At 37.0% G+C, this 57,671-nt stretch carries 59 protein-coding genes (2 of these 59 cut by a window edge); 20 read left to right on the top strand and 39 right to left on the bottom strand.

The genetic code is table 11. The features are described from left to right. On the bottom strand, positions 1-982 hold the 5' portion of the coding sequence (gene xseA / locus ACPDHL_RS05415; protein ID WP_430531775.1) for an exodeoxyribonuclease VII large subunit. Its footprint begins 506 nt before the window's first position; the window shows 982 of its 1,488 coding nt (coding positions 1-982); its start codon is at positions 980-982; its stop codon lies off the left edge, out of view. A 177-nt stretch (positions 983-1,159) separates the two neighbouring features. On the opposite strand from xseA, the gene dut reads away from it, so the two are divergent. From dut to amaB, 6 genes are all read left to right on the top strand, one after another. Then, positions 1,160-1,597 carry a dUTP diphosphatase gene (gene dut / locus ACPDHL_RS05410; protein ID WP_430531774.1) on the top strand — a complete coding sequence of 146 codons (438 nt, stop codon included), beginning with the start codon at positions 1,160-1,162 and terminating at the stop codon, positions 1,595-1,597. A gap of 27 nt (positions 1,598-1,624) precedes the next feature. After that, positions 1,625-2,635, top strand: a complete 1,011-nt coding sequence (locus ACPDHL_RS05405) for a sugar phosphate nucleotidyltransferase (RefSeq protein ID WP_430531773.1) — start codon at positions 1,625-1,627, stop codon at positions 2,633-2,635. A gap of 86 nt (positions 2,636-2,721) precedes the next feature. Then, positions 2,722-3,498, top strand: coding sequence for a DUF4292 domain-containing protein (locus ACPDHL_RS05400; RefSeq protein WP_430531772.1), 777 nt, complete (start codon positions 2,722-2,724; stop codon positions 3,496-3,498). A 40-nt stretch (positions 3,499-3,538) separates the two neighbouring features. Further along, positions 3,539-4,798, top strand: a complete 1,260-nt coding sequence (locus ACPDHL_RS05395; protein WP_430531771.1) for a murein hydrolase activator EnvC family protein — start codon at positions 3,539-3,541, stop codon at positions 4,796-4,798. A 15-nt stretch (positions 4,799-4,813) separates the two neighbouring features. Then, positions 4,814-5,335: a 3-hydroxyanthranilate 3,4-dioxygenase gene (locus tag ACPDHL_RS05390; protein WP_430531770.1), complete on the top strand. Its 522-nt coding sequence runs from the start codon at positions 4,814-4,816 to the stop codon at positions 5,333-5,335. Between the two features lie 238 nt (positions 5,336-5,573). Continuing rightward, a complete protein-coding gene (gene amaB / locus ACPDHL_RS05385; protein WP_430531769.1) occupies positions 5,574-7,121 on the top strand; it encodes an L-piperidine-6-carboxylate dehydrogenase in 1,548 nt (515 codons plus the stop codon). A gap of 65 nt (positions 7,122-7,186) precedes the next feature. Here the strand turns inward: amaB and ACPDHL_RS05380 are convergent, their stop codons facing one another. Genes ACPDHL_RS05380 through ACPDHL_RS05370 form a run of 3 tightly spaced genes read right to left on the bottom strand, consistent with a single transcriptional unit; the run spans position 7,187 to position 9,660 of the window. Beyond that, positions 7,187-7,744, bottom strand: coding sequence for an autotransporter domain-containing protein (locus ACPDHL_RS05380; RefSeq protein WP_430531768.1), 558 nt, complete (start codon positions 7,742-7,744; stop codon positions 7,187-7,189). A 40-nt stretch (positions 7,745-7,784) separates the two neighbouring features. Next, the gene (locus ACPDHL_RS05375; protein ID WP_430531767.1) at positions 7,785-8,519 is read right to left on the bottom strand and encodes a metallophosphoesterase family protein; all 735 of its coding nucleotides are present in this window, start codon (positions 8,517-8,519) and stop codon (positions 7,785-7,787) included. Continuing rightward, positions 8,512-9,660 carry a DUF5929 domain-containing protein gene (locus tag ACPDHL_RS05370; protein WP_430531766.1) on the bottom strand — a complete coding sequence of 383 codons (1,149 nt, stop codon included), beginning with the start codon at positions 9,658-9,660 and terminating at the stop codon, positions 8,512-8,514. Before ACPDHL_RS05370 ends, ACPDHL_RS05375 begins: the two co-directional genes overlap by 8 nt. Before the next feature lie 167 nt (positions 9,661-9,827). Between ACPDHL_RS05370 and ACPDHL_RS05365 the strand changes: the two genes are divergently transcribed. The 8 genes from ACPDHL_RS05365 to ACPDHL_RS05330 all read left to right on the top strand — a co-directional run bounded on the left by ACPDHL_RS05365 (position 9,828) and on the right by ACPDHL_RS05330 (position 18,842). Then, positions 9,828-10,832, top strand: a complete 1,005-nt coding sequence (locus ACPDHL_RS05365) for an AAA family ATPase (protein WP_430531765.1) — start codon at positions 9,828-9,830, stop codon at positions 10,830-10,832. 82 nt (positions 10,833-10,914) lie between these two features. After that, positions 10,915-11,778 (top strand): DUF58 domain-containing protein, encoded by an 864-nt coding sequence (locus tag ACPDHL_RS05360; RefSeq protein WP_430531764.1) that lies wholly within the window; start codon positions 10,915-10,917, stop codon positions 11,776-11,778. 1 nt (position 11,779) lies between these two features. Continuing rightward, the gene (locus tag ACPDHL_RS05355; protein WP_430531763.1) at positions 11,780-13,411 is read left to right on the top strand and encodes a BatD family protein; all 1,632 of its coding nucleotides are present in this window, start codon (positions 11,780-11,782) and stop codon (positions 13,409-13,411) included. A gap of 2 nt (positions 13,412-13,413) precedes the next feature. Then, positions 13,414-14,415: a vWA domain-containing protein gene (locus ACPDHL_RS05350; protein ID WP_430531762.1), complete on the top strand. Its 1,002-nt coding sequence runs from the start codon at positions 13,414-13,416 to the stop codon at positions 14,413-14,415. Positions 14,416-14,422: 7 nt separating this feature from the next. Further along, a complete protein-coding gene (locus tag ACPDHL_RS05345) occupies positions 14,423-15,454 on the top strand; it encodes a VWA domain-containing protein (protein WP_430531761.1) in 1,032 nt (343 codons plus the stop codon). Between the two features lie 19 nt (positions 15,455-15,473). Beyond that, the gene (locus ACPDHL_RS05340; RefSeq protein ID WP_430531760.1) at positions 15,474-16,307 is read left to right on the top strand and encodes a tetratricopeptide repeat protein; all 834 of its coding nucleotides are present in this window, start codon (positions 15,474-15,476) and stop codon (positions 16,305-16,307) included. A gap of 10 nt (positions 16,308-16,317) precedes the next feature. After that, positions 16,318-18,081, top strand: a complete 1,764-nt coding sequence (locus ACPDHL_RS05335) for a BatD family protein (protein WP_430531759.1) — start codon at positions 16,318-16,320, stop codon at positions 18,079-18,081. Next, entirely contained in the window at positions 18,081-18,842 is a 762-nt protein-coding gene (locus ACPDHL_RS05330; RefSeq protein WP_430531758.1) for a tetratricopeptide repeat protein, read from the top strand. The genes ACPDHL_RS05335 and ACPDHL_RS05330 overlap by 1 nt, the downstream gene beginning before the upstream one ends. A 9-nt stretch (positions 18,843-18,851) precedes the next feature. On the opposite strand, the gene ACPDHL_RS05325 is transcribed toward ACPDHL_RS05330, so the two are convergent. Next, entirely contained in the window at positions 18,852-19,391 is a 540-nt protein-coding gene (locus tag ACPDHL_RS05325; protein ID WP_430531757.1) for a CvpA family protein, read from the bottom strand. Between the two features lie 96 nt (positions 19,392-19,487). Between ACPDHL_RS05325 and ACPDHL_RS05320 the strand changes: the two genes are divergently transcribed. Then, positions 19,488-19,844: a hypothetical protein gene (locus ACPDHL_RS05320; protein WP_430531756.1), complete on the top strand. Its 357-nt coding sequence runs from the start codon at positions 19,488-19,490 to the stop codon at positions 19,842-19,844. 83 nt (positions 19,845-19,927) lie between these two features. Beyond that, the gene (pheS, locus tag ACPDHL_RS05315; RefSeq protein WP_430531755.1) at positions 19,928-20,944 is read left to right on the top strand and encodes a phenylalanine--tRNA ligase subunit alpha; all 1,017 of its coding nucleotides are present in this window, start codon (positions 19,928-19,930) and stop codon (positions 20,942-20,944) included. Positions 20,945-21,049: 105 nt separating this feature from the next. Here the strand turns inward: pheS and ACPDHL_RS05310 are convergent, their stop codons facing one another. The 8 genes from ACPDHL_RS05310 to ACPDHL_RS05275 form a co-directional block, all read right to left on the bottom strand. Beyond that, positions 21,050-23,536 carry a DUF5686 and carboxypeptidase regulatory-like domain-containing protein gene (locus tag ACPDHL_RS05310; protein WP_430531754.1) on the bottom strand — a complete coding sequence of 829 codons (2,487 nt, stop codon included), beginning with the start codon at positions 23,534-23,536 and terminating at the stop codon, positions 21,050-21,052. Between the two features lie 125 nt (positions 23,537-23,661). Next, the gene (locus tag ACPDHL_RS05305) at positions 23,662-24,369 is read right to left on the bottom strand and encodes a hypothetical protein (protein WP_430531753.1); all 708 of its coding nucleotides are present in this window, start codon (positions 24,367-24,369) and stop codon (positions 23,662-23,664) included. Between the two features lie 5 nt (positions 24,370-24,374). Beyond that, the gene (locus tag ACPDHL_RS05300; protein WP_430531752.1) at positions 24,375-25,082 is read right to left on the bottom strand and encodes a hypothetical protein; all 708 of its coding nucleotides are present in this window, start codon (positions 25,080-25,082) and stop codon (positions 24,375-24,377) included. A gap of 12 nt (positions 25,083-25,094) precedes the next feature. Beyond that, complete coding sequence (locus ACPDHL_RS05295) at positions 25,095-25,769, bottom strand: hypothetical protein (RefSeq protein WP_430531751.1); 675 nt, start codon at positions 25,767-25,769, stop codon at positions 25,095-25,097. A gap of 1 nt (position 25,770) precedes the next feature. Next, positions 25,771-26,406: a hypothetical protein gene (locus ACPDHL_RS05290; protein ID WP_430531750.1), complete on the bottom strand. Its 636-nt coding sequence runs from the start codon at positions 26,404-26,406 to the stop codon at positions 25,771-25,773. A gap of 15 nt (positions 26,407-26,421) precedes the next feature. Next, on the bottom strand, positions 26,422-27,063 hold the full coding sequence (locus ACPDHL_RS05285; RefSeq protein ID WP_430531749.1) for a hypothetical protein: 642 nt from the start codon (positions 27,061-27,063) through the stop codon (positions 26,422-26,424). A gap of 68 nt (positions 27,064-27,131) precedes the next feature. After that, positions 27,132-27,785: a hypothetical protein gene (locus ACPDHL_RS05280; RefSeq protein ID WP_430531748.1), complete on the bottom strand. Its 654-nt coding sequence runs from the start codon at positions 27,783-27,785 to the stop codon at positions 27,132-27,134. 19 nt (positions 27,786-27,804) lie between these two features. Continuing rightward, on the bottom strand, positions 27,805-28,140 hold the full coding sequence (locus ACPDHL_RS05275; RefSeq protein ID WP_430531747.1) for a PadR family transcriptional regulator: 336 nt from the start codon (positions 28,138-28,140) through the stop codon (positions 27,805-27,807). A gap of 143 nt (positions 28,141-28,283) precedes the next feature. Between ACPDHL_RS05275 and ACPDHL_RS05270 the strand changes: the two genes are divergently transcribed. Further along, positions 28,284-29,336 (top strand): 2Fe-2S iron-sulfur cluster-binding protein, encoded by a 1,053-nt coding sequence (locus ACPDHL_RS05270; RefSeq protein ID WP_430531746.1) that lies wholly within the window; start codon positions 28,284-28,286, stop codon positions 29,334-29,336. Between the two features lie 35 nt (positions 29,337-29,371). Here the strand turns inward: ACPDHL_RS05270 and ACPDHL_RS05265 are convergent, their stop codons facing one another. The 14 genes from ACPDHL_RS05265 to ACPDHL_RS05200 all read right to left on the bottom strand — a co-directional run bounded on the left by ACPDHL_RS05265 (position 29,372) and on the right by ACPDHL_RS05200 (position 42,922). Further along, positions 29,372-29,905 carry a hypothetical protein gene (locus ACPDHL_RS05265; RefSeq protein WP_430531745.1) on the bottom strand — a complete coding sequence of 178 codons (534 nt, stop codon included), beginning with the start codon at positions 29,903-29,905 and terminating at the stop codon, positions 29,372-29,374. 61 nt (positions 29,906-29,966) lie between these two features. After that, entirely contained in the window at positions 29,967-30,542 is a 576-nt protein-coding gene (locus ACPDHL_RS05260) for a hypothetical protein (protein WP_430531744.1), read from the bottom strand. A gap of 71 nt (positions 30,543-30,613) precedes the next feature. Next, on the bottom strand, positions 30,614-31,945 hold the full coding sequence (gene argH, locus ACPDHL_RS05255) for an argininosuccinate lyase (protein ID WP_430531743.1): 1,332 nt from the start codon (positions 31,943-31,945) through the stop codon (positions 30,614-30,616). A 1-nt stretch (position 31,946) separates the two neighbouring features. Then, on the bottom strand, positions 31,947-33,008 hold the full coding sequence (locus tag ACPDHL_RS05250; protein WP_430531742.1) for a M20 family metallo-hydrolase: 1,062 nt from the start codon (positions 33,006-33,008) through the stop codon (positions 31,947-31,949). An 11-nt stretch (positions 33,009-33,019) separates the two neighbouring features. Continuing rightward, complete coding sequence (gene argB, locus ACPDHL_RS05245) at positions 33,020-33,802, bottom strand: acetylglutamate kinase (RefSeq protein WP_430531741.1); 783 nt, start codon at positions 33,800-33,802, stop codon at positions 33,020-33,022. A 2-nt stretch (positions 33,803-33,804) separates the two neighbouring features. Continuing rightward, on the bottom strand, positions 33,805-34,803 hold the full coding sequence (locus ACPDHL_RS05240; RefSeq protein ID WP_430531740.1) for an acetylornithine carbamoyltransferase: 999 nt from the start codon (positions 34,801-34,803) through the stop codon (positions 33,805-33,807). Positions 34,804-34,814: 11 nt separating this feature from the next. Further along, positions 34,815-35,954, bottom strand: a complete 1,140-nt coding sequence (locus tag ACPDHL_RS05235; RefSeq protein ID WP_430531739.1) for an aspartate aminotransferase family protein — start codon at positions 35,952-35,954, stop codon at positions 34,815-34,817. Between the two features lie 12 nt (positions 35,955-35,966). Further along, positions 35,967-36,944: an N-acetyl-gamma-glutamyl-phosphate reductase gene (gene argC, locus ACPDHL_RS05230; RefSeq protein WP_430531738.1), complete on the bottom strand. Its 978-nt coding sequence runs from the start codon at positions 36,942-36,944 to the stop codon at positions 35,967-35,969. Next, the gene (gene argG, locus ACPDHL_RS05225; protein WP_430531737.1) at positions 36,931-38,133 is read right to left on the bottom strand and encodes an argininosuccinate synthase; all 1,203 of its coding nucleotides are present in this window, start codon (positions 38,131-38,133) and stop codon (positions 36,931-36,933) included. The genes argC and argG overlap by 14 nt, the downstream gene beginning before the upstream one ends. 17 nt (positions 38,134-38,150) lie before the next feature. Further along, positions 38,151-38,831 (bottom strand): GNAT family N-acetyltransferase, encoded by a 681-nt coding sequence (locus tag ACPDHL_RS05220; RefSeq protein WP_430531736.1) that lies wholly within the window; start codon positions 38,829-38,831, stop codon positions 38,151-38,153. A 503-nt stretch (positions 38,832-39,334) separates the two neighbouring features. Further along, positions 39,335-40,249: a hypothetical protein gene (locus tag ACPDHL_RS05215; protein ID WP_430531735.1), complete on the bottom strand. Its 915-nt coding sequence runs from the start codon at positions 40,247-40,249 to the stop codon at positions 39,335-39,337. A 293-nt stretch (positions 40,250-40,542) separates the two neighbouring features. After that, the gene (locus tag ACPDHL_RS05210) at positions 40,543-41,055 is read right to left on the bottom strand and encodes an adenine phosphoribosyltransferase (protein WP_430531734.1); all 513 of its coding nucleotides are present in this window, start codon (positions 41,053-41,055) and stop codon (positions 40,543-40,545) included. Positions 41,056-41,091: 36 nt separating this feature from the next. After that, positions 41,092-42,135 carry a glycosyltransferase family 9 protein gene (locus tag ACPDHL_RS05205; protein WP_430531733.1) on the bottom strand — a complete coding sequence of 348 codons (1,044 nt, stop codon included), beginning with the start codon at positions 42,133-42,135 and terminating at the stop codon, positions 41,092-41,094. A gap of 181 nt (positions 42,136-42,316) precedes the next feature. Beyond that, positions 42,317-42,922, bottom strand: a complete 606-nt coding sequence (locus ACPDHL_RS05200; protein WP_430531732.1) for a DUF4254 domain-containing protein — start codon at positions 42,920-42,922, stop codon at positions 42,317-42,319. A 59-nt stretch (positions 42,923-42,981) separates the two neighbouring features. Between ACPDHL_RS05200 and upp the strand changes: the two genes are divergently transcribed. Beyond that, a complete protein-coding gene (gene upp, locus ACPDHL_RS05195) occupies positions 42,982-43,635 on the top strand; it encodes a uracil phosphoribosyltransferase (protein ID WP_430531731.1) in 654 nt (217 codons plus the stop codon). On the opposite strand, the gene ACPDHL_RS05190 is transcribed toward upp, so the two are convergent. Further along, positions 43,630-44,568, bottom strand: a complete 939-nt coding sequence (locus tag ACPDHL_RS05190) for a DUF6427 family protein (protein ID WP_430531730.1) — start codon at positions 44,566-44,568, stop codon at positions 43,630-43,632. The two genes, upp and ACPDHL_RS05190, sit on opposite strands and share 6 nt — an antisense overlap. Positions 44,569-44,676: 108 nt before the next feature. Between ACPDHL_RS05190 and ACPDHL_RS05185 the strand changes: the two genes are divergently transcribed. Continuing rightward, a complete protein-coding gene (locus tag ACPDHL_RS05185) occupies positions 44,677-44,907 on the top strand; it encodes a DUF6341 family protein (RefSeq protein WP_430531729.1) in 231 nt (76 codons plus the stop codon). Positions 44,908-44,915: 8 nt separating this feature from the next. Here ACPDHL_RS05185 and purD read toward each other — a convergent pair whose 3' ends face one another. The 3 genes from purD to ACPDHL_RS05170 all read right to left on the bottom strand — a co-directional run bounded on the left by purD (position 44,916) and on the right by ACPDHL_RS05170 (position 48,617). Further along, entirely contained in the window at positions 44,916-46,187 is a 1,272-nt protein-coding gene (purD, locus tag ACPDHL_RS05180) for a phosphoribosylamine--glycine ligase (protein WP_430531728.1), read from the bottom strand. A gap of 97 nt (positions 46,188-46,284) precedes the next feature. Next, complete coding sequence (locus tag ACPDHL_RS05175; RefSeq protein ID WP_430531727.1) at positions 46,285-47,634, bottom strand: exopolysaccharide biosynthesis polyprenyl glycosylphosphotransferase; 1,350 nt, start codon at positions 47,632-47,634, stop codon at positions 46,285-46,287. Further along, complete coding sequence (locus ACPDHL_RS05170; RefSeq protein ID WP_430531726.1) at positions 47,634-48,617, bottom strand: UDP-glucuronic acid decarboxylase family protein; 984 nt, start codon at positions 48,615-48,617, stop codon at positions 47,634-47,636. Before ACPDHL_RS05170 ends, ACPDHL_RS05175 begins: the two co-directional genes overlap by 1 nt. A gap of 120 nt (positions 48,618-48,737) precedes the next feature. Between ACPDHL_RS05170 and ACPDHL_RS05165 the strand changes: the two genes are divergently transcribed. Next, complete coding sequence (locus tag ACPDHL_RS05165) at positions 48,738-49,814, top strand: glycosyltransferase (protein ID WP_430531725.1); 1,077 nt, start codon at positions 48,738-48,740, stop codon at positions 49,812-49,814. Here the strand turns inward: ACPDHL_RS05165 and ACPDHL_RS05160 are convergent. The 8 genes from ACPDHL_RS05160 to rfbC all read right to left on the bottom strand — a co-directional run. Then, complete coding sequence (locus ACPDHL_RS05160) at positions 49,795-51,054, bottom strand: O-antigen ligase family protein (protein WP_430531724.1); 1,260 nt, start codon at positions 51,052-51,054, stop codon at positions 49,795-49,797. The two genes, ACPDHL_RS05165 and ACPDHL_RS05160, sit on opposite strands and share 20 nt — an antisense overlap. A 7-nt stretch (positions 51,055-51,061) precedes the next feature. Then, a complete protein-coding gene (locus ACPDHL_RS05155; RefSeq protein WP_430531723.1) occupies positions 51,062-51,862 on the bottom strand; it encodes a glycosyltransferase in 801 nt (266 codons plus the stop codon). Then, positions 51,859-53,217 carry an O-antigen ligase family protein gene (locus ACPDHL_RS05150; protein ID WP_430531722.1) on the bottom strand — a complete coding sequence of 453 codons (1,359 nt, stop codon included), beginning with the start codon at positions 53,215-53,217 and terminating at the stop codon, positions 51,859-51,861. Before ACPDHL_RS05150 ends, ACPDHL_RS05155 begins: the two co-directional genes overlap by 4 nt. 43 nt (positions 53,218-53,260) lie before the next feature. After that, positions 53,261-53,992: a glycosyltransferase family 32 protein gene (locus tag ACPDHL_RS05145; protein ID WP_430531721.1), complete on the bottom strand. Its 732-nt coding sequence runs from the start codon at positions 53,990-53,992 to the stop codon at positions 53,261-53,263. Then, a complete protein-coding gene (locus ACPDHL_RS05140; protein ID WP_430531720.1) occupies positions 53,989-55,311 on the bottom strand; it encodes an O-antigen translocase in 1,323 nt (440 codons plus the stop codon). The genes ACPDHL_RS05145 and ACPDHL_RS05140 overlap by 4 nt, the downstream gene beginning before the upstream one ends. Positions 55,312-55,413: 102 nt before the next feature. After that, the gene (gene wecB, locus ACPDHL_RS05135) at positions 55,414-56,544 is read right to left on the bottom strand and encodes a non-hydrolyzing UDP-N-acetylglucosamine 2-epimerase (protein ID WP_430531719.1); all 1,131 of its coding nucleotides are present in this window, start codon (positions 56,542-56,544) and stop codon (positions 55,414-55,416) included. Between the two features lie 10 nt (positions 56,545-56,554). Next, on the bottom strand, positions 56,555-57,322 hold the full coding sequence (gene rfbD / locus ACPDHL_RS05130; protein WP_430531718.1) for a dTDP-4-dehydrorhamnose reductase: 768 nt from the start codon (positions 57,320-57,322) through the stop codon (positions 56,555-56,557). Continuing rightward, positions 57,319-57,671 carry the 3' portion of a dTDP-4-dehydrorhamnose 3,5-epimerase gene (gene rfbC / locus ACPDHL_RS05125; RefSeq protein WP_430531717.1) on the bottom strand. It continues 196 nt past the right edge of the window, so only the last 353 of its 549 coding nucleotides appear in the window; the start codon falls outside the window, past its right edge — the gene reads right to left on this strand; the stop codon is at positions 57,319-57,321. The genes rfbD and rfbC overlap by 4 nt, the downstream gene beginning before the upstream one ends.

Below are 57,671 nucleotides of genomic sequence, written 5' to 3'. Positions count from 1 at the left end.
CTCCAGCAATTCTAAATTTGCTGATACGACCTACGTTTTCTTCGACTTCGGCTAATTTAGTTTTATGTTGCTCCACGATGCGTGCTGTATTCTCCCTCAATGCTTCTGCTCCTTGAGTAATTCGCGTATCAAATGCAACAGCCAAAGCCAAAATAAAAGAGGCCACTGCGCTTGGTGTCTTAAAATAAGTATGTGCAACATAATCGGCGACGGTACGATCAGTTTCATGTCCAATTCCCGTAAAAACAGCCAAGGGCATTTGCGCTATCTTCTCTGCTACCTGAATGGCGTTGAAAATGTCCAAATCAAATTTAGATCCTCCCCCACGGATGATGACGACAGCATCAAAATCGGCATTGGAAATAGCCTCTAACTGGCGGACTACACTCCTCACAGCTCCTTCCCCTTGTACTTGAGTGTCATAACACGTCAACGCAAATGAAAAATGATGTGTGTTTTGTTCCAAATGCCGTACAAAATCTTCGTACCCCGAAGTACCCACAGAAGCAACGACGGCGATTTTTTGGATCACTAGCGGATGGGATTGACGCTTATTAAGATCCAGTAAGCCACGTTGTTCTAGTTGCAGTAAGGTTTGTTGCTTTTTTCGTTCAATTTCACCTAAACTAAAGGCATAATCCACGTGGATCACATGAAGAGAAAATCCGTAAACAGGATGAAAAATCGCTTCGCCATAGCACAGTATTTCCGCGCCTTCTTTGACTACTTTTTCTAAATCTTCTCCCCCATCAATAGCACAACGCTCAACATTCCGACTCCATATAGTTGCGCGGCATTTTGCCATGACCTGATCTTCTACTTGCTCAACTAGTTCTAAGTAATAATGCCCTCTTCGATCCTTATTTACTTTGAGTACTTCAACCTTTACCCAAAAATATTTCCCCAGCATTAGTTCATCAAAAACTTGCTGCACTCGATTTAAAATCGCATGTAAGGAAAATATTTTTCGATTGTCTTGCATAAGGAAAATAAAAACGAAAGTACAAAATTTTACAGGACTATACTTCTTTTTGACTATTTCATTCGACTATAGCGCGAGGCTATTAGTCCAAAAATCTAGGGTGGAAAACTAATTTACTTCGAGCTAATTGTCAGAACAAACCTTTATATTTGTTGCCATATTTTAATAGTATTCGTTATGATATCAGTAAAAATTATAAATAAATCAGCCCATGCTTTGCCCCATTATGAAACTTCACAATCAGCTGGTATGGATCTAAGAGCTAATTTGTCAGAACCCATTACCTTGAATAGTTTAGAAAGAGCCATTGTTCCTACTGGGCTATTTATTGAGTTGCCTGATGGATACGAAGCACAAATTAGACCGCGAAGTGGTTTAGCAGCGAAGAAGGGAATCACCTTATTAAATTCACCTGGAACAATTGATGCAGATTACCGAGGTGAAATTGGTATTATTCTTGTAAATTTATCACATGAGCCTTTTGTTATTGAAAATGGAGAGCGCATTGCGCAAATGGTCATAGCCAAATACGAGCAGATCCAGTGGGAAAGTGCGGCAGTTCTTTCAGAGACAGAACGCGGTGCTGGTGGATTTGGCAGTACTGGAACAAAGTAAAAGTAAAATTAAGCTATATAAAACAAAATGAGAATCATTGTACCCATGGCTGGACGTGGATCACGTTTACGCCCACATACCCTTACAACACCCAAACCATTAATCCCAATTGCAGGTAAACCCATCGTACACCGTTTGGTGGAAGATATTGCCAAAGTACTACAGGATAAAATTGAAGAAATTGCCTTTATTATTCACGAAAGCTTTGGTAAACAAACCGAAAAGGACCTGATTGCCATTGCTGAAAATTTAGGAGCTAAAGGTACCATCTACTATCAAAATGAGGCCTTGGGAACAGCTCACGCTATTTTATGTGCGAAGAAAAGTATGACAGGACCTATCGTTGTAGCTTATGCAGATACTTTATTCCGCGCTGATTTTAATTTAGACAAAACTGCCGATAGCGTTATTTGGGTAAAACAAGTGGAAGATCCAAGTGCTTTCGGTGTTGTACAACTAAACGAAAAAAACGAAATCGTCGATTTTGTTGAAAAACCAGCTACGTTTGTTTCGGATCTAGCCATTATCGGTATTTATTACTTCAAAAGTGGTGAAACCTTGCGCAAAGAATTAGAATACTTGTTGGAGAATAACATCATCAAGGGCGGAGAATATCAATTGACAGATGCCTTGGAAAACATGAAACAGAAAGGCATGCGTTTTGTACCAGGTACTGTAGCAGAATGGATGGATTGTGGAAACAAAGACGTAACAGTTGACACCAATAACAGAATGTTGAACTTCTTAGAAGCAGAAAACAGCAACTACGTATCTGCATCGGTTCAATTGGAAAACAGCACGATTATTCCACCCTGCTACATTGGCGATCACGTTGTATTGAGAAATGCAACAATTGGTCCTAACGTTTCTTTAGGCGACCACTCTGTAGTTGAAAATGCAACAATAAAAAACAGCTTAATCCAAACCAATGCCTATGTTGCACACGCAAACTTAGACAATGCCATGATTGGAAATCACGCTAAATACAACGGAAACCATACGAATATAAGTATTGGAGATTACTCTGTTTTAGACTAAAAAATATTAAATCCGTTTTAAAATGCTTTAAAACGGATTTTTTTTTAGTTATATTCGACTAACAAATTACATGACCTGAAGAAATTATGAGAAAAATTGCGTTGATAGTCCTAACGAGTATACTGTTTATTGGTTGTAAAAAAGGAGGTGAAGGATTTCTCTTGCGCGAAGCAAATGCAAAAAAAGAAAAAACGGCCTTGGTGGTTTTAAATGATCACGCAAAAAATGCACAACAATTTGAAACTGCCTTTCTACAAGGAACCGCGCAATATAAAGATCGATACGAGAATCGAAAAGTAGGCATTGAAATTTTAATCGAAAAGGACAAACAGATCCAAATCAATATTCGCTATGCGGATATTCTGATCTTCAAATCGCTCATTACACCTGAAAATCTTCAGTATTACAATAAACTAGATGAAACTGCCTTTATAGGAGGGTTTGATGTCTTAACTCGATTTGTAGGGACAGATATCAATTTCAATCGCCTTCAGAATTTACTACTCGGACAGGTACTAGACAGCCAAGAAAACAAAGCATTCACAGCGACGATTGAAGAGGGGCTACACAAACTAAGTACAGTTGAACAAGAAGAACTACAATCGACCTATTTTTTTGAAGATGAAAATAGTTTATTAAAAAAAGAAGCGATTGAAGAACGCGATTCCAATCGAAAAGTAACCATATCTTATCCTAGCTACCAAAAAATTAAGCATTTTATTGTTCCTACCGAAGTAAATATTCTAGCTGAAGAAGAAGAAAAAACCATAAATTTGGATATTCGTTACAGAAAAGTTTCTTTTAACGAAGATTTACATCTAAATTATAGTGTCCCAAAGGGGTACAAAATGATTAATTTGTAAAAAAATCCGTAATATTGTATGGCTTAAGAAGTACACCGCTATGAAGAAAACCTACTGCTCTATATTGTTCATTTTAATGGCATTGCCTTTGTGTGCTCAACAAAAAGAGACACAAGAACAATTGGAGCGCAGAAAACAACAGATCATCATTGAGATTAAATCTGTACAACAACTCCTTCATAGAGAACAAACCAAAGAGCGCAATATATTGGCTGAGATTGAAGAGATCAATCGCAAAGTTACCCTAAACAAGCAATTGATTAACAATGTGCGCAAGCAGATTAATATCACTAACAACACCATTGCAACCAATCAAAAAGAAGCGAATGCCTTGGCGAAAGAGCTAGAGCAACTGAAAAAGGATTATGCACAAACCATTGTAAAAGCGTATAAAAGTCGCTCGAATCAAAGTAAAATGATGTTTATCTTATCGTCTGAAAATTTCTTTCAGGCGTATAAACGCGTGCAATACTTAAAGCAATATGCTGATTTTAGAAAGGAACAAGGAGAAGAGCTCAAAGAAAAAACGGTGCTATTAAATGAAGCCCTAGCAAAATTGGAAGTTGAAAAAGAAAAACAGCGTAAGCTGTTAGCTGAACAACAGGCCAATGAGAAAGTCCTTCAACAAGATTTAACCGAGCAACAAGACTTGGTATCTCTAGTTAAAAAAGATCAGAAGAAATTCAACGAACAGATCAAGAAAAAACAGGACGAAACTAAGGCGATTGATCGCAAAATACAAAAGTTGATTCGCGAAGCAATTGAAGAGGCCAACCGCAAAGCGAGAGAAGCTGCTGCTAAAGCAGGTAAATCAACAACTAAATCCACAGCAACTACAGCTGCGGCCGCTACATTTGAACTTACCCCAGAAGGTAAACTAGTGGCTGATAACTTCAAAGCCAATCGCGGTAAACTCCCTTGGCCTGTAGAGAAGGGATATGTTTCTTTAGGTTATGGAGATCAACCACACCCTGTGCAAACCCATTTGACGATTCACAATAGTGGCGTGGAAATTACCACAGAATCCAACGCAAAAGCACGCGCTATTTTCGAAGGAGAAGTACTACAAGTTCAGGTATTATCTGGTGGAAATAAAGCCGTCTTAATTCAACACGGAGATTATATAACCGTATACCAAAATTTGCGTGATGTAACAGTTCAAAAAGGAGACAAAGTAAGTCTCAAACAAACGATTGGAACAATTAACACCAATAGCACTGGAAAAACTGTGCTAAAATTCTTACTTTCGCACAACTCCAATATTGACAACCCTCAAAATTGGTTAAGCAGAAGTAACTAAACGCATTTTTATCCTATGAGTAATGCCGTAGCCTTTAATCTTTTACAGTGGGTCAATGAAAATAAAGACCTACTGAAACCACCTGTATCCAATAAGAGTCTCTTTGTTGATGCCAAAGATTATATCATCATGGTTGTAGGCGGTCCCAACAACCGAAAAGACTTCCACTACAATGAACATGAGGAATTTTTCTTTCAATTAGAAGGAACAATTTACATAGACATTCAAGAAGAGGGTGAGCGAAAACGCATTACACTAAACCCAGGAGACATTTTTCTACTGCCTGCTAAAATGCCTCATTCACCAGTTCGAACCGCCAATTCAGTAGGCCTAGTAGTAGAAACCAAACGAAAAGACCCCCATGCAAAGGATGGATTAATTTGGTATTGTGATAACTGCAATGAGAAATTGTATGAAGTATATTTTGAGCTAACAGATATCGAAAAAGATTTTTTACCGCATTTTAAAGCGTTTTATGGTTCAGAAGAACTGCGTACTTGCTCGCATTGTAACTGTGTGATGGACCCAGTTTCCTAATCGCTATTTTACCTTGTAAAAAACGGTTAATTTTTTTGTTTACAGGGATCTGCTGATCCGAACTAACAACCTAATCACAATTTCACATTTAGTACAAAATAAAAGTGACATTTATTTCAAATACTTGTCAACAACTTAATAATATAGCAGAATGAAGTGTTTTTATTAACACCTCTTAGCTAAAATTATTTTTATATCTTAGCACAAGAACTATCTTATAAACTATAAAAGAAGAATAATGGCAACAACAAATGACCAATTTGGAATTTTGGATGCGATGAAGCATTTAGGACTTGCAGAGGTAAACAACGGAACTTCAACAGGTTTAAACTCATTTTCTAACGGAAGAATTATCGAATCATACTCACCTGCAACGGGTGAATTAATAGGAAAAGTAAAAGCAACAACGGCTGAAGATTACGAAAAAGTAATGCAAACGGCACAAGAAGCTTACAAATCTTGGAAATTAGTTCCTGCACCAAAAAGAGGAGATATTGTTCGTCAAATCGGAGAAGAATTACGCAACAATAAAGAACACCTTGGAAAACTTGTTTCTTATGAAATGGGTAAAAGTTTACAAGAAGGTTTAGGTGAGGTTCAAGAAATGATTGACATCTGTGATTTCGCAGTGGGATTATCTCGCCAATTATACGGTTTAACAATGCACTCTGAAAGACCAATGCACAGAATGTATGAGCAATGGCACCCAATTGGAATTGTAGGTATTATTTCAGCTTTCAACTTCCCTGTGGCTGTATGGAGCTGGAATACTATGATTGCATGGGTTTGTGGTGACGTATGTGTATGGAAACCAAGTTCAAAAACACCTTTATGTGCAGTAGCTTGTCAAAACATTATTGCTAAAGTTTTCAAAGCAAACGACATCCAAGAAGGAGTTTGTAACTTAGTAGTTGGAAATGAATGCGGAGATTTAATGAACAATGACCACAGAATTCCATTAGTATCTTTTACAGGATCAACACGTATCGGACGTCACGTATCTAAAACAGTGGCTGAGCGTTTTGGAAACACAATCTTAGAATTAGGAGGAAACAATGCAATCATCGTTTCAGAACACGCAGATATCAACATGGTATTAGTAGGAGCTGTATTCGGAGCAGTTGGTACTGCAGGACAACGTTGTACTTCTACACGTCGTTTAATTATCCACGAAAGTGTATATGATAAAACAATCCAAGTATTACAAAGTGCTTATGCACAATTGAAAATAGGAAATCCTTTAGACGCTGCTAATCACGTAGGTCCACTTATCGATAAAGGAGCAGTTCAAGATTACTTAAACGCAATTGAAAAAGCGAAAAAAGAAGGTGGAAAAATCATCGTTGAAGGTGGTGTAGTTGAAGGCGCTGGATACGAGAGTGGTTGTTATGTAAAACCGTGTATTATTGAAGCGAAAAATGAGTTTGAAATCGTTCAAGCAGAAACATTCGCTCCTATTTTATACGTAATGAAATACAGCACAATCGAAGAAGCAATTGACATGCAAAATGGTGTGCCTCAAGGACTATCTTCTTCAATCTTTACCAACAGTATGCGCGAAATGGAATTATTCCTTTCTCATGCCGGTTCTGATTGTGGAATTGCTAACGTTAATATCGGTACTTCAGGTGCTGAAATTGGTGGAGCATTTGGCGGTGAAAAAGAAACAGGTGGAGGACGTGAGTCTGGATCTGATGCTTGGAAAGCTTACATGAGAAGACAAACCAATACCATTAACTACGGAAGTCAGCTTCCATTAGCTCAAGGTATTAAATTTGATTTTTAATCCTTTAAATACATAAAAAAAGACGTCTAATTGACGTCTTTTTTTTATATATATTTCTTGTAGATTTAGAAACGATACCCAATCATCACCCCTGCATTGAACTCAATAGCAGAAAAACGATCATTTACCTCACTACTAAAGTTTCGAGCGACATTAGCAAAAGGCTCAATAGCAAAGGAATCACCCATCGTCCATTTGTATCCCACTCCAATTCCCACAATAAAGCTGTTCATATCCGTTTTTGCACGTTCTACCCCTTGTATTTCTGAGTTATAAACATCTTCTTTAAAGTTACCAAAGCGATACTTGACAAAAGGAGAAACCGAATAACCACTTCCATTTGCTCCGTTGCTACCACCGAAGTAGTATTTATAGTTCAAAGCGACACTAGTCGTGTTGAATTTTTGATCCTTAGCTTTGCTTTCATGATAGTATGAAAAGCGATCCATAAAGTGTACATCCACACCAATGGATTGATTCAGATCAATAAAATGCTCATAGCCCACTTCAACAGAAGGTACAACAATCGTATTGAGGATATTGATCTTCACTTCATTCACAGCCTGCGCCTTTACACCGAGTATTCCACCGATGAAAAAGGCAATTGCGATTATTTTTTTCATTTGTTCTAAACTTTTGCTTACAAATATATAATTTTTTACCCTATTTGTGATTTCTCCCCTCTTCTGTTGGATATAAATCTGCTATTGTATCACTTTGCCAATATTCTTTTGTATCAATATCCATGAGGGTAATTTTTCCAAAGAATGCAGCTCCTGTATCAATATTCCACACATTAGCGAAATTGACAGGTGTATCAAAGCCAAAATGTGTAACAGGTGTATGGCCAATATAGATTTCGTTGTGAAATTTTAATCGTTTCGGATAAAGCGGATCGCTTTGTTTCAACGTGGGATCCATGGCCATAACCATTTCCCACAACGTGCGGTCCCAATACAAATATTCTTCAAAAAACTCTGCTTCTATGCCACGTGGATTCGTAAATCCCGCATGCACAAATAAGCGATTTTCAGCATCAATATAGTAGTTCTTCAAGCGTTGAAAAAAATCCAAATGCCTTGCAATTTCCTCTTCTGACAAATTCTTATATGCAGCTACTGATGCATCTCCTCCATTTTTAAACCACTGCGGTTTTTCCTCTCTTGTCAAGATCCATTGGGTGAGCAAACTTTCGTGATTTCCCCTTAAAAAAAGACAAGAATGGGTCTGTTCTAATTCCAATAAAAAATCAACTACTTTATCCGACTCACTCCATCCATCTACATAATCGCCTAAAAAAATTAACCGGTCTGCTGTTGTTACTTTTGCTCGTTCAAAAAGCTGTACTAATCCTTTATAACCTCCGTGTATATCTCCAACAACCAATGTTCTACTCATAAGATTCTGTTTCGTATTTAAGCTTGCGCAAGATACGCATAACTTGCTTAAAGGCTATAAACAACTCAGGGTCATTCGCAAACTTTAGATAATCTTTAACCTCAATAAGCTGATCTTTTGCCTGTTCGAAACCGTTCAAATAACAAAGCATCATATTGTAACTCAATTTATTTAAAACGCGTTCTTCCTTATTGGTCAAACGCTCGCCTTCCTTTAACTTGTGCATGACTTTGACACTATTTCGGTAAATATGACCTAGAATATTTTCATTGTACTTTGGTGGTTCAAAAAGCATTTTACTCTCCATCGCATAGCTGCCGTTGTCGTAAAAAACCAAACGCACTTCTTCAAAGGGATAGTAACTTGTTCCGTCATTTAACCCCAAATTGAGGTATTCCGTTAAGACAAATGATTCGGTGTCATAAAATAGCGTAACTACATCCAAAGAGGAGTAAAACAATTTGATTTGCTCATTGACAAATTCAATATCCATACGCGAATAAAAGGGAATACCGCGAATATTCTTCTTTTTACCCACCCAACAAATCACGAATTGCTCTTTAAACACTTTGTAATTGGCATGCATCTCTTTAGAGGATTGTACCATATAGCGCACGACACTATCAAGTACGTCCTTTAAATTATTTTGCGAACTTTTTTCAACGCTTTCTACATCGCCTTTATTGCCGTTATAAATAAGGGGACCATTGGGTACAGAAGTACTGCCAACCCGAGAAAAATAAGTTCCTTCTACAATCTCTCCTATGGTTCGGTTGAAGGTTGTTAATGCAGGGTTAGGCGCAATCGTAACCAAGCCAATCACCTTATCCTCAGCCAAGTCGGTAAAAGTTACATTATCATATGTAATACTTGGAGGATTGGCAAAATAGGCATTGACTAAGTTTTGAATTTTGCTATCATCGTAAAAATCAACACCGACCAATTCATTGCCATTGTCTTCAACACCAACAATAATAAAAGAATTATTTTCGGGATTTGAATTCGATAAAGCACAAATATGCTTTAAAAATTTTGCTTTCCCCGATTTGGTATGTAAATTTAGCTGCCGTTTCTTATCATAGAAACTATTCTCATCATATTGGGCCAATAGATTTTTAATAAGTAATCGCTTATTAATCATAGCAAATTATTTTTTGTTCTTAAAATTATAAAAAGAAACCCATAAATCATGCCCAAATGTGGAACAGTAACTTTAGATTTAACCATCTATTAACAACTTTGTAGCGAATATTTTTTGAATTTGCATGAATAATTAAATGAGCGATATTTTCAGACAAAACTTTTATTATGGAAACACCCGGATCAAATTACGATATTCGAGAATTAAATGAACTAATAGAAAGAGAAAGTGCTTTTATTGACATCTTGACCATGGAAATGAACAAGGCGATTGTAGGTCAAAAGCACATGATTGATCGATTATTAATTGGATTACTAGGACAAGGGCACATTTTACTTGAAGGTGTACCAGGTTTAGCTAAAACACTCGCGATTAACACCTTATCTAAAGCCGTACACGGATCGTTTAATCGAATTCAGTTTACGCCAGATTTACTCCCTGCCGATGTGATTGGTACGATGATTTACAACGTAAAAGAAAATGACTTCTCTATTCGAAAAGGGCCTATTTTTGCGAACTTTATCTTAGCGGATGAGATCAACCGTGCTCCAGCAAAAGTACAATCTGCGCTTTTAGAAGCGATGCAAGAAAAACAAGTAACCATTAGCGATACAACCTATCCGTTGGATAAACCGTTCTTGGTTATGGCTACGCAAAACCCCGTAGAACAAGAGGGAACTTACCCATTACCGGAGGCTCAAATGGACCGTTTCATGTTAAAAACAGTGATCGATTACCCTAAATTGGAAGAAGAACGCCTCGTTATTCGCCAAAATTTAGCAGGGGAAAAACAAACGATTAATCCTGTAGTTACCTTAGATCAAATCAAACGCGCACAAGATGCAGTGAAAAAAGTGTATATGGACGAGAAAATCGAAAAGTATATACTCGATATTATTTTCGCTACACGTTACCCAGAGCAATTCAAACTGGAAAAATTAAAACCGATGATTAGCTTTGGCGCTTCTCCACGTGGTAGTATCAACTTAGCTACAGCAGCGAAGTGCTATGCTTTTATCAAACGCAGAGGCTATGTGATTCCTGAAGATGTTCGCGCTGTCGTTATTGACGTATTGCGCCACCGTATTGGGGTTACGTATGAAGCAGAAGCAGAAAGTATTACCTCTGTTGATATTATCAATCAAATTGTAAACGAAATAGAAGTGCCATAGTCGTTTTTACGAGCGGTTCTTACTATATAATGAGACGATTATCCCCTGCTGGGTAATCGTGATGTTGAAAAATTCTTTTACAATGGAAACCAAAGAGATTTTAAAAAAGGTCAAAAAGATTGAGATCAAAACCAAGCGTTTAAGTGATCATATTTTTTCTGGGGAGTACCACACTTCCTTTAAGGGACGTGGTATGACTTTTTCTGAGGTGCGACAGTATCAATTTGGCGACGATGTACGCGCCATTGATTGGAATGTTACTGCGCGCTATAATGAGCCCTATATCAAAGTATTTGAAGAAGAGAGAGAACTTACACTTATGCTTTTAGTGGATATCAGTGGATCGGGAAACTTTGGTTCAACAGATGCTTTCAAACAAGAAATAATCACAGAAATAGCTGCTACATTGGCTTTTTCTGCAACCCAAAATAACGATAAAATTGGTCTTATTTTATTTTCAGATCAGATTGAACTATTCGTTCCTCCTAAAAAAGGAAAAACACACGTACTGCGAATCATTAGAGAACTCATTGATTTCAAACCGAAAAGTCAACAAACCGATTTGGCCTTAGCCTTGTCGTATTTGTCAAAAGTAATCAAGAAAAAAGCGATCGTATTTATCTTGTCTGATTTTATCACGCCTCCTTATGAGAGCACCTTGAAAATCTCAGCTAAGAAACACGACATCACGGGTATTCGCTTATATGATGAACGCGAAAAAGAACTTCCTAATGTTGGATTGATCAATGTATATGATGCAGAAAGCAAACAGGAGCAAATGATTAATACTGGACGTAAAGAAGTGAGACAGCAATACACAGCTCATTTCCTCAAACAGGAGGATCAATTCAAGAAAACCTTCCTAAAATGTGGAGCTGGTGTGATCAATATGCGTGTAGATGAGAGTTATGTAAAAAAATTATTAGGGTATTTCAAAGCTAGATAAAATGACACTGAATAAAACAAAATACAATCTTTTAAGCGTACTTATTCTTTTGTTATCCACGCCGTTGATGTTCGCTCAGTTGCCACTTGAAACAAAAGTAGACACGACTAGTATCAAGATTGGAGAGCCTATTCAATATACCATTCGAGCTATAGCACCAAAGAATAGCAAGGTGTTGTTTCCCGAAACAAAAACGCTAGGTCCTTTAGAGATCCTAGACTCTTACCCCGTTGATACGGTTACCAAAGAAGATTTCTTTGAACTTACAAAAAAATACGAACTCACCCAGTTCGATGAAGGTAGTTTTACGATTCCGCAACTACCTGTTATTATTGATGCAAAGTTATTCCAAACGGATTCTATCCGCATTCAAGTACAAAATGTAGTGGTTGACACTTTAAAAACACCGCTATATGACATCAAAGCGATTTCAAAAACAGGCGCTGCCCCTTCTACAAGTTGGTATTACTTAGCGTTCCTTATTGTATCTATTCTCCTTGGAGTTGTGGCCTATATCTTTATCAAAAGACGACAAGATAAAAACTTAACCGAAGACGATAAATACAGTACTCCTTTTGAGAAAGCCGTTACAAAATTAAAAGAGTTAGAAGATAAACAGCATTGGACGCGCGGCGATGCGAAGCCATACTACTCTGAAATGACCGATATCGCACGCGCCTTTATTGAAGATACTTTTGGTATCTCTGCTCGTGAGTTAACAACATTTGAAACAATTTCAATTTTAAAAAATACCTTACGCGATAAGGATATTAAAATTGATCCTAAAATAATTAAAGAATTTAAACGCGTATTGGATACAGCTGATTTAGTCAAATTTGCCAAATCGCAACCTGCTGATAATGAAATCACAGCAGATACTTCAAATACGCAAAAAATCATCAATGAGATCAATGCTGCCTATCCGATTTCTGCTGCCACGCAAACGGAGCGCATTCGATTAAGAGAAGAGCGAAAAAGAAAGAGAAAAAGATTGCGTTTGGGTATTCCGCTGATGCTTTCAGGAGCACTTATACTGCTGATTGGTATTATTTACGTAGTCAATAGTACAGCTGAGCGAAACCTCAATATTTTTACCTTCAATTCAACCAAACGTCTGTTAAACCAAGAGTGGATTACCAGTACGTATGGAAGTGGCCTAGGCTTAACCGTAAGTACACCTGAAGTATTGATTCGAAAAAACGATCCAACGGTAGATAATAGTGGAATTGATGGGATTGAAAACATTCAACAATTCAAAGCAGGAGAGCTTGATGATCCTATTTTTATCGCGTTAAGTACCATTGCAACAGGAAAAGATTTCAAGTATACAGAAGAAGAAATCATCGATCATTCGCTCAAGTTAATCATCAAAAACCACACGGTTGATGGCATTGAAATTACACATGACAAATTCGAAAATGCGTCGGGATTAACTGGATTGAAAGCAAAAGGGACCTTCTTACTCCAATCAGAGAAAGGAAAAGAGCAAAAAATTGCTTTTGAATGTGTATTGACACATGAAAGTAAAACCATTTTAAATCAAATGTGGATTTTCCACAAAGCAAAGGATCAATATGCCGATGAAATTACCGAGCGTGTTTATGATTCGATGCAATACAAACAAGACAAGTAACTATGAGAAACGCAACCTTTTTAAATCCTGAATTCTTCTGGTTGTTTCTGCTATTACCTCTTGTTATCTTCATTTGGTACAGAAATAGAAAGAAACAAAAGCCAACACTAAAATTAAGTTCAACGGCTCCCTTTATGGGGCATTCGACTTTATTAGTTCGTTTATTGCCTTTATCCATTGTATTGAGAGTATTGGCATTAAGTGCATTAATTGTTGCTTTAGCACGACCACAAGTGATTAGTGTGGACCATCAAATACATGCAACACATGGGATAGACATTGTTATGGCGATGGATATTTCAGGAAGTATGTTAGCGCGAGATTTAAAACCCAACCGCTTAGAGGCCTTAAAAACCGTAGCAGGAGACTTCGTTGGACAACGCGTAGCAGACCGCATAGGAATTGTAATCTATGCCGCCGAAGCATACACCAAAACACCAGTGACCAGTGATAAAACCCTGTTGTTAAATTCACTACGTGACATTAAATACTCGGATGACTTACGAGATGGAACGGCTATTGGAGTGGGGTTAACTACTGCGATTAACCGCATCAAAACCAGCCCTGCAAAAAGCAAAGTTATTATTCTCCTAACCGATGGTGTCAATAATACAGGAACTGTTGATCCTTTAATGGCTACGCAAATTGCGAAAGAATTTAAGATCAAAATTTACACCATAGGTATAGGAACCAATGGACTGGCGGAATCGCCTGTAGGCATTCGACCAAATGGCGAGATCATCTACGATAAAATTCCGGTAGAACTTGATGAAGCCTTAATGAAGAAGATCGCAAAAGAAACAGGAGGTCAATACTTTAGAGCAACTAATACAGAAAGTCTTAAAAAAATATACGAAGAAATCAATCAACTAGAAAAGACCAAAATTGACGAGCAGAAGTATGTCAACACAGAAGAAAAATTCCGATTATTCGCGCTGCTTGCTTTTATTTTATTAGCATTCGATTTTATTCTAGGTAAAACACTTTTTAGAGGATTTATTTAACAGCATTATGTGGGAATTAGATGACAAAAAATATTTTCTATTACTAATTGCAATTGCCGTCATTGCATTGCTCATTGTATGGGAAATACTGTGGAAAAAGAAAGTGCAAAAAACATTTGCAACGACTAAGGCATTGCAAGCATTAGCGCCAAATAGATCTGCTAATAAACCTATACTCAAAGCCTGTTTGTACCTTGGAGCACTTATTTGTCTCGTATTAGGGTTAGTTAATCCTAAAATAGGTACACGTGTTGTTACAGTAAAGAGACAAGGTGTGGATATTGTATTTACCCTAGACGTTTCTAAAAGTATGCTAGCACAAGACATGGCGCCTGATCGCTTGGCAAAGATGAAACAATTAACCTCGCAAATTATAAACAGCTTAGGACCAGATCGAATCGGTATAGTTGGCTATGCAGGAAGTGCTTTTCCCATGCTACCCATTACCACAGATCACTATGCGGCAAAGATGTATCTTCAATCCATGAATACTGACATGGTTTCTTCTCAAGGAACTGCCTTGGAAGATGCCATTCACGTGGCAAGTAATTACTTTGATAACCCGCGAACAAGTAAAGTGATGATCCTCATCTCTGATGGAGAAGATCACGGAGAAAATATCGATGCTGCGATTCAAATTGCCAAAGACAAAAACATCAAAATTATCACCATTGGCGTGGGAACGGAAAAAGGAGGTCCTATTCCAATACGCACAGCCAAAGGAATTGAATATAAAAAAGATTGGGACAATGAAATTGTCATCACCAAATTAGACCCATCTACCCTGAAACACATTGCAGATGCAACGGGTGGAAAGTATTTTTACGGATCAAATACCCAAGAAATCGTAGATCTAATCACCAATGAGCTCAATAAAATTGAGAAAACAGATTTCGAATCTCAACAAATTGCAGAGTTTCAATCGCAATTTCAATGGTTTTTAGGATTAGCCTTTTTATTAATTCTCATTGATTTATTCATTCTTGAACGCAAAACGAGTTGGATGAAGAAGTTAAATCTCTTCAATGAAAAAGAATAATGTTTATAGCTTGTACAAAATGAAAAATATATCTCTCACATTCCTATTTCTATTTTTTGCTTGTTTGACTTCATTTGGTCAATCTGCAGGCCGCGCTTTAACCATCGGTAATGAATCCTATGAGCACAAGCAATATAATCAATCAGAAGCGGCCTATCGCATTGCGTCTTCTAAGAGTGAAAAAAAAGAAACAGCAACCTATAATTTAGGCAATAGCTTACTGCGTCAAAAACAAAACAAAGAAGCTATCTCAGCCTATACAAGAGCGAGTAAAGAAGCGACAACGAAAGAAACCAAGCACAAAGCCTATCACAATTTAGGCAATGCTTATATGGCTGAAAAAAATTATAAAGCAGCAGAAGAAGCGTATAAAAATGCCCTGAGAAATAACCCTAAAGATGACGAAACACGCTATAATTATGCCGTAGCGAAAAAGTTAAACGAAGAAAATCCACAAAACGACCAAAATCAGGATAACCAAGATAACAAGGATAATCAGGACAACAAAGAGAATCAAGAGAACCAGGACAATAAGGATCAAAACCAAGATCAGCAGAATAAAGATCAAAACCAGGATCAGAATAAAGACGACAAAGGGGATGATAAAAAAGAGGACAAAAAGGATCAAGGAAACGACAACAAAGATCAAGGAGACAACAAGGATCAAAATTCCGATCAACAGCAACAACCGACACCTCAACAGCAACAGAGCAAAGAGCAGATGGAGCGTATTTTAGATGCTGTAAATCGCGATGAACAAGCGGTGCAACAACGATTAATCGACAAGAATAAAAAAGGAGATAAAAAAGGGGATGCACAAGGCGTTTCTACACAACGTAAAAAAGACTGGTAAGCTTGATATTATGAGAACATTATACTTTTATATTGTATTATTTTGTGTCCTCTTCACACAATCGCTCACAGCTCAGGTAAGCTTTGAGGCGAGTGTGAACAAAGAACAAGTGCCTTTAAATGACGTAGTTCAGATTGAATTTACCATGAATAGCGATGGAGATAACTTCTCTCCGCCCTCTTTTGATGCTTTTACCGTTGTAGGCGGCCCTAGTAGTTCTGTTAGTTATTCTTGGATTAACGGAAAAAAATCATTTAAAAAGTCTTTTTCCTACCTATTACAACCCAAGAGAAAGGGAAAAATCACCATTGGAAAAGCGAGTATTCAAATTGACGGTGAAACCCTAACAACCAATCCGATTACCCTAACGGTAACCGATGCTGTTGAACGTCAAGATCCCCGTCAACGTATGAATCAAATACAACAAGGATCTTTGGATAAAGTTCACCTAGTTGCCGAAGTTTCCAAGTCAAAACCGTTTATCAACGAACCAATTACCATCGTTTACAAGCTTTATTTTAATGCCAACGTTGGCGGTTATAGAGGAAATGAAATTCCAACCTATGACAAATTTTGGACCTATAGTGTAGATATGCCACAGCGTCCAGAATTAAAACAAGGAAAATACAAAGGAGAGCTCTATAACTATGTCGTCTTGAAACAGGACATTATCATGGCGCAAGAAGTGGGAAAACAAGTAATTAAGCCCTTGTCTTTGACTGTGCAGGTTGAAGTTCCTACAGGTCGTCGAGATTTCTTTGGTTTTCCAGAATATGGGTTAGTCGAAAAAGACTACAGCACCCAATCCATCACCATTGATGCGCAAGATTTACCACAAAAAGACCGACCTGCTACCTTTTCGGGTGGTGTAGGAGACTTTTCATTTAAAGTTACCCCTTCTACACAGGAACTCAAAGCAGGAGAGCCTTTGAACTTAACGGTGGCCGTTTCTGGTAAAGGAAATTTAAACCTCCTTACCCTACCTACTCCACTGGCGCATTCCGCTTTAGAGGTATACGATCCACAATATTCGGAAAAGCTAACACCAACTGCTTTCGGATTACAGGGAAATCGAACCAATAAATACACCATCATTCCACAGTATAAAGGCGAATACAACATTGACCCCATGGAGTTTTCTTATTTTGATCTAGCGTCAAAACAATACAAAACGATCAAAACGGATACGATAAAAATCCATGTTTTGGAAGGTCCAACTTTGCCAACCAACAAAGAAGTAGCAGGAGCAGATAGCCCAGATGATCAGGAATTTTTCCAAAAGAACAAAGCGACATTAACTTTTGTTGACCAGCAACAAACAACGTATTGGAATACGTCCTTATTCTATTTCTTATTATTTACACCACTAGCAGCTATTCCCTTGTTTGTTGTGGGTAGTCGCCTTCGTTCTGCGAGAGCCAATGACGTGGAAGGAAATCGATTGAGAAGAAATAATCGCTTAGCGAAAAAATACTTAGGAGAAGCCAAAAAACACATGAAGGATAAAGCGTTATTTTATGAGGCATTAGAGCGTTGTTTACACAACTTCCTAAAGGCAAAATTACAGATGGAAACCAGCGAAATGAGCAATGATAATATCACGGAAATTTTGCAGAAAAAAGCCATTACTACAGAGGCGATTCAGTCGTTTATGAGCCTTAAAAATGCTTGTGAATGGGCGCGCTATACCCCAACAGAACAAGTGAATATTGTAAAAGATTACGAAACGGCAATTGATGTTATCGATCAATTGGAAAAACAATTTAAATCCTAATGAAAAAGTTAACTTTTTATCTTGTATTTGCTTTGTTTGGTATAGGGACCTATGCCCAAACGGCTGATTGGCAAAAAACTTTTGACAAAGTAAATGAAACGTTTCAAAAGGAGCACTTTAAAGAAGCGATTGAAGGGTACTTAACTTTAGCGAATTTCTATGAAAATTCGCCTGAACTGTATTTTAATCTTGCCAATGCATATTACAAAACTGGTGCTTATGTAGATGCCGTTTATTACTATGAAAAGGCCTTACAGTTAGATCCTACCATGCAGGAAGCAAAGACCAATCTCAATTTTACCAAGGAACACCTAGAAGACGATATAACCATTATTCAGGAATACAATAAAAAAGATATTGCCCACCAAACCCTAGGTAAGCTATCTGCCGACGGTTGGGCTATTTTAGCGACTTTCTGCAGTGTAGCACTACTCTTATTCTTTGTCGTATACTATAAGACGCCTAATAGCACAGGGAAGCGTCTTTTATTCGTTGCTATGGTACTCAGTGTGCTTGTGGGTATCTCCAGTATTTACGCCGCAGTTTTTGAAACAAATTACTCCAAAAACACCGCAATAGGTCTTGTATTTTCGGACAAAACCGAGCTAAAAGAAGAGGCAAAAAGCACCTCAACAACGCTAAGAGAATTGCACAAAGGAACTAAAGTTTTTATTCTGGATCGCAAGGGATTGTGGATCAACGTTCGCTTAGAAAATCAAGAACTAGGTTGGATAGACAAAGAGACTATTCGCGAAATATAAGGCGAAAATTTAAATAGATTCAGGCGTAGGTGTTTGCAAAACATCGACGCTTTTTTCAAATAAATACCCCACCATTTTGAATAAACTAGGGAAAATATGTTCAGCAACAAACAAATAAACTTGATAGCTCTTTGCTTGGGCTAACGTTTCAGGCTGTACCAGTACAAAATGACGATTGATCTGATCAAATAGCGCATAGAGTAAACTCATCAGTAAGATAACGACTAAAACCTGGAAGAGGGCACCCAGCAAGCGATTGAACAAGCCCAAAAAAGCAACTTCAAATACTTTAGTAGCGACTTGTGCTGCCAATCGAACCACTAAAATAGCGAGAACAAAGGCTATCGCAAAGGACAAAACAGGCAAAAAACTAGATTCCCACCCCCATTTATGTTGTAAAAAATCCTTGACCACATTGGAAAACTTCAGTGCTCCCATGGTTCCGATCAAAAGCGACAAGAAAGCAACAACGGATACAAAAAAACCCTTTTTTATTCCTGTAAACACACCAAAAGCCAAAGCTAAAACCACTAAAATATCTAATACCATTCCAACCACATTTAATAGTTCACTAAATTATTATTTTTTTCTATAAATCTGCATCATAAGGAAATTGTATCTTTGTTTCATCAAACAAACAACAATATGGCAAGAGATGAACAATTAAAAAAGCGATGGGATGATGTGGTACACAAAATATCAACCCGCTTTGGCGACGGCGAAGTCCTCGATTTAGAATCAATCATCTATCTTATTGGCGTTCAAGAACTAGGTAAAATTAAAAAACGATATAAAAAAGACGATAAAGTTAATTTAATGCATATCGCAATATGCCGCCTACTTGAGCCCTATGGATATTATGAATTCGATCACTATGACGATGATGGTTGGCCCCATTACAACGTAAAAGAGCAATTACCTGCACTTCGAGCAGGTGAACAAAGTGTTCTAATGAAAGAAGCAATCGTCCATTACTTCTTAGAACTAAAATATATTGATTAAAACGCACATAAATAAAAAATTAGCCTGCTTTAAATTTTATGTCTAAATGAAAAGCAGTAAATTTGCCTTTTACTTTACTTAAAATGATAGATAAAATAAAAGAATACATCGGCGAGGCAGAACATTTCCAAACTGATAACAAAGAACAACTAGAAGCTTTTAGAATTAAGTTCCTTTCGAAAAAAGGGATCTTAAATGAATTATTTGCCTACTTTAAAACCGTTCCTAACGATCAGAAAAAGGAATTCGGCCAGGCGATTAATACATTAAAAAGCGCCATTGAAGCTAAAGTAAAAACCATCCAAGAGGAATTAGAATCTAAGAACGTACAAGGATTATATGGCGATCTAACTCGTCCAGGCTATCCGACACTTATTGGATCAAGACACCCGATTTCTCTTGTAAAAAATCAAATTGTTGATATTTTTAACAGCATTGGTTTTACTATTTCTGAAGGTCCAGAAATTGAAGACGACTGGCATAACTTCTCAGCATTGAACTTCCCTGACTATCACCCAGCACGTGATATGCAAGATTCGTTCTTTGTTCAGTCGAATCCACAACATTTATTGCGTACACACACTTCATCGGTGCAAGCACGCTATATGGAGGATCACAAGCCGCCTTTGCGTACAATTTCTCCAGGTCGCGTATTTAGAAATGAAGATATTTCGTCTCGTTCACACTGTATTTTCCACCAAGTAGAAGGATTATACATTGATAAAGACGTGTCTTTTGCTGATCTAAAACAAACCTTATTGTACTTTACAAAAGAGATGTTTGGAAAATCAAAAATTCGCTTACGTCCTTCTTATTTCCCTTTTACGGAGCCAAGTGCTGAAGTAGATATCTATTGGGGATTAAAAACAGAAGTTGACTATAGAATCACCAAGGGAACAGGCTGGTTAGAAATCATGGGATGTGGAATGGTTGATCCAAACGTATTAACCAATTGTAACATCGATGCAAATGAATACAGTGGATTTGCTTTTGGTATGGGAATCGAGCGTATCGCTATGTTATTATACCAAATCAGCGATATTCGCATGTTCTACGAAAATGATGTTCGCTTCTTGGAGCAATTCAAATCAAACTTTTAATCGCATTTTCTTACAATATAAAAGCCCGATACAGTGTATCGGGCTTTTTTTGGATCGTATCTAATAAACTAAATTCAGTTACATATCCAATGATCAAACGTATTTTTAAAAGTCTTTTTTAAAGCCAAACATAAAACCATCTTTGAAGAATGCACTTCCTTGATAAGCGCGTACATAATCTACGCGGAACCCTTTCATGCTACCAATACCGATATTAGATAGCCCTACGGTAAACTCTTGATATACCTTTGCTTCTGATGTAGCTGCATTGTGATAGCCCGCCACTACATTCCACCCTGTCCATTTCAACAAAGGCAAGCGATTCATAATAAATCCTTTGAAATTATACTCTAGGTGAGTTTCTAGATAGGATTTGTTGGTACTCAAGCTATAATAAGGCAATAAGTTAAAAGAACTCATGCGGTCATTTTCAATATTCAAATGGGTTTCATTTCCTGAAAAATGCTTGCGATCGACATAGGCAATATCTTTTCCATGAAAAAAGTGTCCCCCTTTAACCGCATAGGAAAACTCACCTTTATTACCTAGCGTAATATCTTGTTTAATACCTGCTGTAACTAAATCGTAGTTATAGCGATTTTCGCTACCTCCAAATGCTTTTTCGTATCCAACATTAATTTTTGGATATTTTGCATTGCGTATATACCAACGCTCCTCTGGATAAGAAATATAAGTCATACCCAAATTGATATTCGCTCCTACTTTGAATTTGTATACGTGATGTAATTCAATTGGCGCGCTTAAATCGTTTAAAGGCGCTGTAGGATCATTTGACGTATAGGCTCTACTTCCGGTATAAAAAGAACCATTGGCGTTGTTAAACAGCGGTTTTCGCTGCTCGTATCCTACTTCAGCTCCTAAGCTGATCGCCTCATCGACAAATTTGCCCTTATACCCTACATAAGCCTCTTCGTTGTTATAGTATTTGGCAAAGTTCTTTCTAAAGAGCAAAGAAAACAAACTATTGAAAACTTCACTGATGTTATCCTTGTGAAACTGTTCTATTTTTGTTCCTCCTCTTACGTATACCGAAGATTTATTTAAGTCATTGAATTGATGACTTAAAGTACCGTAGGCACGAAAACGCTCAGAGGCAAATCCATAGTTTACATTCGCAGCAGCACGTGTATATGATTTTTTATCTTTTTCATACCAAGTCGCTGATAAACCCGTTCCCATATAAAAACCTTGAACGGTATTAAATCCAATTTTGTCTAATTCGATTAAACCATCATAATTCAACGTAAAGTGCTCCTTTTTACTTCTGTATCGGTATCCTGTAATCGGAGCAAGAACATCAAAGCGATTGCGTACCATTCGAATACTATCTCGGTAAGCTGGCGACTCAATTCGCTCGCGGATACTATCTTTAAATTGGTAGTCTTTGCTTTCTTCAACAGTTAGGGGATACAAACGTTGGTTTGTCCAGAAGTCGTCGTCTTTTTTATTGGCGTCTTTGGCAAAGGATAAAACTTCTTTTCCAAAATCGGCTCTTGTAAAATTGGGTGTAAAATTGTAGTTGTTGAATACGCTCAAAAACACACCTTGTCCTTTGAATCCAAATAAGTTAATCAACATATCCAACGTTTGCGATCGCTTAACCCACGTTTGATTGGCTTCGTTGTAAAAGAAATTTTGACTGATGGCAATAGACTCGAGGAAAGGCTGTTGTAAACTCACCCCTGTCACAGTAAGATCCACGCCATATAATGCTGCTGTATCATCGACAATATAAATATCGCCAAAGAAAACGGGCTGATTTTTTACTTTTGGTGTTACTTTGATTTTATTGATCACTACGCCATTGTCTTTGAAAGTAGCCTCTAAGTTAAATCGATAAAAAGAAAATGCCTGATTGGCCAAAGGAGAAATCATTTGGATATCAAAATCGGCCATTCGAAATTGATTGTCGTAAAAATCATACATGGATTCATCGGCAGTATTAAAACTATAGCCGCTGTTGTTTCCACTAATCTTAGAGGCAACAATATGTTCTTTTAGTTGATTGGGTTTTTGATATTTTAATTCGGATACTGTTTCTGACAAGTACAGTATTCCCTGTCCTAAAGAGTCTAATCCGCTGGCTTTATCTTCACCAACATAGACTTTATCTTGTGCAAATTTGGGTATTTTCAAACTCTTGATCATTCCTTTGGAATAAAAATCGGCGGAGAAAGAGGCGGCTCCTTGGGTATTTTTTGTCTTGTTGGCAATGGCTCTGCGAATAATTTCATCCGCAGGGTTCTTCCCCACCTTAATGACAATATCGTCCAATTGGAACTCTTCTTCTTGAAGCACCACATCTAGAGTTAAGGGTTTTCCTTCGTATTGGACGTTTTTTCGTTCTGTTTTATAACCTAAGAACTGAAAAGCAAAAGTATAATTGCCCGTGGACTTTGGCTTAATCTCATATTCTCCTTTGTCGTTACTGATAACCCCTTGCTGGGTTTGCTCCAAGATAATGGTCGCATAGCTAATGGGTTTTCCCGCTTGATCAACAAGCGTTCCGCTGACTTGTGAAAAAGAGAACAAAGACAGCGAACACACAAATAAGGTGATTAATTTTTTCATGTGATGTATGTTGGTTGATAAACGATAAGACGCCACTCTTCCATTTATGTTACATCACCTGCACTTTCTTTTGTGTTTATTCCCTAATTTACCTCTTTAAAAAAAGGGGGCATTTGCTATTTAGATTAGGAAATAACTCGGTATTTTTCAACTAATTGCACCAGTTCTGTCTGCAATTTTGGTTTGAGAATAAAGATAGCAATATAGCTCCACAAGCTCATTAAAAGTACCAGAAGGGCGATTAGTCCGATCGCCCATGGATTGACCTCAAAAGTATGTGTCATATTGGGCAGTTGAATAAAAATGGTACTAACCGATAAAAAAGCTCCTCCAGAATAGCTTTGAATTGCAACGGTCTCCAATAGGAATTTTCGCCGAGTCAAACGCTGTTGTAGCTTTAGTTTTCGCTGCCATAGGGTACCTATAATCATATAAATAGTTGTCAACCCAAAAAGCAAGCAAAAGAGAAACCAAACTCCATTTTCTTGATAGGTAACCCCTATAGTAAATAGGATCAAGTACAGCGCAATTGAAAAAATGATCTTTGGCAACGTAAAGAATGACATCAATTGTTTCAGCATCATTTTGATATAAACTTTGGTCAATCGATTGACTTTTACTTCAACAACATCACTAAACCCAAAAATGCCAAACTTTTTAAATGCAATTTGCAGAGCCTGCTCAAAGGATACTGTTGCATCCTTTGCCCATTGCGCTTCAATATCGTGAGCTAAGTGATCGACCAATTCCAACTCCACATCGTAAAACTCAACATAGTGTTGACGGACAAAGCGGTGAAGTTCTTCGGTTTCTAATGGGCTAAGTATTCTCATTGTCTTTACAGGGTTACTATTTTTGTTTTCTGTTCGTTCAAATCACGTTCAACCTTTGGAACTACCACAGCTTTTAATACATAAACGTACAATACAGTTACCGTAAGTATAAAAACAGAGAGCAGTGAAAGCGCTGTATTTTCAGTATTAAATCCCCGTGGTAGAATCCATCTAAACACATAAAGCGTAATGAAATAATAGGGCCATACTTCTAAGTTGTACAGTACAGATTGCAACAGCCATTTTTTTTCTTTTGCCTTTTCTCTGACTTTTTTCTCCCGATGTAATTTTACCATTTGCACGACGATAAATAAAAATCCAAGGCCTAAAAAGAAGTCTTCAACGAATCGTATCCCATATTGAGAAAGATACGTTTTTGCGAGGTAGAGCACTAAAAATAACGCCACCGACACAACAATTTTAGGTAAGGTAAAAAACTCCTTTAATAATCGAAAACTCTCTTTATAGTAAGCGCTATTTAATTTGTTAATCTTTTGTTCCACCACATCGCTGAACCCAAAAATGCCAAACTTTTTAAATGCAATTTGCAGAGCCTGCTCAAAGGATACTGTTGCATCCTTTGCCCATTGCGCTTCAATATCGTGAGCTAAGTGATCGACCAATTCCAACTCCACATCGTAAAACTCAACATAGTGTTGCCGTACAAAACGGTGTAATTGTTCAATTTCTTGAAGTGTAACTTTTCTCTCCATATCTTCTACATTTTATAGCATTTGCCATTTAATTTGGTATACTTTCTCTTTGTGATAATCCATTCTCCACTGAATCAAATAGAACAACGTACTAATGCCTATCAATAAATACATATAAAAATACCAATCTCCAGAAGGCATGAGCCTAAATCGACTCACTCCTCCTATGATAATAATAAAACTCTGTATCATACCGAGTCTCTTGAATTCAACGCGCAGAAAAGTCCCTGTTGCCGTTTGTAATGGCATATTTTCTACTAAGCTGAAATTTCTTAGAAACATTAGTACACAACTAATAAACAATAGCACTAAAATTCCCAATCCCCATACATAGTCCTCGCCTAGGGCTACTATGCCATGGAACAAACCCGCAAACAACAAGGTGGTCAGTACACCAAACAGACACGCTCGTCCACCTCGTTTAAAGCGTTCTTTTTTCCATTGTTGTGCAACAAAATACGGAATCCCTCTAAAAAATCCCTTGGCAGGTTTCAATAACACATCCCATTTTGAAATCACAAGAACAAAGGCTTCTTCGTAATTTTTTCCTGTATGAAGTTCTGTTTCAATATCCGAAGCAATATGATCGACTACTTCTGCTCGAAGATCGATATAATACAAGCGATAGTGTTCCAGTAGAAACTGGTCTATATGTTGGAGTTGGTGTGGTGTAAGATTAATCATCATTTCACTTTTTTACTGTCCTAAATTGATAAAGACGATAAGATAAATAGGTATTCACGGCAAATAAAAAACAAGAAGTGTATAGAATCGTTGGAGCCCGTTCTTCAAGAATAGCGGGTACATCCCACATCCAACCTAATAGGATCAGTAAAACAAGTAGTGCCATAACATTCAAATAGTTTAAATAATGTAGTTGTTTTTTATAATAATTGAGTGAAAAACTCTGTTGATGTTTCACTTGATGTAAACACTGTTGATTTATAAGCCACGAAAACAGCAAAAGACCCCAACTACTCGATGTTAAAATATAGTTTACTTCTCCTAGTAAGCTCAAGAAAAGTGAAAGACTAAGGATAATCCCCACATGAACCAACAGGTCATTTTTTATCAGCCGACGTGCAATAAAACGCGGAATGTTTTGATAGCCATTAAACCGCGAGGGTTGTAAATGAGGGTGCCATTGATTGAAGACATTCATAAAAGCGATCTTATACGATTGTCCTTGATTGATTTGTTCTTCAATCGCACAAGCAATATGATCTAATACCTCACCTCGTACCTCTTCATCTACTTGCATAGCGTATTGATCAACTAAAAAATCTTCCACTTGTTGCAATTGGTCTGTCGTGAGTGTTTGCATGCTTCCAGATTTAAATTATATCGATTGCGTTTTCACCTTGCGATACTGTTGCATCACCTGACTAGCAAAAAACACATTCAAGATCAACAAGTGAACAGCTACTACAAATAGATGATAGGGAGTCAAAAGAACATCTTGTGTAATGTCCTTTCTTAGGTGGAACATTGCCACGGTTAATGAGATGATATTCACTAGCATCACACTGCCCAAGACATGCATATAGAACTTCATTTCATAACTCTTTTGCTTAAAGAAGCGCTTTTGTACCACCACAGAAATAAGGAATGCTAGTAGGAAACAACCAAAACTAACCCAAGGAGTAGGCGTGAACTCCAGAACCTGCAAACTCCCAAGGAGCCAGCTCATCAAAAATAAAAGGAAAAAAACGAGGTAAAACACGGCATCTTTACGATACAGTTGCTTTACGATACACGTAGGAATACCCTGTTTTCCCAGCACAGGTTTCAATTCAAAATGCCATTTTCCCAGCACATGTTGTTTTGCTTGTGTATACTCAACCCCTTGCTCAAGATACTCCTCAATTTCACAAGCGATATGATCCACAACCTCATCGCGGAATGCTTGAAAATTCAGATCGTATTGTTGAATCATTCGGGTTTCTATTTCTAGTATTTGTTTGGTTGTAAGTTTCTTCATTTTTTATAAACTACGAGATTAAACATAGTACAAAACACTGTTTTTCCGTCTTTTCTTCTTGCTATGCGTTATTTCGCTAATTTAAATTTTTGATGTTTACAATATTTTCTAAATCGCAGGAGCAAAAAGGAGTTGAAAATAAAATAGTAAACCACTAAAAAACTAAAATTGGACATCTGCTCATAGGTTCCCCAGATCATGTAAAAAACAACCACAAAAACAAAAGGGATTGTACTCTTAATCCAGGTACTCCTTGCTTTTCCTCTAAAAAAATCATAGCGATAATCCTGTATATGCTTTGATTCTTTATGTATAATAAAAACACCACAGGTATGTAAAACAAACAAAGAACTCATCAAGAGGATCTGATTCCATTGTGCATACCAAGACGCCAGCAACAAGGGGATAGATAAAATCGCAGCGATCAGTAACGATTGTAGCTCAACTTTTGTATACTCCTTATTGAATTGATTCAAAATAAAATGCGGAATTCCTTTGAATACTCCTTTCTCATCAGCAATCAATCGAACATTCCACGTTCTAAAAACTAGGGTTGTTGCTTCTTCATAGGTTTCTCCCTGATTCATTACTTCTTCAATCGCACAAGCGATGTGATCGAGAATCTCATATCGAATTTCATCCTGTTGCAACTCGTATTTTTGCAGTAATCGATCCTCAATGGACTGTACTTGTTCTAGGGTTAATTTTTTCATTTGCTCCATAATATCCTTTTATAAAGACTTAAGTCAATTTCAGGTTAACTATATTTTGCATGTTTCGAATGAAATTTTCCAATTCCTCCATCTTATTATCTGTTTCCTTTACACCACTTTCGGTCAATTTATAGTACTTTCTTACTCGTCCGTCTACGCGTTCCATGTCCACATCTAAAAAACCATCTGCCTCCAACTTGTGCAGAGCTGGGTAAAGTGCTCCTTCGGTCAGACCCATCTCCCCGGTGGTAATTTCCTTTACTTTTTGGGTAATTTCATAACCGTACATGCGACCGTTTTCAGCCAATAACTTCATGATAATTGTATTCAAGCTACCTTTGTATAGTTGTTGTTGCTTTGCCATATATAAGATTCTTAGGTATACAAATATAGTATTTTTTTTATACCTATAACTTATAGGTATAATAATTTTCGTTAATCTGAGTTCTAAAACTTCCTTTTACACCATGGGTTTTGTATTTTTGCCCAAAATAAACAGAACTAACCATGTCAAGATTCAACAATTTAACGGTAAAAGAGATTCGCAGCGAAACTCCTCATGCGGTTTCAATCGCATTGGAAATTCCGGCTTCCTTACAACAAGAGTATACCTTTGTTGCTGGGCAATATCTCAACATTAGCTATGAACATAACGGCAAAGAGATAAGGCGAGCTTATTCGATCTGCTCGACCCCGCAAAGTGGAGAGATCCGCATTGTTGTAAAGAAAGTAGAACAAGGTATTTTTTCTACCTATGCTAATGATGTGTTGAAAGTTGGTGATCAATTGGCTGTAGAGGCTCCTGATGGACGATTTACTTTTAGTCCCAATCCAGAAGCAGCAGCTAATTATGCAGCCTTTGCTGCAGGTAGTGGAATTACACCAGTTATGTCCATTTTACAAAGTGTTTTAACACAAGAACCCAACAGTAAATTTGTTCTGGTTTATGGGAATAAATCAAAAGAGGAGACCATCTTCCATGAGCAATTACACCAACTTCAGGAGCAATATCCTGAACAGCTTTATGTTCACTTTGTATATTCGAGAATGAGAGAAGGCGATTCTCTTTTTGGACGTATTGACAAAGCGGCCATCAATTTTGTAGTAAACAATAAACATCAAGATAAAACTTTTTCAACCTATTTCTTGTGTGGACCAGAAGAAATGATTGACTTAGTAAGTGATACCCTTCAGTCAAAAGGGGTAGAAAAAGAGCAGATTCTCTTTGAGATCTTCACCCCTAATACAGATGGGAATAACCCAGTAGAAGCACAAGGAGGAAGTACGAAAGTAACAGTTGTTGTAGACGATGAAGAATCGACCTTTGAGATGCCAAAGAGTCAAGCGCTTTTAACTGGCGTCTTAGATGCTGGTATTGATGCGCCATATTCGTGTCAGGGTGGAATTTGTAGCTCTTGCATGTGCCGTATTACTAAGGGATCTGCAACTATGAAACGCAATAGTATACTGACTGATGATGAAGTTGCTGAAGGATTAATTCTATCGTGTCAAGCGATTGTCACCTCGGATGAAATCCACATCAACTACGATGATATATAGTAAAAAAGGCTGCAGTTGCAGCCTTTTTTTATGTCTTATTTTTTCTTAAAATAAAGGTATACCTTTTCGTTGTGTTTAGTACGCGTAAAATTGGACATTCTGTCTTCAATACGCAGGTATTCTCCTTGAAATCCAACTTCCAGACGGATATGATTCTTCGTATCATGAGGCACCGCACTAGGATTAGACTGATCAGATGAACCGATCAATGTAGCCAAAATACCCTCGTTTTCCAAAAACATTTCAGAAAGCATAACCGCTACCGTACCTGAACAGGATCTGTTTTTTTTGTAGTAAATCATATGGTTTAGCTCTGTTCCATCATAAAAGATGGTCATAAAATCCTTACGTGCACATGTTGTACTAGTCGGTGTGATCATCCCTACTTTTTGATCTGCTATTTTTATCCCTACATATGCGTAATCGCCCTCATCAAGATCATTCATACTACTCAAAGGCGTATAAGGTAAGGAGAAAATAGGATCTATTTCTTTTGTATCATCAGAACTTGAGCATGACAAAAATAGACTACTTACCAAAACAACTACTAATCCAATCCAATATTTCATATTATATATTTTTTGCAAAAATAACAAAATTTTAAATTATAGATTATGATTTCAATTTAAACTATTCGCTTATTTTTTCAAAATATAAATATACCTTATTCACGTTAGCTGGACGTGAGTAGTGAGACATGCGATCTTCGATACGTAAATATCTTCCTTGGAATCCAATTTCAATATCGCCCTCAAAACGTTCATTACTATCTGAGGGAACCAAAACCATATCTCCATTATCTGCCTTTTCATAGGTACCCGCCACATATAAATTTGTATTCAAAATTCCCGGCTGCACTATTTTATTTTGAGTTAGCCTTATATTATCATAGCCTTTGCAGTTAATACCACTTCTTTTATAGTCTAATCGGACAAGCATTTCATCATCGTTGTAAAGAGCAACAATTTTATCCTCTTTTAAACAGGTTTCCTTCGTGGGAGGAATTAGTTGTGTTTTATATCCCTCTATTTTAATTCCTACGTAAAAATAGGTTTCTTTACCCAATTCTGATAAGTCGGTTAAGGGTGTATAAGGTAAATTATACACATCATAGGCGGCTTCCTTATTATCATCACTTGAGCAAGAAATCATCGTAAATCCTGCTATAAAGGCAAGCGCTATCATTCGTAATTTTAGTTTTTTCATAATCCTAGGTTTAACATAAATTTAAACTAAAAAAAGCATAGAAACAAATCTCTATGCTTTTTTACAATTAATCACAACACTAAACGTACTAGTTTTTTTTGGATTTGTTCAAAATCAAAGGCTTGAAATACAGTATCAAATTCTTTTTTAATTTCGTCATTCATCAAATTACCTATACTTCCTTGATGAGTGTGTACCACATTTCTTTCGGGTTGATAGGATCCTTCTTCAATAGCTAAACCGATTTGTTTATACGCTTCTCTAAAAGGAATTCCCTCTAAAACCAAGGCATTCACCACCTCAACACTAAACAAATAATCGTATTTTGTATCCGCTACGATTTCGGGGTTAACTTGTATGTGATTCAACATCAACTGCGTCATTGCTAAACACTCTTTTAACGAGGTAAAAGCAGGAAACAAATTTTCTTTAAGCAACTGTAAATCACGGTGATATCCTGCGGGTAAATTTGTGATCATCAATGCAATCTCATTGGGCAAGGCTTGTATTTTATTACAACGTGAACGAATCAATTCCAATACATCGGGATTTTTTTTATGTGGCATAATACTTGATCCCGTAGTTAAATGAGCTGGAAAAGCAATAAAATTATAATTTTGACTCATATACAAACAACAATCCATAGCCCATTTGCTTAATGTTGCAGCAATAGCACTCATGGCCTGTGCCACAATACGCTCACTTTTTCCTCTTCCCATTTGCGCGTAAACCACATTGTAATTCATGCTTTGAAAACCCAAAAGATCCGTAGTCAGCTGGCGATCTAATGGAAAAGAAGACCCATAGCCCGCAGCAGAACCTAACGGGTTTTTATTGACTACTTTCCAAGCGGCTAACATCAATTCTAAATCATCAACCAAACTCTCTGCATACGCGCCAAACCATAGCCCAAAAGACGAAGGCATAGCCACTTGTAAATGCGTATAGCCAGGCATGATCACGGCTTTGTGTTGGTTGCTCAGCTGTTGAAATGTGTCGAAAACCACTTTGACTTGTTGTACCAAACTTTCGAGTTCATGACGGAAATACAGCTTTAAATCAACCAAAACTTGATCATTTCTAGAACGACCGGCGTGGATTTTTTTTCCTGCCTCACCGATTCTTCTAGTCAAAAGCAACTCCACTTGAGAGTGAATGTCCTCCACATCGTCTTCAATCTGAAACTTCCCCTCGACAATCTCTTGATATATTGCCTTTAATTCTTTTTGAATAGAAGCCAATTCTGTGGAGGTTAAAAGCCCTATTTGCTGTAACATTTGCGTATGCGCCAATGATCCCAGCACATCAAAAGGCGCTAAGTTCATGTCTAATGCTCTATCTTGACCAACAGTAAATGCGTCAACTGCTTGATCCACTGTTGTATTTTTTTGCCATAATTTCATCTTACTTCACGATTTGATTCAACATTTCAATATAGAGGTTGATTCCCTCTTCAATTTCATCGATATAAACATATTCATCTGCCGTATGCGAACGAGCAGAATCACCAGGACCACATTTTAACGAAGGAATATCCAACAGCGCTTGATCACTCGTTGTCGGTGATCCATAAGTGGTGCGTCCCAATTGAATACCCGCTTGTACAAGGGGGTGATCTTTGGCTATAGACGAGGGTTTTAAACGCGTTGAACGTGCGTAAACCTCACAGTCTACATGTTGTTTGACAATTTCCAATACTTCTTCATTGGTATAGGCATCCGTTACGCGAATATCCACAACAAACTCACAAGTAGCTGGAACAACATTGTGTTGCGTCCCAGCCTGAATCATCGTCACACTCATCTTACTAGGACCAAACTCAGTCGAAACTTTCGGAAACTGATAGCTGTTAAACCAAGTAATATCTTGAATCGCTTTGAAAATAGCATTTTCCCCCTCATTACGCGCTGCATGCCCTGAACGTCCTTTTGCTACACAATCTAACACCATCAAGCCTCGTTCTGCAACAGCTAGCTGCATTTGTGTGGGCTCCCCCACAATAGCGAAATCCAACGTTCCTAATTTTGGAAGAACGTACTCCAATCCAGCTGTACCAGAGATTTCTTCTTCTGCTGTAGCGGCCATACAGAAATTATATTTCAAATTTTCTTGTTTGTGGAAATATAAAAAAGTAGCCAACAACGAAACTAAACACCCTCCTGCATCATTACTTCCCAATCCATATAGTTTACCCTCACTATGTGTAGGTGTAAAGGGATCTCGGGTGTAGTCTTTATTTGGACGTACCGTATCGTGATGCGAATTCAACAGAATGGTTGGTTTATTCGCATCAAAGTGTTGATTAAATGCCCAAACATTATGGAGTTCGCGATGTACTTCTACTCCGTGATTCGCTAAAAATTGGGCTAGTATTGTTGCCGTTTGATCTTCTTCTTTACTAAACGAAGGGGTAGCAATTAAGTGCTCTAGCAGCTGTATGGCTTGGGTAGTTAATTCTTTTTTCATTTTTTATTTGGTTAATATGGGCTAATCGTTGTACCTGCTTTTGGGTTTAAAAGGTCTTCTGCTTGTTTGATGCAAACGCGATGTACATTTTGTTCAACAGCAGCTAGGGCATTGACTATTTTTGGTAGCATCCCATCTGCAATAACTCCTTCTTCTTTTAATTGATTAAAGTTGGACGAGTTAATTGTATCGATTACAGAGGCATCATCGTGTATATTGCGCAAGACTCCCTTGCGTTCAAAACAGTAGACCAGATCAACTTGATAATGCGTAGCCAAGGCTATAGCTAAATTTGAAGCTATGGTATCCGCATTTGTATTTAATAATTGTCCTTCTTCATCAGCTGTAATAGCCGAAAATACAGGACAAAGCCCTAATTCAAGCAATTGTTTTAAACGCGTACTATTAACCTCTCGCGGTGTAAAATCACCAACTAATCCGTAATCTACCAAGGTTATTGGGCGTTTCTTACTGATTATGAGTTGTCCATCGGCTCCTGAAACCCCAAAAGCATCGCATGTTCTCTTTTGCAATTGAGCGACAATTTGTTTGTTTATCAATCCAGCATACACCATAACCGTCACAGGTAACAAGGCTGCTGTGGTAATGCGTCTTCCCTCCACCATTTCGGTCGAAAGCCCTAATTGTCCTGCCAATTTTGTCGCCAATTTCCCTCCTCCATGCACTAAAATCTTTAGGGTATCAAGTTGTGTAAAAGCATCTAAAAATTGGCTCAATGCCTGTTCATTATCCACAATATTTCCCCCTATCTTAATTACGGTTAGTTTTTGCATCTTTACTTATTTTTCAACATTTCTTGTAAGACTGCTTGCGCTGCCCATACTCTATTTCCTGCTTCTTCAATGACAATCGAATGTGCGCTATCCAAGACTTCAGAAGCAATAACGAGATCGCGTCTTACTGGTAAACAGTGCATAACTTTGGCTTGATTGGTTACTTTCAGATGCTCTAGGGTTAACATCCAGGAAGCATCTGTACACGTAATCTGACCATAGTTTTCATAGCTAGACCAGTTTTTTACATAGACAAAATCCGCCTCTTGTAATGCCTCCTTTTGATTGGTTAAAACCGTTGCTCCTTGAGTAAATTCCTCCTTTAGCGCATAGCCTTCAGGGTGTGTAATAACGAAATCAATTAAACCTTCTTTCTCTGCTTGTACCATCCATTCAGCAAAAGAATTTGGTACTGCTTGTGGCAAGGACTTAACATGTGGCGCCCAAGTTAAAACAACCTTCGGTTTGTTTTTTTGTGGACTATATTGTTTTGTATCAGTGTCATATTCAAAATCACCTTGCTCAATAAGGGTAATTAAATCCGTAAAACTCTGCAAAGGGTGTCTAGTTGCCGTTTCTAAGCTCACCACAGGTTTGCCACAATATTGAGCGAATTTGTGAAATAATTCTTCCCTGTAATCTACCTCAACATCCTGTAACCCTGGAAAAGAACGCAACCCCAAGATATCACAATATTGTCCCATGACAGCTGCCGCTTCTCTGATGTGTTCTGCTGTATCTCCGTTCATGATCACTCCATCCTTCGTTTCCAAAGCCCAACCATCCGAGGTCATATTCATCACCATCACCTCCATGCCTAAATTCATCGCTGCCTTTTGCGTACTCATACGAGTACGCAAACTCGGATTTAAAAACACCAAACCAAGAACCTTGTGCTTGCCTAAGTGTTCATTTTGAAATGGATTCGCCTTACACGTCAATGCAGTGTGTACTGCCTCTGATAAAGAAGGAATATCGTATATTGAAAAAAACTGTTTCATCGGTTCTTGTATTAGTATTGTTGTAATCTTTTACTGAATTTAGTTAAGAATAAGTCTGCATCGTCTTTGGTAAGATTTAAAGCTGGCAGTAAACGAATAACATTAGGGCTTGCATTACCTGTAAAAATGTGATCTTTAAATAGAAGATCTTGGCGTAAATCCTTTAATTCGACAGGCAAATCAATTCCGATCATCAATCCTTTTCCACGTACTTCTAGTATTTTATCCAACTTGCTTAGTTCATCTAACAGATAGGCTCCCGTTGTTTTAGCTTGTTGTACAAGTTGTTCTTGTTGCATCACTTCTAAAACCGCAACTGCTGCTGCACAAGCGAGGTGATTCCCGCCAAAAGTAGTACCCAATTGACCATGCCAAGGTTTGAATTGTGATGCGATGGCTAAGGCTCCGATAGGAAAACCATTGCCCATTCCCTTCGCCATGGTGTAAATATCGGCTTGTACCCCAGCATCAGTAACGGTATAAAAAGAGCCCGTTCTACCATATCCACATTGAATCTCATCTGCAATGAAAACCGCACCATACTGTGTCGTTAACGTTCTAATTTTTTGCAAAAAAGTCGGTGTGGCTACTTGAATTCCCCCCACCCCTTGAATTCCTTCAATTATTACAGCCGTAACCTCCTCTCCATAAGAGGCAAATGCTTGTTCCAACGCTTGTTCATCATTAAATGGCAGGAAAACCACCTGATCTGTTTCATTAACAGGAGCAAGTATCTTGGGATTAGCAGTAGCTGCCACAGCTAGGGATGTTCTTCCATGAAATGCATGTTCAAAGGCAATTACCTTTTTTCTTCCGTTGTGAAAAGAAGCTAGCTTTAACGCATTTTCATTGGCCTCTGCTCCAGAATTACACAAAAACAGTTGATAATCCTCAAGACCAGCAACTTTACCCAATAAAGTGGCTACTTGTTGTTGTAGTGGGATTTCAATCGAATTGGAGTAAAACCCCAGTTGATCCAATTGCTTTTTTAACGCGTTAACATAGTGGGGATGAGTATGCCCAATAGAGATAACGGCGTGCCCTCCATAGAGATCCAAGTACCCTTGTCCGTTTGTATCAAAAACATAACTTCCTTGTCCTTTAGCAATTTCAATTGGATTTAAAGGATATACATCATATAGTTTCATCATAATACGTCGATTTTAAAAAGCAGATGCTTTTAGCGTTAAACCTATTTTTTCGTCTAGTCCGAATAAAAGATTCATATTTTGAACGGCTTGTCCGGAAGCACCTTTCAATAAATTGTCAATAGCACTTGTGATCAACACATCGTTTTGGTGTTTTTCAATCGAAATCAAGCATTTGTTGGTGTTTATTACTTGTTTTAAGTGAATTCCTTCCGTACTAAAATGAGTAAATGGATGTGTAGCATAATAGCTGGTATACAACATTTGTAAATCATCTACTGCTAAAGAAGACTCGAGCACAACACTTGCAAAAATTCCCCTTGTAAAATCACCTCGTTCCGGAATAAATTTAATTGCTGGAGCAGTATGAGGTTGCAACTGTGTTAAACTTTCACCTATTTCCTCCAAATGTTGATGCGTAAAGGCTTTATAAACTGAGGTATTGTTCGCTCTCCAACTAAAGTGAGACGTAGTTGCTAAACCTTGTCCTGCACCAGTAGAGCCTGTAACAGCCTGTACGTAAATAGATTTAGGCAACAATTGTTGTTCAGCCAAGGGCAACAATGCCAACTGGATAGCCGTTGCAAAACAGCCTGGATTAGCTATACATTGCGCGTTTTTAATTTGTACTCTATTCAATTCAGGTAGTCCATATACGAAGGAATTCTCCTGTTTTTTCAATCTAAAGTCTTGACTTAAATCGATGATTTTAACGTGTGATTCGAATGTATTTTCTTGTAAAAACACCTTGGAATCCCCATGGCCCAAACAAAGAAAAACAACGTCAATAGCCTCTGTTACTTGATCAGTAAAGAGCAAATCCGTATCGCCAAATAAATCCGTATGTACACGGTAAATCGGTTGGTTAGCATGGCTATTTGAATGCGCAAATACCAACGTTACTTGTGGATGCAAGAGCAACAAGCGCAAGAGTTCTCCACCTGTATAGCCTGCTCCTCCAACAACGCCAACCTTAATTTTATTTGTACTCATCTGCTGTTGCATTTACTTTGTGCCAAATCATCACCTGATTGCCAAATATTTTAGAAAATCCCTTTACATCCTCACCCGTCCACATCGTGTTCATCTCTCCATAGCTTCCGAAATCATTGGACATCAAATCGAATTTTGATTCAATTCCCTGAATGGTAAAACGATGCGGATGAAGCGTAATCCACACTTTTCCACTGACCGTTTTTTGGGTGTTAGACAAGAATGTTTCAATATCACGCATAATGGGATCGTGAAATTGTCCTTCGTGTAAATAGTTGCCATAGAATGCGCTTAATTGTTCTTTCCAACTCAACTGCCACTTGGTAAGGGTGTGTTTTTCTAAGGTGTGATGTGCCTTGACCAAGATAAGAGGAGCAGCCGCTTCAAAGCCCACTCTTCCTTTGATTCCGATGATCGTATCTCCCACGTGAATATCTCGTCCTATCCCAAAGGGTTGTGCTAAAGCTTGTAGTTGTTGGATGACTTCGGTAGGCTTCATATTAATGCCATTTAACGCCACTGGTTCTCCGTGATCGAACAGGAGTTCTACAACTTCATCCGCTGTTTTAGTCACTGGAGTTGGCCAGGCTTCTTCTGGTAAATATAGATTAGAGGTTAAGGTTTCCTTTCCACCTACTGAAGTTCCCCACAACCCTTTGTTAATAGAATATTGTGCTTTCTCTGCATTTATTTCCACTCCGTGTTTCGCTAAATAAGCAATCTCTTCCTCTCTGCTGAGTTTTAAATCGCGAATGGGTGTAATAATGGTAACATTTGGCAGTAAAATACTGAAAATCATATCAAAGCGAACCTGATCATTCCCCGCACCTGTACTACCATGGGCTACTGCTGTTGCCTGTATTTTCTTGGCATAGTTTGCAATCGCTGTCGCTTGACATACGCGTTCTGCACTCACAGATAAAGGATACGTAGCATTTTTCAATACATTACCAAAAATCAAGTACTTGACACAATCGTTGTAATATGCTTGTGTTTCGTCAATTGCCGTATGAGAAGTGACACCTAATGCATAGGCTTTGACTTCGATTTCTTTTAATTCATCTGCAGAAAAACCACCTGTATTGACTACCACAGAGTGCACGTCATACCCCAATTCTTCTTTCAAATAAATAACACAGAAACTCGTATCGAGGCCACCGCTAAAAGCTAAAACTATTTTTTTATTCATCTTGTTCATTGTTACATTTAAAATAAGTGCGTTTTCTTCACCGTTTGTTTAATCTTCATTTGCAATCTTTTCAGCAATGAATATTTTTTTTGCATTTCCTTTAATCGTTCTTTTGCCTTTGTTTTCTGATCGATTTTGGATCGCAATTCCCTTTCTTTTTCGATTGGATCCCATAACATGGAAGTACACAGGCAATTCTTGCGTTCTTTGCTTTGTAAAATTGAAAAGTTGATGCAACTTTCACATCCCTTCCAAAAAGATTCATCCTGTGTAAGTTCGGAGTAAGGAACAGGTTCATAGCCTAAATCAGAATTAATTTTCATTACAGCGAGTCCTGTGGTTAATCCAAAAATTTTTGCTTGTGGATATTTTGATCGAGATAGTTCGAAAATGCGCTTTTTAATCACTTTAGCTAAGCCTTCTTTTCGAAATACAGGATTGACAATCAAGCCCGAATTGGCAACATATTCTCCATGACTCCATGTTTCGATATAGCAAAATCCCGCCCAAGTTCCATCTTGATGTAAAGCAATCACAGCTTTGCCTTCGAGCATTTTATTCGCTACATATTCGGGTTGTCTCCTTGCAATTCCCGTACCGCGAGCTTGAGCTGAAAGGGCCATTTCCTCGCAAATTTGTGCAGCATAACCAACGTGTATTTCATTCGCTGGTATAACGATAAACTGATTTGAATTCATCTCAAAAACAGGTAGTTAGAATTCAACAAAGCCAATAGAAAAGACCGCTAAACGCGCGAATTCTCCCTTTCAATCTCGTTGAAATACATTAAAAATTGGATAGATTTATTGAGTTGGGAAACCGTAAGGTTCCCAAAGATACAGGGTGCTTAAAAAATTAAGCCCGTGACCGCGATGACCGCGAAGTAGATAACAAGAAAACCGCAGCAGTAGCTGGCGCTATGCTGTGTGCTAAAAACGTAATATGTTGTACTGTTTTTTTCATTTCTTGTGTGTACCCTGATGGGTTGGTACAAAGTTTTCTAATAATAATTTTAATATGCAAGCGTTTTCAAAAAAAATAACATTTAATTTTCAAAATACTAATTTTCAATGTGTTAGCACTTTTATATTCCGAAGAAAACACAAAGAAAAGTTTTTATATTCATTGATATACAAAAACCAAGCCAAAAAAAAGGCTACTTTGAGAGTAGCCTTTTCTTCCATGCTGCAAGAGCATTCATTTACTTTTGTATTGTGATTGTCTTGTACGTATACACTTTGACATTTCCTAAAAGCGCTTGATTATTCTTATAATAACTTATTGCTTTAGTCGGATAACCCATGGAATTAAATTCGTATTCTGTAACCCATTCAACACCTTCATAATCCTTATAGGTAACAACATTGTTTTTCGCCATTTTTGACAGCGTTAACGGATAGGTAGATTCATAATCGTTATATAGCAAACTAATATTCATCTGGGTATATGGATTCAGTTTATCGTCATAGGTAAAAAATTCTTGTTCTCCATTGTCAGCCGGATCAAAGGCACGGATTATATTTCCATTGCTGTCGTATTCGTAGTTTATCGTATGACTATCGTTATCCATACTAGTAGTAATCGTGCTAATTTGCTTTTGTGCATTATACGCATACGTTTTCAGTTCACCTTCGGTTGCTTCAAAAGATTTCGTAAGCAATCCTTGACTGTTGTATTCAAAATTTTCATCGTACCAAGACTCATTCTTACTCAAATCTACTACATGTAATCTAGTGATCAGATTGGCATCGTTGTATGTAATCGTAGATTTTGTTTTGTTCAGATACCCTCCACCAACAGGTATTTCATCTAATTGATTGCTCTCCATCCCAACTACTTGGTTCTTTTGATCATAAGAAAACACATGCGTTGTCTGGCTATAAAGTTCCGTTTTTATCAACTCTCCATTCATGTAATGAGAAGAATACTCCGTTTCTTCCATGCGATCCAAAACAACTAGCGTAATTTCTTCTCCTGGTTTCTCTTCTCCTGGTTTCTCTTCTCCTGGTTTCTCTTCTCCTGGTTTTTGGGTGTCTGTTGAATTGTCATCAGATGTACAATTGAAGGCAAGACAAGCAATAAAGCAAATCCCTACCGTTTTTAAAATCTTTTTCATTTTATTTTAATTAAATTTTGCACAAAAATAACTTCTTTTCACGATCAAAATCGCCCTCTTATAACTTTTATCTCAAATAACAAAAACACACCTTTTACCTCAAAAAAGTCAATTAGAATCTCATTTCGATTGCACTAAAAGCATCAAAAAGCTCCTTTCACTATAAAATCCCCATCTCCTATTTTACCCAAAACTAACTTTTTTTACCCTTTAATTCATTGACAAGAGAAAAAAAGAGGATGTCTTTCGACATCCTCTTTTTCTTATTTTCTTTAGACTTAATTCCTATTTAATTAATAACTCAATAGGCTTTTCACTTCATAGGGTTTCAATTTCTCTCGTCCATGTAAAAACGAAAGTTCCATTAAGAAATTTACTTGTACAATTTCTCCTCCTAAACGTTCTACCAGTCGACATACGGCTTCAGCGGTTCCTCCTGTTGCCAGTACATCATCGTGAATCAACACTTTTTCACCTGGTTTAATGGCATCAGCATGAATTTCCAACACATCTGTTCCATACTCCAGTTGATATTCTTGTGCAAGGGTATCAAAAGGCAACTTACCCGGTTTACGAACAGGTACAAATCCGGCATGAAGTTCTTTAGCCAATAACGTGGCGAAGAAAAACCCTCGGCTTTCCATCCCCACAACGCGATCTACTTTTTTATCTCCTACCAACGCTAACAATTGTTGGGTAGCAGCTTCCATCGCAGCTGCATCATTTAAAAGCGGGGTAATATCTTTAAAACCGATTCCCTCTTTTGGAAAATCTTGAATATCCCTAATGTAATGCTCTATCTTCATAATTTCCTATATTCACTCGTTGTATGACTCTATTTCTTACTTACCTGCTGCTACAGCCATCACTTTGTTACAAACCAAACTTGGGTCAATGGTACGCATAGCGTCTTCATACCCTTCTACCTTTTTATTGCCGTAAACTGACGTAGGCAATAAGGGGTATTTTTCACGATCTGCAGTAAGGCAATACTCCAAGGGTTGATTGAATGGAGCAAAACCAGCATAGGGATGTGTAGCGCCCCACAAAGTTACGACTTTTACCCCTAACATCGCTGCAATGTGTGCATTTCCAGAGTCCATAGACAACATCACATCTAAGTGTTGAATCAAATTCATCTCCACCTCTAATTTTACCTTACCTGCCATAACAATGACATTGTAATTATCTCGTTTCAATTGATTGAGCAATGCGATTTCTTTTTCACCTCCTCCAAAAAGAAAGATCAAATTATTTTCTTGTTCGGCTAATTCGTCCACCACTTTTTGCATTAAATCCAGGGGATAAACTTTGCTGTCATATTGTGCAAAAGGGGCAATACCTATCCACATTTTACCTGCTTCTTTGCTATACTCTTCTAGTTCTGGAGCTAAATTGGGAACAGCGGGAAAAGTAGGGTGTTGTACCGCTACGGAAAAGCCGAGTTTACTTAAAGTTTGCAGGTGATTTTCAACCATTGTTTGCACGGGTTGAAATACTTTATTCTCTGAGCGAGTCAATGCTTTTTTAGCTGCTCTTCCTTTGTCTAGTGCTGCTGTTGGCACTCCCGAAAGCTTGCATAACGTACGAACAATTTGCGCACGCAATACATTGTGGAAATCGGCAAAGTAATCGGGTTTTATTTTTTTGATATCTCGATATAAACGAATCAAACCTAAAAATCCTTTGTGTTTTTTCTTTACATCTACGGGATAGAAATCTACGCGCTGCATGCCCTTAAAAAAAGGTTTGAAAAAAGGACGCGAAACAACAGTAACGCGAATGTTAGGATGCTGTTCGACTAGCGCTCGAATCACTGGAACAGTCATGGCTACATCACCCATGGCTGATAATCTAAAAATAACAATATGTTGTAACCCTTTCACTAAACTATGTTTTATGTGGAACAAGAAAAGCGTGATTATCCACGCTTTAACAAACAAAAGTAATTTTTTTTACTGATACAAAAAAAGATATTTTCTCCCGTTATTCATTCTTGCACCTCTCAAATTGAAGGGGCAACAAAGTGGCATAAAAAAAGACATGTAAAATTACATGTCCTTTTTCTTATTTTTTATTTTGATACAAGACTGGATTTAACTCCTCATCATTGTACATTTTCATTTGTTTATACACTTTCATGTATTTATCTCCGTTGGCGATATCATGTAACAAATCGTCAATTGCCGTAGATAAATCTTGTTTTTGCTCTAACAAAACATCTAATTTCTCTTGGCACTTTGCACGATGCTCTGGTGTAGCTTCAGGTCTTGTTGCCTCTTCGCGCATATGATAAATCTTCAATGCCAAAATAGAGTAACGATCGATAGCCCAAGCAGGACTTTCCGAGTTAATTTTTGCTTCTGCTTTTACCTGTACATCTTTGTATTTGTTCAAGAAATAGCTGTCAATGTATTCAACCATGTCAGTTCTTTCTTGGTTTGATGCATCAATTCTTCGCTTTAACGCTAAAGCAGCGACAGGATCAATCTGTGGATCGCGAATAATATCTTCAAAATGCCATTGAACCGTATCAATCCAATTTTTTAGATATAATAAATGTTTGATATCATCTTTCGGATATGGATTGCTAATTGGCTGATCTACATTATCGTATTTATGATAGTCACGAATACTCTCTTCGAATATTGGAAATGCTAATGTTGAAAACATAGGAATAATTTTATTTACAAATATAGTTTTAATACTTTTATGGTACTAATTATACCGTTATGAAAATTCACTATATTTCCGAGGAAAATAGCATTTTAAATCATTTCTTAGCCCAGCTTCGCGATGTAAACATTCAGCAAGACAGCATGCGTTTTAGAAAAAACATTGAGCGCATTGGCGAAATTATGGCTTACGAATTGAGCAAGACCTTACCTTTTAAGGCACTTGATGTGCAAACACCCCTAGGGATTAAACACACCACTTGCATCGAAGATAATGTTGTTTTATGTTCTATCCTACGTGCTGGTTTGGCTTTACATACAGGTTTTATGAACTTTTTTGACGATGCCGAAAATGGATTCGTTTCTGCGTATCGTCGTCATGGAAAGCATGGAGAAGCGAGTGAGATCTTAGTTGAATATCAAGCTGCTCCTTCCTTTCAAGATAAGATCTTGATTCTTATTGATCCGATGTTAGCCACAGGACAATCCCTTGTTGCGGTGATCAATAAGCTAATGACAGAAGAAAAACCAAAAGAACTTCACCTAGCCGTTGTTATTGCTGCCCCAGAGGGGATTCAATACCTAGAGGAAAATCTTCCGGCAAATGTGCACCTATGGGTTGCGACTTTAGATGAAAAACTAGATGACCACAATTACATTGTACCTGGTTTAGGAGACGCTGGTGACCTTGCTTATGGTCAAAAATTATAAGATAATTAATTGCATAAAGTAGAAAAACAAGCCGATACAGAAAATACTGTACACATTGGCTTCTTTTCTCCATTTTTGTGGAATACTTTCGATGTAATTGGCACCTAAAATCGCCAAAGGAAAGAAAGTAAACAACAATAATCCGTTTGATTTATCAGCCGATATGATATAAATAGCAGCACCTATAAGAAATGAAAGTAAGATTTTCTTGTAGGTGTTTTGCATATTATACGGTCTGCTTTTAATCGCTAACGCCTGAGAAACAGCATATAAAAGGGATATAGAGACAAAAACCGCTAACGCAATATTTTGGTACACATTGTCAAAATACATGAAGTTAAAACTAATTTGTACGCGTTCTGTCCACCACGTAATAAAGTATTCTTCTCTTATGAGTAAATAGAGCGTTAACAATATGGACGCACCAAAAAAAGCGATAAGGGGAATGATCCAATTTCGATAGTCTTTTGCACCAAAAAAAGCAATTGCATAAAACAAGAGAAGCAGGTATAAAATACTCCAAAAGTGAAATAAACTAGCGATACAGATCCAAAGTGATGCGTCTAAAATCTTTTCTTTTGACTGTTTAAGTGAATGCAAGGACAAAATGCGACGAAGCGCCAAAAGAATAAAGTAACTCGCAATAATAACATGCACATTCTCAAAAGACGTTGGAAAAATAAACAAAAAACTAGTAAAAAGTAAAGGCACATAGCCTGTATCATCTACGAGTCGATTTCGAGATACGATAAATTGCGAAAGATACATCATCAACAATAACAGCAGTAAAACACTGCTGCGCTTGACCATTTCAAAAGGAGTCCATGCAATAGTTGTGTCCAAACCAATGAATAAACTATATCCTGCCACAATTAAAAGCGTAAGCATGATATAGTTAATCGGTCTAGTTTTACTAAAAATACTTGCTAACATGTATATATTTTATATTTTTGTAGTGCTATTTGTTTCTTTGGGCGTTTTGTATTCGTATTCAATATCACAAAGTTCAAATACTATTATCTAATTTAAAAATAAAGGAAAATGACTTCATTTTTTAATGGTTTAGGATTCTTGTTTGAAAAAGTTCTTTTCATTCCTATGGATTTCTTTGCAAAACTAGAACTTGAGAACTGGTGGACTGCAAACATCATTACGTGGATCTTCATCCTAATTACTTGCTATTATTTTGTATTTTGGTTAAAACAATTACAATTATTCAAAGCAAAGGACGAGGATACGCAAGATACAACAGCCCACTCATTTCTAAAGTAGTTAACTATCTAAAGATCGAAACCGATATCTTTACGATAATAAATCTTATCGAAATTTAGTTTATCTATGTTTTGATAAGATTTTTTTAGTGCCTCATCGTAACTATTTCCATACGAAGTTACGGCTAATACGCGACCTCCGTTGGTTACAATATCCTTGTCTTTTAAAGCTGTTCCAGCGTGAAAAACAATAGAATCTTCTACTTGATCTAATCCTGTAATCACTTTTCCCTTTTCGTAATCCTCTGGATATCCACCAGATACCAACATAACAGTTGTTGCACTACGCTCATCTAACTCGATGGTCTCGGTTGCTAGTTCTTCTTTTGCAATCGCTTGAAATAAAGCAACCAAATCTGATTTTACACGAGGCATTACCACTTCCGTTTCAGGATCTCCCATGCGAACATTATACTCAATAACAAAAGGATCTTCACCTACTTTGATGATTCCGATAAAAATAAATCCTTTATAGTCCAGTTGATCTTTCTTAATTCCTTCCACTGTTGGAATCACAATGCGATCTTCGATCTTTTTTAAGAACTCATCTGTCGCAAATGGCACAGGAGAAACAGCACCCATTCCACCTGTATTCAATCCTTTATCACCTTCTCCAATTCGCTTGTAATCTTTTGCAGTAGGTAGCAGCTTATATGATTTCCCGTCTGTTAATACGAAACAACTTAATTCGATTCCCGATAAAAACTCTTCGATAACTACTTTCGAACTAGCATCGCCAAACTTAGCATCGACCAACATATTTTCTAATTCTGCTTTGGCTGCATTCAAATCTTCCAAGATAACGACTCCTTTACCTGCGGCTAATCCATCTGCTTTCAATACATACGGTGCTTTTACCGTTTCTAAGAATTTCTTTCCTTCTTCGACGGTATCTTTGGTAAAACTTTGGTAAGCAGCTGTAGGAATATTGTGTTTGATCAAGAATTCCTTCGCAAAATCTTTACTTCCTTCCAATTGTGCCGCCATTTTTGAAGGCCCAATGACAGGAATATGACTAATACTGTCCTCTTGTTTGAAAAAATCGACAATTCCTTTTACTAAAGGATCTTCTGGCCCAACCACTACCATATCAATTTCATGCGTTAAGACCACTTGTTTTACCGCGTCAAAATCATTGGGATTGATAGCTATATTTTGGGCAATTTGTGCTGTTCCTGCGTTACCAGGAGCTACAAACACAGCTTCGCATTGTGGGCTTTGTAACATTTTCCATGTTAGTGCATGCTCACGTCCACCTGAACCTAATAATAAAATTTTCATTAATTGTGTTGTTTGTTATTAAGGCTCAAAAATAATTATAAAAAAACGAATAAAGAAAAAGTTCCTAAGAATAAGAGGAACAAGTTGATAAAAAGATTTAGTACGCTTTTTCTTCTCCTTTAAAAACGTTGTAAACCGTGAGGTAAATAATCTTTAGATCCAGTAAAATCGACCAATTTTCTAGGTAAAATAAATCGTATTTAAAGCGATTGATAATATCGCGATCATTTTCAATTTCACCGCGATACCCATGTGTTTGTGCCATGCCCGTAATACCTGGTTTAACCAAATGACGCAACATAAATCGGTTCACGCGTTTGGAATACATTTTAGTGTGTATCACCATATGAGGGCGAGGTCCGACAATGGACATATCTCCAAAAAAAACATTGATAAATTGCGGGAATTCATCCAAACTAGATTGGCGTAAAAAGGCTCCAATTTTGGTGATTCGCTGATCGTTTCGCGTCGCTTGTTCGCAATCGCTAGCCGAATTTAAATGCATGGATCTGAATTTATAGCACCAAAATTCTTCATCATTTAAGCCTGTTCGCCTTTGCTTGAAGAATACAGGTCCTTTTGACTCTTTTTTAATTAAAAAAGCAACTAAAGGTACCAGCCACGATAAAATAAAAACGATGACCAGAATAGAAAAAAACAGGTCAAATAATCGCTTTAACAATTGATTATACGGCTTATCTAATGGAATAACACGCCTTGGTACAACCGGTATTAAATCGTAGTATTCAATTCTGAGGTTGTGATTTAAAATGTCTTTTTGCGTGGGAATATAGCTTACCGTTATCATGTTATTATCAGCAAACTCCAGAATAGCCAAAAAGTTCTTCTCTTTGGTCAATGAAAACTGCATAAAAATCTCATCTACTCGATGTTCAGAGAGGTAAATTCTTAAATCTTCCAAACTTTGATCTTCCAAGTTAAAGAAATGATTGACAATACGGTATCCCAAATCCTTTCTTTTCAACAAAACCTTTTTCATTTCATTGATTTCTCTTTCACTCCCCAATAATACAATATTTCTAAAGTTACCTCCTAAGAATTTTCGGATGTACTTCAGCAGGAAGAAAATAGTGAATTTGATGGTACAAATAATCGTAAAAATAGAAATGCCGTATCCAACGAGCTCTTTTACTTCTGCGAATCGATCAAAGATGCCATTATAAGAAGCGACTAAAATAAACTGAAAGAAAAATTGTTTGCATACTTTCTCAGCCACTCGCACGGTTTTGGTGTGTCGATAGACCTCATAATAACCGCTTAATCCAGCAGCTACGAGCCATCCGATAGACAAAACAAGATGAAATAGGTAATTTCCTCCAGAGATTGTATCAAACCATACCTGAGCAAGTGCATTGATTGTAATTAAATCGATACACGTTGTAAGTGGACGTAATAAATAAGAATATCTACCTGTTTTTTTACCCATCAATAAATGTAGTTAGAAAAATCTTTATGTTCCTCACGAGCTAAATCCTCTTTTGTAAAGGATTTAAAATGGGCTAAAGTGCGTTTCATTCCTTCTGCTCGATCAATTTTCGGAGACCATCCCAGTATATTTTTAGCTTTCGTTATATCAGGACAACGCTGTAAAGGATCATTTATTGGCAAATCCTTGAAAATTATTTTTTGTTCGCTATTGGTCAAGCGAATAATTTCCTTTGCAAAATCCAAAATGGTAATTTCATCTGGATTGCCAATATTTACAGGCAACGTATAATCAGATAAGAGCAATCGATAAATACCTTCTACCTGATCGTCTACATAGCAAAAAGAGCGCGTCTGATTTCCATCGCCAAAAACGGTTAAATCCTCTCCCCTCAAGGCTTGTCCAATAAAGGCAGGGATTACTCTTCCATCGTTTAATCGCATTCGAGGGCCATAGGTATTAAAAATGCGCACAATTCTCGTTTCTAAGCCGTGAAATGTATGGTATGCCATCGTGATGGACTCTTGAAATCGTTTGGCTTCATCGTATACGCCTCTCGGTCCAATACTATTGACATTGCCATAATACTCCTCCGTTTGTGGATGTACCAGCGGGTCTCCATACACTTCTGAAGTGGAAGCAATCAAAATACGTGCCTTTTTTACGCGAGCCAACCCCAATAAATTATGTGTTCCTAAAGATCCTACTTTAAGTGTCTGGATTGGAATTTTTAAATAGTCTATCGGACTTGCTGGCGAAGCAAAATGAAGAATATAGTCTAAATTTCCCGGCACATGCACAAACTTAGTCACATCGTGATGATAGAACTCAAAATGTGCCTCCCCAAACAAATGTTCAATATTCTTTAAATCACCCGTTATTAAATTATCCATGCCCATGACGTGATACCCTTCCGCAAGGAAGCGATCACATAAATGTGATCCCAAGAAACCTGCAGCACCTGTTATTAAAATACGTTTCATCCTATATATTCATTTCTAGACAAAGTTAAGGAACTTTCTTTATTTTGAGAATTGTACCTTATTGATTTTACAATTCCTAAATAAATAAACTAAATTTGTCGTTATAAATTTAGATTGCTAATGCGAATTATCCATATTGTAGAATCTTTTGGTGGAGGTGTATATTCTTATTTTAAAGACTTGGCTTTATTTTTTAGCCAACAGCCTACTATTGAAACCTATATCATCTACAGTAACAAAAGAAAAGAGATTACACAAGATCAGATCGATCAAGATTTTCCTACCTCCATCCATCTAATTCCCATTGAAATGGAGCGAGAGCTAAAACCCTTGAAGGATCTTCGCTCTACTTTTGCTTTAAGGAGAACGATCAAGCAACTAAAACCCGATTGTATCCATTTACATTCCTCTAAAGCGGGAGTCATTGGCAGATGGGCAAGTTTTATGCCAACTTACAAGCGAAAATTGTTTTATACGCCCCATGGTTACTCCTTTTTGCGTCAGGACATCTCTCCTGTCAAACAAAAGCTATTCTATGGGATCGAAAAAATAACGCAAGTCCTTTTTGGGGGGACCACCATTGCTTGTGGGGATACAGAATACAAAATTGCTCAACAAATTGGAAGATCCCTTTTAGTGCGAAATGGGATCGATTTAACGCATTTAAACCAACATTATACGGTCAAAGACAATGCTTCGAATCAATTGATCATTGGAACAATTGGCAGAATCTCCTATCAAAAAAATCCAAAGCTATTCAATGAAGTGGCGCTTCTTTTTCCACAACACCAATTTTTGTGGATCGGCGATGGGGAACTTCGCGATCAACTAACCGCTCCAAATATTACAATAACGGGTTGGTTTACTAATAATACGGCTGTATTTCCCTACTTAAACCAGCTGGATGTTTACCTACAAACCTCCCTTTGGGAAGGACTTCCTATTGCCGTTCTTGAAGCTATGGCCTTTAGAAAGCCTATTCTAGCGACCGATGTTATTGGCAATAACGATATCGTTGAGCCTAACCTCAACGGTTTCTTATTTACTCAAGCACCCGATTTAATTGAGGTAATCAGACAATTGGAAGATCCCTCTTTTCGCAAACAACTAGGCGAACAAGCGTATGTTGTTTGTGAAAGAAAATTTGATAAAGACAAAAATTTCAACCATCTCTTCGCTATTTATCGTTCTCTATAGCTTGTATACGCTTCTTTTCCTCTTGGTACAGCATCAAAACGAATGTTAGTACAAAACCAAACAAATAAACGCCTAATTGTCGATTAAATAGATTCTCAACAAAACAAAAATTAAATAAGGCGAAGGTCAAAGCAGTGGGAGTAAAATAACGTCTAACTTTTACCAATACCACACAAAACAATGAAAGTAATAGTCCACCCCCAATTATTCCTGTAAGAACATAATATTCAATAAATTGGTTATGTGTATTAAATTGTGCATCTATAAAATAATTCCGCATAGGATTTTGAAGACTTATTCCATCGTAGCAGGACCTAAGTTTATTTTCTAGCGTTTCTACCTTTCCAACACCAAAAAAGGGTTGAAAAGAAGGTTCTTGTGTAAAAGACCAAGCGCATTTCCAAATCAAAACACGGGGTTCTTTCTCTTCTAACCGTTCTGTTATTTGTGTAATAGTAGTCAAGCTATCCAATTCAAAACGCTTTTTTAAAATGGGGGTATAATTAAAAAGAAGAAAGACGACTAAACAAATGAATGCAAATCCTCCAATTTTTTTTATCCCCTTGATTTTCGCATAACACAACAAATACAAGAGTACCAAAACCACAAGAGATACGACTTGAATTCTATTGCCTATAAATACGAGATAGACTAGAAACAACAAGCTAAGTCCACCATAATATAGTTTGTATTTAGTGTAAATCCGCGTTAAGTATAAAGCAGTTAAAATGCCAATAGTTAACATAAATCCCAAATAGGGTCTGTTCACAATCAGCATACGATCAATATGCCCTCCGCTAGATAGATCAAACTCCACTGCACTTACATAATAGTTATAGATATTATAACTGCCTGCAACCAGGAGCAGGGTGATACAGAAAAGGAATATTTTAGCGATAAGCTTTAGTTCTTGCACCCAAGATAAAACAAAGGCAGAAACGATCAATAAACCCAAAAAACCAAATCTTTTTGCTGATAAATCCCCCGTAATAGCTCCGTGAACAAACTGAAAGCCAACAGTAGAAAGCAAAATAAGAAGCACTGTTTTATTGGTTGTCCAATAGGTAATCAATTGTTCTTTTGACTGTTTATAATTGACGAAAAACAAAATGACTAAAGCCAATAAAGCCATATTGACAATCATAAATCCAAATACCATGAAATAAATATAGAGGAACAGAATGCCTACACAAGTGAATTGAATCACTTTATCTTTCGTTTTTTTACGCTCTTGTTGCATAAGCTTTTTACTTTTTTCGAATTACTTTCTTTATGTTGAGAATTAAATTTCTAGAAGTATATAGCAACATATAATTTCTAATCATGCTCAGCACTCTTAGTCCATTAAATGGTTTATATTTTCGTATAATTCGAATTCTACTTTTTATTTGCTCTTTACGCCTTAACGTACTGATAGAATTTTCTGCAATATAATAATTGAGCAATGCCTCGGGGTAATTTTCCACTTTACCATGTAATGATATTTGCATAAAATAGGCAAAATCTTCTGCGTATTTAAAATCTACAGGATAATACCCAACTTCGTCTAGTACTGCTTTTCTAAAGACCACAGAAGGATGAACAAAACAGCTATTAAAATACATGGCTCGAGTTATTTGCTTATGTGTCGTTTTGGTTTCAAACACATACAAAAACCGTTCCTCTTCTTCTTGAATAAAATTGGCCCATGTACCCAGCAAAAGTATTGCTGGATTTTTCTCCATATAGTCCAACTGTTTTGCGAACTTATTTTCAATACAAGTATCTCCACAGTCCAATCGACCAATGTAGTCATATGCTCTTTCGTGAATCCATGCCAAACCCGCATTTAATGCGTGTTCAATACCTTGATTATTACCCAATTCAAGTAAGAACAGTTCTCCTTCTTGGCGATAGATCGTTTTCAACGCTTCGATATCAAGTGGCTCTCTACTGCCATCATCAACAATAATCACATCAATAGCTCTAGTTTCTTTGATGGATTTCAACGTTTTCAACAACCCATCTTTCGCATTGTAATGAGGAATTAAGACGACTATTTTTTTCATCTATCGAATATAGTTTTATTAAACATCAACTTTAAGAGTAAGGCAAAACAAAGCCAAAACCCCAATTGTCTTATATAATCTATTTGAAGCCAATTCACTGCAAAACCTACAAATGAAATAAACAAGATCAGACCAAGTACTTTCTCTTCTTGTTTTCCTTTTTCCATGCATTGATAGGTTCTCTTTAGGCATAAAACTAAGAAACTCAAAAAGAGTAAAAATCCTACGATACCTGTTTCTGCCAGTAATCGAGTATAAATATTGAAATCTGGTGGAAATTGAGGAATATGTTCGTTTAGGTACCACTCTTCAAATTCATAATTATTAGTTACAGCCCAATCGGGATAATATTTTTGCTTGTGAAAAGCATTTTGTCCGAAACCTACTCCCGTTATTGGATGATCAGCGAACACTTTCAAAGAGGCATATTGCATTCCATAACGCGTTTGGTTCGAAATATTGTTTTCCACACTAAAAAAGTCCAATTGCCCATTCATTTTTTTCGCAATTTTACCTCCAAATAAAACCGCTATTAAAAGGCTCCCTACAAGGCCAATTTGAATGATGTGGTACCTTACTTTTCGATATCTTTTTACAGAAAACAATCCGATTAAAAATAGAACAAACTGTAGTAAAACAATGACCATAGCCGCTCTAGCACCAGAAATTACGGTTAAAATCAAAAGCAATACTGTGGGGATAAGACTCAACCCTTTACGCTTCATTGTTAAAACATAACTAAACAGCCAACCTGCTACAAAAATCAAATAATTTCCTAAAGACGGTACTTCAAAAGAGACGGATGATATTCTTTGAACATAGAAAGCTTCTTTGTTTACAAAGGGAAGAAAATTTAGACTCAGTAACAATTTTTTTAGGAATTCGCTATTTGCCTGTATTGCAACAAACTCAACAAATCCATAAACAAATACAAATAAAAAGCTATAAAAAATGATGCGGCGCAAGTAGATTAACAGCTGTCTAATGGTCCATGTTCTGATGATATTCCAAAAGCAATAGACTAAAAATACGCTGGGAAGTAACAAGGAGATCACTTGAGACACAAAGCGACTTGTACCACTTCTTCCTTTAAAATAATTTGTTTGAATGGAATAAAAATTAAACAAATAGGTAAAACAACACCAAACAACAAATAAAAGAAAGAGAAGCACTAGGGTTGAATTATACGGAAAATACACCTTTCTCTTTTGCAAGAAAACCTCAACTAAGAGTATTCCTCCGCACAGAATCCAAAAATAAATAGCTGCTTCACGGGCATATTCTCTTAAAAAATTTACACCATCAAAATTCGTAAAAGGAAGTAAAAAAATACCTGAAATAAAAAAAAAGTACATGAAAATTTCCCTTGTCGAAAGTCTCTTTTTTTCACTCATATCATCAAGTTCTTTTCGTTCCTATCCTTTTTTTAATTTTATCGACGATACTGTTTCCTACCAAACTACGGATAAATTGCTTCATTTTCATTTTTCTTTTCGCTGACTTTGAAAGCCATGAACCCGCAAAATGATGAATAACAATTGTGTTTGCTGTACGTCTAATTTTACCATCTAAGTGAGATTTAGGGCAAAAAAAATCACTCGGATAAAAAGTAATATAATTTGGAATTTCTTGGTACGTATTATTTAAAACAATGCCTTTTTCAACCATCAGTTCAGAAATAATTTGCACATTGGTCTGCGTATTCATATTTCCCTGCTTATCTATAAACGATCGATTATCATAATAAGCAAGCATATCTTTGGCCCATTGTCCAAATTGTGTACTGGCCATAATACCTGTTGGAACACTTTTATTGTCTTCAAATCCAGAAAAAGCAGCGTGATTTAGGAAAGCATCTAAACGACCTAAAACTTCTACGTCTGTGTCTAAATACACTCCTCCGTACTGATAAAGGGCATATAATCGACAAACATCCGAAACGAAAGCATACTTCTTAGAAGCTAAGGCTTCTTGCGCAAAAGGAAAATCGTCAAAAGGAAAATTATCTTCATTCCATAAAATCAATTCATATTCAGGAAGAAATTTGTGCCAGGAAGCCATGCAACTAATCACAATTTCGGGCATTTTACCCCTTCCAAACCAACAATAATGGATTATTTTAGGAATCATACTTTTTTAAATTTTATAGTATTAGAATTAAATCTGGGAATGATGTAGTAATAATACACCAGAACAAATGTAAGAAAGTAAACAACATACATTGCCGTATTCACTTTAATAGCTCCTTCATATCCATAAATAGGCACATAGAAATAGCACAACAGTAATTGCAAACTATTAAACGCGATCTCTATTAGAATAGCGAGTTTAATAAAAGCCCGTGCCACTAGAATAAAGCTTAGGATCTGTGCTAGTATTTTAAAGAAATCAGCTAGTGTTTGCCAAATAAAAACTTGGGTAATTACTAAAAAATCTGTTGTTGCTAAGATCTTTATGACAAGCTCTCTAAACAGAAAAAGTCCACCTAAAGCAAGGATACTGATCGGAATAATAATTTTATAGGTCGAACGCACTTCTTTTTTTAGCTCTTGAACCGTTTTAATTTCAGAAATTCTAGGGATATAATAGGTGGAAATAACAACGGAGAAAAACATTAGACTCACACTAGAGATACGAACAATTAATTCATAATAGCCTGCATTTTTCATACCCCAATCTTCAATAATAAAGTTTCGAATACAAATGGATACAATTGGTACTAGTATAGTAGAAAACAAAGCCAAAACTGCATAGTTGAACAGGTCTCGGGTATATTTTTTTTCCAAAGGTATTTTCCAATAGTTGGAAAAGCCAAACCACGATTCATTTCGAATAAACCAATACGTTACTAGAAAAAGAATCGTTTGATTTAAAACCAATCCAATTAACGCACCTTCAATTTTTCCGAAGTACATAAAAAGTACAGAAACAATTAATCCAAATAGATTACTGAGAATTGTGATTAAATTAAATTTTTTAAACTCTTTCATTCCATTTAAAACGGATGAATAAACAGCGTTTAAACCACTTAATAGCAATGTAAACCCCAAACAAATAAATACAACGTAGTACTTGTCGTCAAATAAAATATAGGAAGATAAAACCGTTGATCCTAAAATTAATCCAATCCCAAGTAAAACACTTAAAAAGACGACCAATTTAAGTCCCGTACTGATAATCGCATTCACCTTTTGAGGATCTTCCCTGCTATATTGTGCAATGTATTTTACAATTCCCTGACTAAATGCAGTTCCCCCTAAAGTAATAATCAATAGAATAAAATTATTGAGTTGACCAATCAAAGCCAGTCCCTCAGGGCCCAGTAATACTGCTACAAATTTTGCTATTACAACAGAGGATACTAGTTTCGAAATCGCGGATAAACCAGAAAAAAGACTTGCATTTAAAAAGCTATTTTGCCTTATTTTTTGAATGGATTGTCTGACCATGTCTTTTTATTCTATTATCTATATTATTATCAATTCACTCCTAAATCAATATGCTCTCGCCAAAACAACATACTCATAATCAGCTAGTTGGTTGAGATAATATTATATTTTTTTAATAAAATCAACGATAGCCTTAGCAGCTGTTCCATCACCATACGGATTCTTTTTACTTGAAGCAGCCTGATAATACGCGGCATCACTTAGTAATTTTTCCACTTCTGCGACAAGGAGTTCGACATCCGTTCCCACTAACTTAACAGTTCCTGAAGCTACTGCTTCTGGACGTTCTGTAGTGGTACGCATTACTAACACGGGTTTACCTAAACTCGGTGCTTCTTCTTGTATACCACCACTATCCGTTAAAATCACTTTAGCTCGATTCATCAACCAAAGAAATAGAGGATATGATAAGGGTTCTATCAATAAAATATTTTCTACTCCTGCTAGCATCTCCGTTACTGGAGTTAAAACATTTGGATTTAGATGTACTGGATATACCACTAATTTGTCAGGATGATTTAATGCGATTAGCTTTAAGGCACGACATATATTGACAAATCCTTCTCCGTGATTTTCTCTGCGATGTCCTGTGACTAAAATAACCTCTTTCTCGGTTCCTATGCGATCTTTTAATTGCGTAAAATCTTTTGTCTGATAGGTTTCTAATAATTCTAGACCGTGTAATAAGGCGTCAATTACCGTATTTCCTGTAACTAAAATATCTTCTTCTTTTACTTTTTCATTTACTAGATTTTGCTTTGACAAGGCTGTTGGTGCAAAATGATAATCAGCTAAGACTCCAGTAATTCGGCGATTTACTTCTTCTGGAAAGGGGTGTTTTTTATCAAAAGTACGCAGTCCTGCCTCTACATGACAAAGCTTAATATTCGAATAAAAGGACGTTAATCCTGCAACCATAGAGGTTGTTGTATCGCCATGAACGAATACATAATCGGGGCAAAAATCATCAATTACCTTTTGAAATTCAAGAAGTATCTTAGCAGTAATGGATGTTAACGTTTGTTTGGGTTCCATGATTTGTAAGTTATAATCAGGTGTGATTTTAAAAAAATCCAAAACCTGATCTAACATCTCTTTGTGTTGACCTGTAACACATATTCTCTTATCAAACAAGGTAGCATTGTCATTGAAAGCGCGAATTAATGGAGCCATTTTAATCGCTTCAGGTCGTGTTCCAAATACCAATAAAACTTTTTTTTTCTCTTGAATCATACTATTTTTTTTATCCCAAAACACTGTACTTTGGTCGTTTCGCTTTGGTTGGATACTCCGCCGTTGTTATTGGGTTTACTTTTATTTTTATCTTGTTTTCTTTAAAAATCGCCAGAGCAAAATCATACCAGCTGCAAATCGTCTTTCCGCTATAATGATATAATCCATAGGGTTGTTTCTGTAAGGAAGTCATTATATATTGACAAATCGAAACTGCATCTGTTGGGCAACCAATCTGATCATTGACTACGTTAAGCTCTGTTTTTGTTTCTGCCAACTTCAGCATGGTGTTGCGAAAATTATGTCCAAATTCAGAATACACCCAAGAAGTGCGAATGATATAATAGTTAACTACTAATGCTTGAATATATTGTTCGCCTTTTAATTTAGACGCGCCATATACGTTAATGGGATTGGGACTATCTGCTGTCGTATAAGGTGTTTGCTGTTGTCCATCAAACACAAAATCTGTAGACATATGAATCAATGTTGTATCATATATCAAACAAGCTTCCGCTAGATTCTTACATCCTTCCGCATTCACTTGATACGCTAGCTGTACTTCATCTTCTGCCTGATCTACCTTGGTATAGGCGGCAAAATTAATACAAACTGCTGGTTTATACTGCTCAAAAATAGCAAGGCAGTTGTCCGCCTTTGTAATATCGAGGATCTTACTAGACAAAAATACAAACTCATTCGTTTCAAATTGAGCACTTATGGATTGTAAGGCTTGCCCCAGTTGACCGGTTGCTCCTGTTACTAAAATGCGTTTCATAAAGGGTCTATTGAATTAAAACGAGGTAACACCGCATCTTTCTCTGAAACAATATACGGTTGATCTAATTCTGGCCAAGCGATGGCTAGCGTTGGATCATTATACAAAATCCCTCCTTCTGCTTCTTTTTCGTAATAATTATCGCATTTATACGCAAAAACAGCTGTTTCACTTAGCACTAAAAAGCCGTGAGCAAACCCTCGAGGAATAAACAATTGCTTCTGATCTATATCATTTAAAATCAAAGAAAAATACGAACCATAGGTCGGTGAGTTTTTTCGTATATCTACAATAACATCTAGGATTTCACCCTGAATGACGCGAATGAGTTTTGCCTGTTGATAAGCTC

The organism is Myroides sp. C15-4 (assembly GCF_050522745.1).
GTDB lineage: Bacteria > Bacteroidota > Bacteroidia > Flavobacteriales > Flavobacteriaceae > Flavobacterium.
This window is presented reverse-complemented; position numbering and strand designations above follow the sequence as displayed.

Excerpts from the sequence above, each read along its gene's own strand:
- ACPDHL_RS05350 (WP_430531762.1), top strand. The coding sequence starts at position 13,414 with ATGAGAAACGCAACCTTTTTAAATCCTGAATTCTTCTGGTTGTTTCTG.
- ACPDHL_RS05270 (WP_430531746.1), top strand. The coding sequence starts at position 28,284 with ATGTCAAGATTCAACAATTTAACGGTAAAAGAGATTCGCAGCGAAACT.
- ACPDHL_RS05400 (WP_430531772.1), top strand. The coding sequence starts at position 2,722 with ATGAGAAAAATTGCGTTGATAGTCCTAACGAGTATACTGTTTATTGGT.
- ACPDHL_RS05280 (WP_430531748.1), bottom strand. The coding sequence starts at position 27,785 with ATGGAGCAAATGAAAAAATTAACCCTAGAACAAGTACAGTCCATTGAG.
- ACPDHL_RS05220 (WP_430531736.1), bottom strand. The coding sequence starts at position 38,831 with ATGAATTCAAATCAGTTTATCGTTATACCAGCGAATGAAATACACGTT.
- ACPDHL_RS05260 (WP_430531744.1), bottom strand. The coding sequence starts at position 30,542 with ATGAAAAAACTAAAATTACGAATGATAGCGCTTGCCTTTATAGCAGGA.
- argC (WP_430531738.1), bottom strand. The coding sequence starts at position 36,944 with ATGAGTACAAATAAAATTAAGGTTGGCGTTGTTGGAGGAGCAGGCTAT.
- ACPDHL_RS05405 (WP_430531773.1), top strand. The coding sequence starts at position 1,625 with ATGAGAATCATTGTACCCATGGCTGGACGTGGATCACGTTTACGCCCA.
- argH (WP_430531743.1), bottom strand. The coding sequence starts at position 31,945 with ATGAAATTATGGCAAAAAAATACAACAGTGGATCAAGCAGTTGACGCA.
- ACPDHL_RS05170 (WP_430531726.1), bottom strand. The coding sequence starts at position 48,617 with ATGAAACGTATTTTAATAACAGGTGCTGCAGGTTTCTTGGGATCACAT.
- dut (WP_430531774.1), top strand. The coding sequence starts at position 1,160 with ATGATATCAGTAAAAATTATAAATAAATCAGCCCATGCTTTGCCCCAT.
- purD (WP_430531728.1), bottom strand. The coding sequence starts at position 46,187 with ATGAAAATTTTATTATTAGGTTCAGGTGGACGTGAGCATGCACTAACA.
- ACPDHL_RS05360 (WP_430531764.1), top strand. The coding sequence starts at position 10,915 with ATGGAAACCAAAGAGATTTTAAAAAAGGTCAAAAAGATTGAGATCAAA.
- ACPDHL_RS05160 (WP_430531724.1), bottom strand. The coding sequence starts at position 51,054 with ATGCAACAAGAGCGTAAAAAAACGAAAGATAAAGTGATTCAATTCACT.
- ACPDHL_RS05190 (WP_430531730.1), bottom strand. The coding sequence starts at position 44,568 with ATGTTAGCAAGTATTTTTAGTAAAACTAGACCGATTAACTATATCATG.
- ACPDHL_RS05285 (WP_430531749.1), bottom strand. The coding sequence starts at position 27,063 with ATGAAGAAACTTACAACCAAACAAATACTAGAAATAGAAACCCGAATG.
- ACPDHL_RS05310 (WP_430531754.1), bottom strand. The coding sequence starts at position 23,536 with ATGAAAAAATTAATCACCTTATTTGTGTGTTCGCTGTCTTTGTTCTCT.
- ACPDHL_RS05185 (WP_430531729.1), top strand. The coding sequence starts at position 44,677 with ATGACTTCATTTTTTAATGGTTTAGGATTCTTGTTTGAAAAAGTTCTT.
- ACPDHL_RS05320 (WP_430531756.1), top strand. The coding sequence starts at position 19,488 with ATGGCAAGAGATGAACAATTAAAAAAGCGATGGGATGATGTGGTACAC.
- ACPDHL_RS05305 (WP_430531753.1), bottom strand. The coding sequence starts at position 24,369 with ATGAGAATACTTAGCCCATTAGAAACCGAAGAACTTCACCGCTTTGTC.
- ACPDHL_RS05330 (WP_430531758.1), top strand. The coding sequence starts at position 18,081 with ATGAAAAAGTTAACTTTTTATCTTGTATTTGCTTTGTTTGGTATAGGG.
- ACPDHL_RS05355 (WP_430531763.1), top strand. The coding sequence starts at position 11,780 with ATGACACTGAATAAAACAAAATACAATCTTTTAAGCGTACTTATTCTT.
- rfbD (WP_430531718.1), bottom strand. The coding sequence starts at position 57,322 with ATGAAACGCATTTTAGTAACAGGAGCAACCGGTCAACTGGGGCAAGCC.
- upp (WP_430531731.1), top strand. The coding sequence starts at position 42,982 with ATGAAAATTCACTATATTTCCGAGGAAAATAGCATTTTAAATCATTTC.
- ACPDHL_RS05145 (WP_430531721.1), bottom strand. The coding sequence starts at position 53,992 with ATGATTCCTAAAATAATCCATTATTGTTGGTTTGGAAGGGGTAAAATG.
- ACPDHL_RS05395 (WP_430531771.1), top strand. The coding sequence starts at position 3,539 with ATGAAGAAAACCTACTGCTCTATATTGTTCATTTTAATGGCATTGCCT.
- amaB (WP_430531769.1), top strand. The coding sequence starts at position 5,574 with ATGGCAACAACAAATGACCAATTTGGAATTTTGGATGCGATGAAGCAT.
- ACPDHL_RS05290 (WP_430531750.1), bottom strand. The coding sequence starts at position 26,406 with ATGCAAACACTCACGACAGACCAATTGCAACAAGTGGAAGATTTTTTA.
- ACPDHL_RS05370 (WP_430531766.1), bottom strand. The coding sequence starts at position 9,660 with ATGATTAATAAGCGATTACTTATTAAAAATCTATTGGCCCAATATGAT.
- ACPDHL_RS05335 (WP_430531759.1), top strand. The coding sequence starts at position 16,318 with ATGAGAACATTATACTTTTATATTGTATTATTTTGTGTCCTCTTCACA.
- ACPDHL_RS05300 (WP_430531752.1), bottom strand. The coding sequence starts at position 25,082 with ATGGAGAGAAAAGTTACACTTCAAGAAATTGAACAATTACACCGTTTT.
- ACPDHL_RS05250 (WP_430531742.1), bottom strand. The coding sequence starts at position 33,008 with ATGAAAAAAGAATTAACTACCCAAGCCATACAGCTGCTAGAGCACTTA.
- argG (WP_430531737.1), bottom strand. The coding sequence starts at position 38,133 with ATGAATAAAAAAATAGTTTTAGCTTTTAGCGGTGGCCTCGATACGAGT.
- ACPDHL_RS05150 (WP_430531722.1), bottom strand. The coding sequence starts at position 53,217 with ATGTACTTTTTTTTTATTTCAGGTATTTTTTTACTTCCTTTTACGAAT.
- ACPDHL_RS05215 (WP_430531735.1), bottom strand. The coding sequence starts at position 40,249 with ATGAAAAAGATTTTAAAAACGGTAGGGATTTGCTTTATTGCTTGTCTT.
- ACPDHL_RS05240 (WP_430531740.1), bottom strand. The coding sequence starts at position 34,803 with ATGAAACAGTTTTTTTCAATATACGATATTCCTTCTTTATCAGAGGCA.
- wecB (WP_430531719.1), bottom strand. The coding sequence starts at position 56,544 with ATGATTCAAGAGAAAAAAAAAGTTTTATTGGTATTTGGAACACGACCT.
- ACPDHL_RS05165 (WP_430531725.1), top strand. The coding sequence starts at position 48,738 with ATGCGAATTATCCATATTGTAGAATCTTTTGGTGGAGGTGTATATTCT.
- ACPDHL_RS05375 (WP_430531767.1), bottom strand. The coding sequence starts at position 8,519 with ATGAGTAGAACATTGGTTGTTGGAGATATACACGGAGGTTATAAAGGA.
- ACPDHL_RS05210 (WP_430531734.1), bottom strand. The coding sequence starts at position 41,055 with ATGAAGATAGAGCATTACATTAGGGATATTCAAGATTTTCCAAAAGAG.
- ACPDHL_RS05295 (WP_430531751.1), bottom strand. The coding sequence starts at position 25,769 with ATGATGATTAATCTTACACCACACCAACTCCAACATATAGACCAGTTT.
- ACPDHL_RS05275 (WP_430531747.1), bottom strand. The coding sequence starts at position 28,140 with ATGGCAAAGCAACAACAACTATACAAAGGTAGCTTGAATACAATTATC.
- ACPDHL_RS05345 (WP_430531761.1), top strand. The coding sequence starts at position 14,423 with ATGTGGGAATTAGATGACAAAAAATATTTTCTATTACTAATTGCAATT.
- ACPDHL_RS05390 (WP_430531770.1), top strand. The coding sequence starts at position 4,814 with ATGAGTAATGCCGTAGCCTTTAATCTTTTACAGTGGGTCAATGAAAAT.
- ACPDHL_RS05265 (WP_430531745.1), bottom strand. The coding sequence starts at position 29,905 with ATGAAATATTGGATTGGATTAGTAGTTGTTTTGGTAAGTAGTCTATTT.
- ACPDHL_RS05175 (WP_430531727.1), bottom strand. The coding sequence starts at position 47,634 with ATGGGTAAAAAAACAGGTAGATATTCTTATTTATTACGTCCACTTACA.
- ACPDHL_RS05200 (WP_430531732.1), bottom strand. The coding sequence starts at position 42,922 with ATGTTTTCAACATTAGCATTTCCAATATTCGAAGAGAGTATTCGTGAC.
- argB (WP_430531741.1), bottom strand. The coding sequence starts at position 33,802 with ATGCAAAAACTAACCGTAATTAAGATAGGGGGAAATATTGTGGATAAT.
- ACPDHL_RS05140 (WP_430531720.1), bottom strand. The coding sequence starts at position 55,311 with ATGGTCAGACAATCCATTCAAAAAATAAGGCAAAATAGCTTTTTAAAT.
- ACPDHL_RS05380 (WP_430531768.1), bottom strand. The coding sequence starts at position 7,744 with ATGAAAAAAATAATCGCAATTGCCTTTTTCATCGGTGGAATACTCGGT.
- ACPDHL_RS05365 (WP_430531765.1), top strand. The coding sequence starts at position 9,828 with ATGGAAACACCCGGATCAAATTACGATATTCGAGAATTAAATGAACTA.
- pheS (WP_430531755.1), top strand. The coding sequence starts at position 19,928 with ATGATAGATAAAATAAAAGAATACATCGGCGAGGCAGAACATTTCCAA.
- ACPDHL_RS05340 (WP_430531760.1), top strand. The coding sequence starts at position 15,474 with ATGAAAAATATATCTCTCACATTCCTATTTCTATTTTTTGCTTGTTTG.
- ACPDHL_RS05155 (WP_430531723.1), bottom strand. The coding sequence starts at position 51,862 with ATGAAAAAAATAGTCGTCTTAATTCCTCATTACAATGCGAAAGATGGG.
- ACPDHL_RS05325 (WP_430531757.1), bottom strand. The coding sequence starts at position 19,391 with ATGGTATTAGATATTTTAGTGGTTTTAGCTTTGGCTTTTGGTGTGTTT.
- ACPDHL_RS05235 (WP_430531739.1), bottom strand. The coding sequence starts at position 35,954 with ATGATGAAACTATATGATGTATATCCTTTAAATCCAATTGAAATTGCT.